Source organism: Hyalangium sp. (assembly GCF_045802625.1).
Classification (GTDB): domain Bacteria; phylum Myxococcota; class Myxococcia; order Myxococcales; family Myxococcaceae; genus Hyalangium.
Window position 1 is genome coordinate 1 of record NZ_JBJMQP010000025.1, and the last position, 57,671, is coordinate 57,671.

A 57,671-nucleotide genomic window follows, 5' to 3' on the forward strand; every position below is an offset into this window, starting at 1 on the left:
AAAGACGGGCAACATCGTCATCGGTACGGCGAGCTTGGGCTTCCAGGAAGGGACGGACCTCACGACGACCTTGAAGGACTCCAACACCATCGAGGGCTCGCTGTCGCGCCTGCCCAACGGAGTGGACACCAACGTGAACGCGCAGGACTTCAAGTTCACCAAGTCGTCCACGCCGGGCGCCCCGAACGTCTTCACCCCATAAGGGGCTGCTGACGGTCACCCCGGCGCTCCGCTTGTCTCTTGGAGCGCCGGGGCTTCGTTGTGCGCATCGACAAGGTGAAGGCTGGGAGCAGTCAGGCGGGCGGGGACTTCAGCAGCCCGGCTCGCTTGAGCAGTTCGTGCACCCGCTGGCCCAGAGCCAGGTGCTCGGAGTTGGAGGCCGTGAAGCGCTCGGGAGTAAGGATGACGAGCGTGCCCAGCGTACCCACCGGCTCGATGCGAACGGGAGCGGGAAGGAGTGGCACCGTGCCTCGGCGGCGAGCGAAGTACATCAACCAGCCCGCGTCTGCGTCCTGCTCATCCACGGACATCCGCGCCCGCGCCTTGGTGGACGTGGCGATTCCCCAATCCGGGTCCCAGGCCGTGGCCATGCACCGCAGGATCCGAGCCAAACCGGGTGCGGTCAGGATCCGTTCCACCGCCTCCCCTTCGCTGGGGAGATTCACGAGACACACATTGCTCACGGCTTCCGTGGAGGCACCGCAGCGGAGGCTGACCTTCGTTGAGCTGACGTCCGGTTGCTGATTCCAAACACGGAGGCCGAAGCCCAGGTCCTCCATGATTTGCTTGTCGAGGTCCGTCCGGCTTCTCCCTCGCAGGAGCAAGTCCTTGAGTTCTTCCCGGTTCTCGGTGTGCATAGGGTGGCCTGGCGCGCCACGCGCCACGCGGCCTGCCCGGTACCATTGGCCGAGTGTCGCATCACATTGTGCCAGCATTTGGAAGAACAGCTCCGCGCGCTGAGCACACGCGCCAACGTCTTCCCCTCGTGCTCCCCAATAGACGCCCGCATAATAGGTCTCCATGGTCTCGCGGCGCTCCTCAGGGAATCGGAGGTGTGTAGATGACCTTGATACCCTTGATACCGGCTTGCTGAAAGTGATCGAGGAGGATCTCGACCAACTCGCGCTCGGCCACGTGCCACTCAAGAGGGATGCCTCGTGCAGCTCGGACCTGCTTGCTGGCCTGCTCGATCAGCCCGTCAAACCCGCCCGATTTCTCGTACCAGACTTCGGGTTGTCCGCTTTCATCGAAGAACTCGAGGTAGCGCTCGGCCTTGGCCTCCTTCAGCACGCCAGAGGTGAAGCCGTCATACTCCACGCCGTCAATGAAGTAGACCTCGTCGGCGGAGCGGCCGGAGATCTGCTCTTGGTAGCGCCTGGCACGCTCGGAGCCCGAAAACTTCTTGTGTTTCCATTCTCCGGGGGCCTTCGCGGCCTGGGAGTTGCCTTCCTTCGGCGCCTTCTCGGCCGCCATGAGGACGTAGACAGCGCCGGTTCCCGTTCCCAGCGCTGTCGCCACGCTCTCTGCGGGCACGGCCACTCGTTCGATGACCATGGCTCCTTCGGCCGTCAAGGACAGCACCGGGAGGCTTGCTCCTACTGAGCTCATACGCATGGCTGCGCCCGCCGCACTGCCGTAGAGCGTCAGCAGATGCGTAGAGAGTCGAGCTGCCTCGCGAATCTGTTCCTGAAGCGGCAGTGCCGAGTATCGCGCGAAGTAATCAGGAGAGGAGGCAATGAGCGCGGCGACGGCGGAGGGGAGCTGAGCCAGCCCCTCCGCGCTGCGGATGGGATGGGTGACGAGGGCCGCCATGCCCACCACCAGCTCCTCCGCGGCATCCTGCGCCCCATCCAGCGCGGCGTTGAACCAGTCATGCTCCAGGCTCAACTCACCCAACGAGGCTGCGCGCAGAGGGTGGAGCCTCTCGTCTACGGCATAGAAGACTCCGCCTCGCTCCCAGCAGAATGCGCCGATCTCGAAGTTGCCCGCCATGAGGCGGCCCTCGCGCAACTCCAAGCGGCCCATGCGCTGCGAGGGCTGGCCATTGAGGGCTCCTGCCAGGTAGCCGTCTGGGCGCATGATACCCAAGCGGCGAAAGCGGCTGGTGCGCTGCAACAGGTCGGCATAGGAGACGTCCTCGCCTGCGGTCAGCACTTCGCGCAGCAGGAAGACCAGGGTACGGCGAGGGGCGAAAGTGCTCAGGGTGGCCGGACTCCGCGCCAGGGCCTCCCAGAGCTTCTTCGCATCGTCGATCTCTAACTCCGCTCCCGTGGGATGCCGAGCGTCCTGCTCCAGTCCTGCTGACTTCTGCAGGAGTTGGAAATCGTCCTTCTCTTCGCTGAGGTGGCTGAAGAAGCCGGAGTCGCCTCGGGGCTTTGGCGTGCCCGGCGAAGTGGTTCCAGCTGACCGGGTGTTGGGAGCATTCCCGGCCATGCCGGGCTGTGAAGGCAAATCGCTGAAGGCTTGATGGCCACTCAGGGTGTTCCCGGTAGCACATCCAGCAAGCCACACCACGACCACGAGGTGCCAGCACCCATGCCGCTTGTTCCAATGAGGCCCCATTGTGCATCCCATCGTAGCAACGCCCCTACATAGAGGGGTGCTCCCCAGACGCTCGGGCCTACTCCTTCGGAGTCTGGATGCCGGTGACCAGCAGCTTGTCCAGCACGGCCAGAACGGGATCGTACGTCACCGTGGCCCGGAACAGGTTCTGGTACACCAGCAGGCCAATGTACGCCCCCATCATCGCGTGCGCTGTCTGCAGCGCATCCACTTCCGCTCGGAACTCCTGCTTCTTCTGCCCGTAGCGGAGGATGCCCGCCAGCACCTCGACGTAGATGCCCAGCTTCTCGCGCAGGGCCTCGGCCACGCGCTCGTTGGCCTCGGCGGACTCGGCCGCCACCATGCCGAAGAAGATGCCGTACTCGCGGTGGTAGCGCAGGAACTGCCCCGTGCGGTTCATGAACGAGCGCAGCTGCTCGCGAGCCGTCAGCTTGCGGTGCTCGGACAGCAGATCCACGAACTCGTTGAGGTAGCGCTGGTGCAGCTCGTCGATGGCCGCCAGCAGCAAGTCTTCCTTGGTGGGGAAGTGCCAGTAGAGCGCGCCGGGCGTCATGCGGATGGCCTTGGCCAGCTCCGCCATCGTCGTCGCCAGGAAGCCGCGCCGCGCGAACAGCGTGATGGCCGCCTCGAGGATCTCTACCCGCGTCCGTGCCGCGCGCTCCTGTTTGATCTCCCGCTTCGCAGGTTCCTTGCGCATGGGAGGGCCATCCTACCTCATGAGAGGAGCGTCACGTGCACAATCTCCGGAGGCGCCGCGATGCGCACCGGCGGCCCCCAGAAGCCCGTGCCCCGGCTGACATAGAGATGGTGCCCGTTCTCCTCGAAGTGTCCCGCCGCGTGCTCCCAGATGGCGGACACCACCAGCGTGAAGGGGAAGAACTGGCCTCCGTGGGTGTGTCCGGAGAGCTGCAGGCCGATGCCCGCTCTTGACGCTTCGCGCCAGTTGGCGGGCTGGTGCGCCATGAGCACCGAGGCGCGCTCGGGATCCCTCCCCGCCATCGCCTGGGCCAAGTCGTACCGGTGAGGCGAGCCAGAGCGGCCGCCCGACCAGTCGTCCACGCCCACCAGGTCAAACGAGGCGCCCGGCTCGCCGATGCTCACGTGGCGGTTGCGCAGCACGGGGATGCCCATGCGCTCCAGGGCCTCGGTCCACTCCTCGTCTCCGGAGTAGTATTCGTGGTTGCCGGTGACGAAGTAGCTGCCATACCGGCTGCGCAGGTTCGTGAGGGCGGCCACCGCGTGGCTCAGCTCGGACACACTGCCGTCCACCAGATCCCCGGTGATGCACATCAGGTCCGGCTTGAGCGCGTTGCACTGCTCCACCATGGCGTCCATGAAGTGGCGCCGGATGAGCGGGCCCACGTGGATGTCGCTGATCTGGACCAGGGAGAAGCCATCCAGCGCCTTGGGCAGTCCCGGAAGCCGGACGGCCAGCCGGTTGATCACCGGAGGGTGGAAGGCGCGCCAGGTGCCGTAGCCCACCATTCCCCCGGTGGCGAGCATGGCGCCGCCGGCGGTGGCGCGAGCGAGGAACTGGCGCCGCTCCTCGGAGACGGCAGGAGCAGGGGCGGGCGAGGGCTCGGCAGAGGGCGCGGGCCGTGAGCGCCGGTGCCAGACAAGGCCGATCAGGGAGCGGACGCTGCCCACGAGGAAGAGGGCGAGGATCAGGTAGATGGCAGCGCCCATCCAGGTCCACCCGATGGTGGCCAAGGCGTGCATGAAGCTCTCGGGCAGCATGAGCGCCAGGGCGCGCGAGCCCATCATCAGCAGGCACAGCGCCGCCAGGGAGAACACGCCCGCCTTGCGCCAGCCCGGGTGTCCGGAGGTGTCCCGGAAGATGCGCCGGTACAGGTACAGATGGGTCAGCACGGTGAGGACGCCGAGGATGGCGAAGAAGCCGAGGTAGCGCACGCCCCATACTTACCCCGTCCCGCCACGCCGCGGCTCGCGTTGCGTATGAAGAAGCGTGAAGCGGTGCGGCACCCGGCGCTCAGGCGGCGGGGGCCGAGCGGGGCTGCCCTCGCTCCGTGAGCAGCGTGCGGAGGCGGGCGCGCAGCCTCTCCGGCTCGAAGGGCTTCTCCAGCCAGGGCAGGTGCGTGCTGTTCAGAAACGCGCGCGCTGCCTCGGTGAAGGCCCCGCCGGTGAGGAACACCATCCGCTCGGCCATCTCCGGCACCTCGGGGCGTAGCGTCTCGTACAGCTCCATGCCCGTCATCTCCGGCATCATCAAGTCACAGAGGATCAGCGCGTAGCGCTCCCCCGCCCGCAGCCGCTCCAGCGCCTTGCGCGCGCTGGTGAGGGACACCACCTCGTACTCGGGCGACAGCGTGCGCGACAGGGAGGCGATCAGCAGCGGCTCATCGTCGATCACCAGCAGCCGGCTGCGCGACTCGGAGGGCACCGTGGGGGGGAAGACGCCGGAGGTCTCCTTCGAGGGCTGGGCCGGGGCCGGCGGCAGCTCCACCTCGAAGGTGGTGCCGCGCCCCAGCTCGCTGCGCACGTGGATCTCCCCGCCCATGTTCTGCACGTACGAGTGGCAGATGGACAGCCCCAGCCCCGTGCCCACCCCCACCGGCTTGGTGGTGAAGAAGGGCTCGAAGATGCGAGGCAGCACCTCGGGAGCAATGCCCGAGCCGGTGTCGCTCACCGCCACCCGGATGTGGCCGCGCTCGTCCTGGCGCAGCGTGACGCGGATCTCGTGCCGATCCGCGTGGCCCTCGGGGATGGCCTGCGCGGCGTTGACCAGCAGGTTGAGGAACACCTGGCCCAGCCGCGTCTCGTCTCCGAGCACCTCGAGGAACTCGTCAAAGTCCTTCACCACCCGGGCGCGGTGGCGGATCTCCGCGTCCGCGATGGAGAGCGCCAGCTCCAGCACCTGGCGCAGCTCCACGCGCTGCAGGCGCTCGGGCTGCATGCGGGAGAACGTCCGGAGATCCTGGACGATGCGGCGCACCCGATCCGCCCCCTGCAGCGCGTCCTCGAGCGCCTGTCCGACCTCTCCCCAGCGCCCCTGGGCGTCTCGCTCGGCGGCCTGGTGCACCTCCAGGGTCGCGTAGTGGAGGTTGGAGATGATGTAGGCCAGGGGGTTGTTGATCTCGTGCCCCACGCCCGCGGCCAGCGTACCCACCGCCGCCATCTTCTCCGCGTGGATCAGCCGCTCGCGCGTGGCCTGCAGCTCCTGGAGCCGGGCGCTCAGGCTGGCGTTGACGGTGGCCAGCTCCGCGGTGCGCTCATCGACACGGGCCTGCAGCTCGCGCTCGCGCCGGCGCACGCGGTGCACGCGCAGCCACACCACGCCGGCCACCGCCAGCATGGCGAGCAGCCCGCACGCCACCCGGAAGCCCCACCTCTGGTAGAGGCGGGGCGCCAGGAAGAAGCTCAGCGTGGCCTCGGAGGGCTCCGCCGCGCCGAGCGGAGGCTCCACCTGGACGCGGAAGCGGTATTGCCCCGGTGGCAGGTGCGTGTAGTAGGCCACGCGCCGGGCGCCGGCCTCCACCCAGTCCGTGTCCACGCCCTCGAGCCGGAAGCGGAACCTCAACGCCTGGGGATCGCGCAGGCTCGGAGCGGTGTAGTGGAGCTCCACCTGGCCCTCGCCCACGGGGATGCGGCTCTCCCCGGAGAGGGGCACTCGCCGGGTGTCCACGAGCAGCTCCTCGAAGAGCACCTTCGGCGCGGGCAGGGCCTGGTGGTGCCAGGGCTTGTTCGGATCGTACACGACGGCGCCGCGGATCGTCGGGAACCACAGCCGGCCATCGCTGCTGACGAGGCCCGCGGGCGTGCCCACGCCGTTGCACTCCTCGGCGCGCATCCCGTCCTCGCTGCCGTAGGCGTGCGAGGTGACGCGCGGAAGCCGCCCCTCGGCCACCGCCTCCAGCTCCTCCAGGGCCACGCGGAAGATGCCCTTGTTGCAGCTCATCCACAGGTTGCCGTGCCCGTCCGGGAGGAGCTCGAAGATGCGATCATTGAACAGGCCCTCGGCGCGCGACAGGCGCACGAACGCCCCGTTCCTCCAGCGGTAGAGCCCCTCGTCGGTGCCGATCCAGAGCGTGCCGTTGGGCTGCTCGTAGACTGCTTGGATCTCGCTGAACATCGGGTGGCCCTCGTTGGACAGCGTGACGGGGCGCCCGTGGACGAAGTAGGCGAGGCCACCCTCGGCGGTGCCCACCCAGAAGCCCCCGGCCTGCCGCTTCTTCAGCAGCGTGATGGAGTTGCCCGGCAGTCCTTGCTGGCGGGTGAAGCGCTCGAAGCGCTCTCCGTTCCAGCGCACGAGCGCATCCTGCGTGCCGGCCCAGAGCGTGCCATCCGAGTCGAAGTGCACCACGCGCACCGGCCCCGAGGGCAGGCCCTGCGCAAAGCCCAGGCTGGTGGTGATCTTCCCGTCCTCCCAGCGGCTGAGGCCCGTCTGCGAGGCGAACCAGAGGCTGCCGTCCGGGGCCTGGGAGATGGAGCGGACGCGGTCATGGATCAGCCCCTCGTGGGTCGTCCACGTGCTCACCTGCCCGTCATGCAAACGGGAGACGCCGGTGCCCAGTCCAGCGAACCACAGGCTCCCATCCCGCGCCTCGTAGAGGGCGGACAGCACGTCGTGCGGCAGCCCCTCGGGAGGACCCAGGGTGGTGAAGGGCGCGTCCTTGAAGCGATGCAGCCCGCCCTCGGAGGCGCCGATCCAGAGGCTGTCCTCGCGGTCCTCCAGGAAGGCGATGACGGTGTTGCTCACCAGCCCCTCGCTGGCATCCAGGGTGAAGCGCCGCCCGTGGGACAGCCGCAGCATGCCTCGGCCCGTGCTGCCCACCCACAGGGTGTTCTGCCGGTCCACGAAGAGCGCTTCGATGGGGGCTCCGGGGAGGCTCGCCTCGGGCATGGGCACCATGCGCCCCTCGTGGAGCTGGTACACGGTGCCATCCTCGGCGCCCGCCCAGAGCATGCCGCCCGGGTCCACCGCGAGCGAGAGCACCGCGTGTTGAGTCCCCTCGAGCGGCGGACCGGCTTGCAGCGCCGTGCCGTCCCAGCGCTGCAGCCCGGCCGGAGTGCCAATCCACAGGTTGCCCTTCCCATCCTCGGCGATGGCGCCCACCCGGTTGGCGGCCAGCCCGGTGTCGGTGTCCCATACCTGGAAGCGGCCCTCGAAGTAGCGCAGCAGCCCGTGACTGTTGGTGGCGATCCACAGCCCTCCATCCTTCGCGGGCAGCAGGGCGTGGAGGTGACGCAGGGTAACGCCGGGCGGCGTGGAGACGGCGGAGAAGGTGCCCCCGCTCATGCGGGTGAGGCCCTCGTCGGTGCCGATCCACAGGGTGCCGCTGGCGTCCGTGGCGAGGCAGCGGATGGTGCGGCCCTGGAGCGCGGGCGTGTTGATGAAGTCGAAGACGGTGAAGCGCACCCCGTCGAAGCGCACGAGCCCTTCCCACGTGCCGGACCAGAGGTAGCCATCCGGTGTCTGCGCGAGCGCCTCGATGGCGTTCTCCGGCAGCCCGTCGGTGGTCTGCCAGACGCGGTGGGGGAACTGGACCAGGGACTTGTCCGGCGCCAGGGCCCAAGCCCGAGGCGCGCCCGCGAGAAGGCCCGCGAGCAGCACCATCGCGAAGACACGGAGCGAACACCGGCCAGCCGTGGGGGCGGTGGGTGGCGCTCGTCGGTCACTTCGTGAGGTGGGGGGCATGGGGGGCGGGGACCTTACGGGGGTTGGCACCGTAGCGAGGAGCAAGGTTCCAGGAAAGTCGGGCCCCTGTCGGAGAGAGCCGCCGCCTTGCCTACCTGCTGAAGACAGTCACGAGCTTGTGTCGTTGCTGCTCCAACTCACGCAGTCAGGCGAGCAGCTCCCTCAAGGCCTCTTCCAAGCGGGGAAAGCGGAAGGTGAAGCCTGCCTCGGTGAGCCTTCGCGGCAGCACGCGCTGGCCCTCGAGCGCCACCATCGCCATCTCCCCGAGCGCCGCCTTCAGCATGAAGCCCGGCACGTGCATCACCGAGGGCCGCCCCAGCGCCGTGCCCAGCGCGTGGGCGAACTCGGCGTTGGTGACGGGCTCGGGGGCGGTGACATTGAAGGGGCCCTCCAATTCGGGGCGCTCCAGCAGGAAGCGCAGCGCCGCCAATGCATCCGCCCGGTGGACCCAGCTCACGTATTGCTTGCCCGAGCCCGCGCGCCCTCCCGCCCCCATGCGGAACGGCGGCAGCATGGAGTGCAGCGCTCCGCCCTCCGGATGCAGCACCACGCCCAGCCGCGCCACCGCCGTGCGGACGCCGAACTCATGTGCGCTCGCGGCCTCCGCCTCCCAGCCCTGGCACACCCCGGCCAGGAAGTCCTTGCCGGAGGAGCTCTCCTCCGTGAGCGGCTCGGCCCCGTGCGCTCCGCCGTAGTAGCCGATCGCCGACACCGAGACGAAGCGTTGCACTGTCCCCGCGGCCTTCATGGCCTGCACCACCGCTCGAGTCCCCAGCACCCGGCTGTCCCGGATGCGCTGCTTCGCCTCGTGCGTCCAGCGCTGGTTCACCGGCTCGCCCGCCAGGTGGATGACCGCCTGCGCTCCTGCCAGGGCCTCGGGCGCCAGCGGCTCTCCAATTCTGAACGGAGCCCCCGTGACTCCTGCCGGCAGCCGGGATAGGGCATGTTCAGGGGTTCGCCCAAGGATGTGCACCTGGTGCCCAGATTCCAACAGAGCTTGGACAAGGCTGGGGCCCAGAAACCCCGTCGCTCCGGTCAGGGCCGCCTTCACGGCTGGGGCTCCCGGGCTGTCAGGTCCACGCCGATGAAGGCAGAGGCCTCACTCGTGGCCAGAGTCACTGTCAGCACGTCTGCCAACCAATCCTTCATGGGGTGGCTCCTTCGAAACAGCATGTTTTCTACTATGGTGATCACCCCGCTGGTGCGCACGCGGCGCTCCTGGCTGTGCCCGGCCAAGCCCTCTTTTCACTGGGCGCGCAGTATGCTGAGGCCGCCGATGAGCTCCTTGCCCCGTGGCAACAGGCTCGCGGATCCCCGAACCGGACTCGAGCGCCCGTGAATGGCTGAGCGCACCTACCGCATCCATGTCGCCGCGGAGCTCTCCGGAGTCCGCGAGGAGCTGCTCCGCGCCTGGGAGCGCCGCTACGGCGTACCGAGCCCCGAGCGCACGCCCTCGGGCTATCGCGTGTACACGGACCGGGACGTGGCGCTGCTCAAGCGGCTGAAGCAGCTCACCGAGGAGGGCGTCTCCATCAGCGACGCGGTGAAGCTGCTGTCCCAGCTCCCGTCGGCGCTGGCCGAGGGGACCGAGCCGCGGGTGGGCGAGGTGAGCGCCTCCAGCCTGGAGTGGTGGCGCGCGGCGATGCTCGATGCGACCGAGCGGCACGAGCAGGCGCGCGTGTCGTCCATCCTGGACGAGGTGCTGGCAGCGCTGCCCCCGCTCAAGGCCTTCGACGAGGTGCTGGCGCCGGTGCAGCGCGAGGTGGGGGAGCGCTGGCTCCAGGGCCGGCTGACGGTGGTGCAGGAGCACCTGGTGTCCCAGGTCGTGCGGGCGCGGATGGTGAGCCTGCTGCACGTGGCTCCGGAGAACGAGCGCGCCCGGCACGCGGTGCTGGCGTGCTTCCCGGAGGAGCACCATGAGATTGGCCTCATGGGAGCGGCGCTGCGGATGAGGCACGCGGGGTACCGGGTGACGCTGCTGGGGCAGCGCGTGCCGGGAGCGGCTCTCGGGATGCTGGTGGCCGAGCTGAAGCCGGGCCTCGTGGGCCTGTCGGCGGTGGTGGACTCGGGCGCGGCGGCCTTCGAGGAGACCCTGGCGCACGTGCTCCAGGCCCTGCCTCGCGGAGTGGCCGTCTGGATCGGCGGGGCCGCGGCCCAGGCGCACCGCCAGGTGTGTGAACGCCTGGGTGTCCGCGTCGCCGAGTCCGAGGACGACTGGCGGATGCTGCTGGAGTGATGCGCGGAGGAGCCTCCGCGGCGAGCGGGGCCCAGGGCGCGGACGAGCCGTCAGGGCTGCGCGGACTCGGGAGCGGCGAGCATCTCCCGCGCCTCGGTGACGATGTTCGGCGGCATGTTCGGGTCGTCGATGAGCGCCTGGAGCTGCTTGCGGGCCGCCTCCATCTCGTGGCGCCGCTTGAGCAGGGCCGCCTTGTGCAGCAGCAGCTGGCCCCGGGTGTCGAGGTCGGGCTCGAGGGCCAACGCCTTGGCGATCAGCCGCTCGCCCTCGTCCACCTTGTCCGCGGTCAGCGCGAGCGCCTCCCAGGCGGGTACGAAGTCCGGCGCCTTCTTCGTCAGCGCCTCCAGCCGGTGCTGCACCTCCACCGGATCCTTGAGCTGCTCCACCTCGAGGAACTCCCGCAGCGTCCCCGGAGGCACCCGGCCCGCCTTCTCCCGCCGGAGGCTGTCGAGCATCCGCATGCTGTCGGAGACGCCCTGCGGCACCAGCGTGTCCAGCTGCTCGAAGGCCTCGAGCGCCCGGGCGTCCTCCTTCATATGGAGGTAGGTGAGGCCAATGTCATAGAGGGGGATGGGCCAGGTGGGAGCCACCTCGCGCGCCTGCAGGAAGGACTTGAGCGCCTCGTCGAACTGGCCGGCCTCGCCCTGCTTGCGGCCCTGGGCGTGGAGCTCCAGCGCGTGCTCGGGGATGGCCGGCGCCTGCGGAGCCGTCTCTGGCAGGGCCGGCATCGGCGGGGGCGGGCTCACCGTGGGCGCCGCGTCGGTGGGCGTGGCGGGCGCCGTGGGCTTCTCCTGGCAGGAGCAGCCTCCGGCCCAAGCGATGAACACCGAGAGGACAAGGAAGCGACGCATCGTGTAAGGGACCTCGCGCTCAGGTGCTACATCCGTGTGCATGCCCGCCAGAGCCTGATCAGGCCTTGTTGCATGCAGTTGTGGAATTATGACGAAAATGTATTAAACCCGACGATCATGGGACGAGGAAGGGGACCGTGAGCGCCACGCCCTGGATGCTGCTGGTGATCGCCGGGGGCGTGGGGCTCATCGCCTCGTTTCTGCTTGGGCGGTGGAGCCGGCGGGAGGTGGACGCGCGGGGCCCGGCCGAGCAGCCAGGCTCTGGTCACCAGCAGCTCCGGGAGAGCGAGCAGCGCTTCCAGACGCTGGTGGAGCGCTCGCCGGACGCCTTGTTCATCCATCGCGAGGGGACCCTCGTGTTCCACAACCCCGCGGCCGCCGCGCTGCTGGGCCATGCGCGAGCGGACGTGCTGCGGGGCCGGAAGCTGGCGGAGCTGATCCAGGCCGGGGAGGAGGGCGTGCTCACCCAGGCGGGGGAAGAGCTGGGCGTCCAGGAGGTCCACTGGGTGCACCGCGAGGGGCGGCTGGTGCTGGGCGAGGTGGTGACGTTCCCGCTGGTGTTCGAGGGCCAGCCGGCCCGGGTGTCCATTGTACGAGACATCACCGAGCGCAAGCACCTGCGCGAGAAGCTGCAGACGGCGGACCGCATGGCGGCCATCGGCTCGCTGGCGGCGGGCGTGGCGCACGAGATCAACAACCCGCTGTCCTTCGTGCTGAGCAACGTGCGGTTCGTGCGCGACGAGCTGCGGGCGCTGTTGGAGGAAGCGGACGAGGGGACGCGGGAGCGGTTGAAGGAGGTCCAGGACGCGCTGGAGGAGACGCAGTCTGGAGGGGACCGGGTGAGCGAGATCGTCCGGGATCTGCGGACGTTCGCGCGAGGGGATGACGGCAAGCGCGTGCCGGTGAACGTGCACACGGTGCTGGACCTGTGCGGCAACATCGCCCGGAGCCAGCTCCGCCACCGCGCCCAGCTGGTGAAGGTGTACGGGGACCTGCCGTCCATCGTCGCCAACGAGACGCGGCTCGGGCAGCTCTTCCTGAACCTGATCATCAACGCGGCGCAGGCCATCCCCGAGGGGGCCGATCCGAAGAGCAACGAGGTGCGCCTCACCACGTGGCGCCAAGGCGAGGCCGAGGTGGTGGTGGAGGTGAGGGACACGGGGGTGGGCATTTCTCCGGAGCACCTGCACCGGCTGTTCGATCCGTTCTTCACCACGAAGCCCGCGGGAGTGGGGACGGGGCTGGGGCTGCCCATCTGCCAGGGCATCGTCACCAACCTGGGAGGCCGCATCATCGTGGAGAGCGAGCCGGGCAAGGGCAGCGCCTTCCGGGTGTTCCTCCCCGTGGGAGAGAGCCCGGAGCCCCCCGCCACCCAGGCCGGGAGCTGAGCGCGCATGGCCGGGCCTGACACGATCGATCGCATCGCCCCGACGCGGCGTCCGGACGCGCGGCCGGTGATGTACCAGCGCTGGCGGACGCTGCTGTTCCTGCACTGGGAGCTCCCCGCGGAGGTGCTCGCGCCGCTGTTGCCGCCCGGGCTGACGCTGGACACGTACGAGGGCCGGGCCTTCGTGGGGCTGGTGCCCTTCACGATGCGCGGAGTGCGGCCCGCGGGGCTGCCCGCGGTGGCGCCGCTGTCGAACTTCCACGAGACGAACGTGCGCACGTACGTGCACCGCGAGGGGAAGGATCCGGGGGTGTGGTTCTTCAGCCTGGACGCGGCCAACCGCCTCGCCGTGAAGCTGGCGCGGGCGTGGTTCAAGCTGCCGTACCACTTCGCGCGGATGGAGCTGGAGCACGACGGCCCATGGCACTCCTACCGCTCGGAGCGGCGCTGGCCCGCGCCCGTGCCCGCCCGCTGCGCGGTGCGGTGCGCGCCCCAGGGAGAGGCCGCGGCCTCCACGCCGGGGACGCTCCAGCACTTCCTGGTGGAGCGCTACTTCCTCTACACGGCGCCCGGCGGCGGGCTGTGGAGCGGGCAGGTGCACCACGCCCCGTATCAAGTCCAGAGCGCGCAGGTGGAGGGGCTGGACGAGTCGCTCCTGGCGGCGGCGGGGCTCACCCGGCCAGCGGTGCCGCCCCTGGTGCACTTCTCGGACGGCGTGGACGTGGACGTGTTCCGGCTCAAGCGCGTCTGAGGCTCCCGGCTCCCCGGCTCAGGGACACGCCCCACAGTCGGCCTTGCAGCTGTCGTACGAGTTCCCGTTCCCGCAGCTCTCGGTGAACTGGCACACCCCGTCACCGCAGGTGTAGACGTCCGTCGGGAGGATGCGCGTGGTGATGGGCAGGTACGTCACGCCGTTGTACGTGCACTGCGTGTAGAACGTCCTCGTCGAATCCAGCGTGCAGGAGTCCTTGCACTGGCCCACGTGGACCAACGGCGGGCAGTCGGTGCTCTGGTTCTTGGCGGACAGCCCGCACGCGCGCGTGGTGCTCTCCTTGGCCTGCAGGAAGGTCCGATCGTTGGCCGCGAAGAGGCCCTCGTCGTTGAAGGCGTTGCCGAAGAAGCACGCCTCGTTCTCGGAGTACGTCGCCAGCTCCGAGTCCGTGTACGGGATGGCCGCCCCCGTCGCGCTCCGCCCGAGCACGGAGAGGGCGACGTGGACGCCGAACTTGTTCGCATGCGCCGCCAGGCACGCGGTGATGATCTGCTGCTCGGCCAGGGTGGCGGGCTGTCCCAGGCTCCAGCCCGGCGCCAGTCCCAGCTTGCCCTGCCAGGTATAGGCGCGGCCCGTCCCCGGGCTCGTATAGGTGCGCGACTGCCCGGACGGCACCGCGCACAGCACCATGTAACGCACCACGGGCTCGCGCGTGGCCGGATCCGCGTCGAACCAGCTCTGGAAGACCGGCGCCTGCAAGCCGTTGACGGACAGGCCATTGACGGACAAGCCATTGAAGGTCAGCCCGTTGACGGACAGGCCATTGACAGACAAGCCGTTGACGGACAGGCCGTTGAAGGTCAGCCCGTTGGGCTCCAACTCGTTGCCTGTCTCCAGCGCCGCTTCCTGCGACCCCAGCTCCTCCGCGCCCGAGAGCTCCGCCGCTGTCCCGCATCCCACCGCGCCACTCAGCGAGATCATCAGCGCCAGAACGCATGTCACTGTAGGGTTGCCATGCTGTTGTACAGAATTGGCAGAGCGAAAGACCAAGGACAGCTTCTGCATGGCACTACCCCCGACGAGAGGACGGCCGTGGAGGACACGGTCGCGTTGAATCCGCCGCTTCAGCCAGCTCGAAGAATACCGCTAATACAGTGGTATTGGCGAGAGGGGGGCAGGTGCCACCCCAAACACTTTCAAGAACACCACGCGCCAGATTTCGTCTGGTTTTAGAGCATGCTGGCGTGCGCAATGCGTGGAATCGAGACACACGCGCTGCGCCGTGACTCAACTTGGGACAGGGATTCCCAACACCTGTACGGCAGTGGGGCTGAGGTAGAGCCCGTTCTGTACACGGAGCACCCAGGAGGCCAGCTCCGTGACAGGCCCTCCCAGCACCTCGAGCGAGGAGTCCTCGCCGCGCACCTCCACCGGCCCCACGTGCACACAGAGGTGAACGTGTGCGCCCACCTCCGAGGCCAGCGACTGGGTGTCCAGGCGCAGCTCGCGCAGCGACTCGTGCAGCGCGCGGGCCTGCTCGAAGGGCAGCGGCTCCAGGGAGTCCAGCAGCCGCACTCCCAAGAGCGCCGTGCCCGTCTGCAGCGCCAGCACGAAGCCCGTGGCGCGAAGCTCCTGCTCCAGGCAATCCAGCACCTCGGCCAGCGCGGCGTGCACCAGCTCATCGTCATGGCCCGCGTCGGCCACTTCGATCTCCGCGTGCACGGCGAGCGCCTGGCGCACGGTGCCCATGGGCGCGCTGGCCCCCGGCGCCGCTACGGCCTCGCGCAGCGCGGTGAGGAACTCCTGGGTGCTCTGGAAGCGCCGCTCGGCCTCCTTCTCCAGGCAGCGCAGGATCACCGCGTCCACCGCGAACGACACCGGCGCGGAGCTGCTGGCGCGCGGAGGAGGTTCCTCCAGGTGCAGCCGCTCCAGCTCCATCCGGTCCTTCGAGTGGAACGGGTAGTGCCCCGTCACCAGCTGGAACAGGAGCACCCCCAGCGCGTACATGTCCGTGGCCGGGGAGATGACGCCGTCGCGCAGCTGCTCGGGCGCCATGGCGAACGCGGTGCCCAGCCGCTGTCCGGCCGTCGTCAGCCCCGCCACCCCCGCCTGCGGCTGGATGATCTTCGCGATGCCGAAGTCCAGCAGCTTCACGCTCGGGCGCTCGCCATCCTCCACCACCATCACGTTGCTGGCCTTCAAGTCCCGGTGGACGATGCCGGCCTGGTGGGCCGCCTCCAGCGCTCCGCACACGGGCTCCAGGCAGGCGAGCGCTCGCTCGGCCGACATCCGGCCCCGCTCGTGGATGAGCTGGCTGAGGGTCCGGCCCTCCAGCAGCTCCATGACGTAATAGGGGCTGCCATCCGGCATCATGCCGAAGTCGTACACATCCACCACATGAGGGTGGTGGATCTGATTGACGATGCGGGCCTCGCGCACGAAGCGCTGCAGCATCTCACCCTGGTCCGCCAGGTGCGCATGCAGCACCTTCACCGCCGCGCGCCGCCCGAGGATGCGGTGCTCGCCCTCGTACACGCTGCCATGGCCACCCGAGGCGATGAGCCGCTTGAGCAGGTACTCGCCGGCCAGCGCGTAAGGGGGCCGCTCGCCGCTCTGCTTGGCGTCCGGTTCGGAGTTCCAGGGGAGCTGGGGCTTGCCCCCTTGGATGCGGTAGGTGTCGTCGGTGTCCCCCATGGGGCGCACGCTAACTACCCGCTCCATCGCATGCGAGAAATTGTCATGAGATGATTCTCACTCTCGGTATGAACGAGTGTCGGAGATCGTGCAGCGCTCAACCTTCCTGGCCGAGGCCGTGTCCGTTGGTGGATTCTCGCTGGCGCGACAGACGCGGTAGGTTGGACGCCGAGGCGGCAAGGCTGATGGGATTTCCCTGTGTAAGTGGGGGGGTAAGTGCCCATGACGATTCTGGATGACGTGACAACGTGTGCGGGGATGCCGCTGGCGCCACCGTCGACCTCGACGGGCGCGTGTTTGATTCTGATCAGCACAGCGATGCCAGGCTCCATTGGCAGGGCCTTTCCGCTGGAGGCGGGCGAGCACGTCATTGGACGCGGCTCGGAGGCGGGCATCCGTATTGACGACCATGGCGTGTCGCGCCGGCACGCCCGCATCGTCCGCAAGCAGGACGGGGCGTGCCAGGTGACGGACCTGGGCTCGACCAACGGCACGTACCTCAATGGCGTGTCCGTGTCCTCGGCGGAGCTGCGCGAGGGGGACCGGCTGCAGATTGGCACCGGCACCGTGTTCCGCTTCTCCGCTCGCGAGCAGCTCGAGCCGCGCGAGGAGCAGCTGCGGCAGGCGCTCTCGGCCGCGCGCGTGGGCATCTGGGACTGGAACGCGGCCAATGGCGTGGTGACGTGGTCCGAGCACGTGGACCGGCTGCTGGGCCTGCCCGTGGGCAAGCTGTCCGGCCGCGCCATGGACATGAAGGAAGTGGTCCACCCGGCGGACCTCTCGCGCGTCCGCGAGGCGCTGGCGGCGGCGCTGGAGAACCGCACCCAGGTGGAGCTGGAGTACCGGATTGAGCCCGCGGGCAGCGGCTACCGGTGGCTGTCCTGCAAGGGCGATGTGCTGAGCGATCTGGCGGGCACGCCCGTGCGCATCACCGGCACGGTGATGGACATCACCGCGCGCAAGCAGGCCGAGCAGGAGCTGCGCCGCCAGGCGCTCATCTTCGAGAGCTTCTACGACGGGGTGCTCATCACGGATCTGTCCGGCCGGATCGTCGACATGAACCCGAGCGCGGAGCGGATGTTCGGCCGCGCCAAGGCGGAGGCGCTGGGGCAGACGCTGTTCTCGGTGCTGCACCCGGGGGAGACGGACATCCTCACCGCGAACATCCTCTCCATGCTGGAGCAGGCGGGCCGGTGGACCGGAGAGGTGGGCTTCGAGCGCAAGGACGGGACGGTGTGCGCCTGCGAGTCCGTGGGGGTGCCGCTCAAGGACGCCGAGGGCCGCACCATCGCCTGCATCATGGTCCACCGCGATATCACGGAGCGGAAGAACCTGCAGGCGCGCCTGGTGATGGCGGACCGGCTGGCCTCGGTGGGCACGCTGGGCGCGGGCGTGGCGCACGAGATCAACAACCCGCTGGCGTACATGCTCGTCAACCTGCACCTCATCCGCGTGGGGCTGGAGCGGCTGGAGGCCATCGCGTCGCCCAGCGCCATCGAGCCGCTGCAGCAGCTGGTCCAGGAGACCACCGAGGGCGCCGAGCGCATCGCCGGCATCGTCCAGGACCTGAAGACGTTCGCGCGCGGCGAGCAGGAGGCGCGGCTGGGCCCGGTGGACGTGCGCCGGTCGGTGGAGCTGGCGTGCAAGATGGCGGACAACATGCTGCGCCACCGCGCGCGGCTGGTGCTGGACTTCGACTCGGTGCCGCTGGTGGAGGCCAACGAGTCCCGGCTGTGCCAGGTCTTCCTCAACCTGCTGCTCAACGCGGCGCAGGCCATCCCCGAGGGCGAGCCGGCCGAGCGGCATGAGGTCTCCGTGCGCCTGCGCTCGCCCTTTCCAGGGCAGGTGGTGGTCGAGGTGCGCGACACCGGCGTGGGGATGACGGCCGAGGTGCTCTCGCGCGTGTTTGATCCGTTCTTCACCACCAAGGCCATCGGCGCGGGCACCGGGCTGGGGCTCTCCATCTGTCACGGCATCATCGAGTCCATGAAGGGCACCATCTCGGCCGAGAGCGTGCCGGGCAAGGGCAGCACCTTCCGCGTCGTGCTGCGCGCCACCCCGCAGGAGCTGGAGGCCCCCGCGCGCCCGAGCCCGCAGGGGCTGGTGGCGGGAGCCAGCGTGCCGCGAGGGCGGATCCTCGTGGTGGACGATGAGCCGAACGTGACGGTGTCGCTGCGGCGCGCGCTGAGCACCGAGCACGAGGTCGCCATGGCCAACAGCGCGCGGGATGCGCTGGCGATGCTGGCCCGGGAGCGCGCCTTCGACGTGATTCTCTGCGATGTGATGATGCCGGGGATGACCGGCATGGACTTATATGCTGAGTTGGAGAAGACGGCGCCGGAGCTGGCCGGGCGCGTGGTCTTCATGACGGGAGGTGCCTTCACCCCAAGGGCGGTGTCCTTCCTTCAGAGCGTCGCCAACCCCAAGCTCGGCAAGCCGTTGAATCTGGAGGAGTTGAGGATGTTGGTCAGCCGGCGTGTGGTGGAGTCGCAGCGATGAACGTCCCCTCGGAGCCCCTGGGATCCTCGGCCCTGGAGGCCCCCCCCGTCGATCCGGCCGTGTTCGTGCCGTCGCGGGGCGTGATGGCCTCGGGCGGAGAGTTCACGCCGCGCGCGCTGGTGGGGGGCTGCATCATCGGATCACTGCTGGCCGTCTCCAACGTGTACATGGGGCTGAAGACGGGCTGGTGGGAGAGCGGCTCCATCAGCGCGGCGGTGCTGGGCTTCACGGGGCTGTCGGCGCTGGGGCGCCGCGGAGGCAACGCGCCCATCGCCCAGGAGAGCAACCTGGCGCAGACGGCGGCGAGCGCCGTGGGAGCCATGCCGGCGGCCGCGGGGCTCTTGGGCTCGTTGCCGGCGCTGGCGCTGATGAACGTCTCGGTGCCGGCCTGGGGCGTGGTGGCCTGGGGCGCCGCGCTGGGCGTGCTGGGCGTGCTGGCCGCGTACCTGCTGCGGCGGCGGTTGATCATCGACGAGAAGCTGCCCTTCCCCACGGGCGTGGCCACGGCCGAGGTCATCACCGCCATGCACAAGACGGGGCGGGTGGAGCGGCCGGGGCGCGCGCAGTTGCTGGCGGGCTCGGGGGTGGTCTCCATGGTGCTGACGTGGCTGAGGGATGTCACCCAGACGGTGCCGGCGGTGACGCCCTTTCCAGGGACGCTCGCGGGGCTGCCCACGTCCAACTTCTCCTGGGGCTTCGGCTGGAACCCCATGCTGGTGGCGATCGGGGTGATGGTGGGGCTGCCCATGGGGCTGAGCATGCTGCTGGGAGCGGTGCTCGCCTGGGGCATGATCGCCCCGGCGCTGGTGCAGGCCGGGGTGGTGGGCCCGAATGCAGGCTATGAGCAGTTCACCGAGTGGCTCACCTGGCCCGGCGTGGGGCTGATGGTGGGCGCGGCGGTGGTGGCGCTGGGGGCGCAGGCGCGCTCGTTGCTGGCGGCGGTGACGGACCTGCGCTCCATCGGAGGCGTGAGCGGGGGGATGGGCCGCTGGACGTTGGTGACGGGGCTGGTGGCGTGCGCGCTGGTGGTGTTGCTGGGGCAGGGCGTGTTCGGGCTGCCCATGCTCCACACGCTGCTGGCGTTGGCGCTGTTGCTGCCGCTGTGCGCGGTGTGTGGCCGCGGGGCGGGGCAGACGGATATCTCTCCGGTGAGCCAGATGGGGCAGATCACCCAGGTGGCCTCCGGCACGCTGTTCCCGGGGCCGAAGTCGCTCAACGTGGCGGCGGGTTCGGTGGTGGCGGGCGCCGTGGCGCAGACGGGCGTGAGCCTGTGGTCGCTCAAGACAGGGCACATGCTGGGAACAACGCCCTCGCGCCAGTTGCTGGCGCAGCTGCTGGGCGTGCTCGTGGGGGCGGTGGTGGGCGTGCCCGCCTACGTGTTGCTGGTGAAGGCGTATGGGGTGGGGGGCGAGGCGCTGCCGGTGCCCTCGGCACACCAGTTCGTGGCGCTGGCGGCGCTGTCCACCCACGGGTTCTCCGGGCTGCCCGCGCGTGCGTCCGATGCGGCGTGGATTGGCTTCGCGGTGGGCGCGGGGCTGACGCTGGTGGCTCGCGGGAAGCTGGAGCGCTTCATGCCCTCGGCGGTGGCGATGGGGATGGGGTTCCTGATGCCCGCGCACTACGCGGTGACGATCGCCTCGGGCGCGCTGCTGTTCACCATTGCCCGCCGCGTGCGGCCCAACGGCGCGGTGCAGAACGCTCCGGCGCTCGGGGCGGGGGCCATCGCGGGTGAGTCCCTCATGGGGCTGACGATCGGAGCGCTCGTCGCGTTCGGCGTCATCCAGCGCTAGGAGCAGGCGCTGGCTCGCCGCGGACACAGGTCATTGGACAGCGAGAACCCGGCCGTGGCCATCAATGGCATATGTTACCTCACCATCCAGGATGATGAAGTTTTCCATATTGATGTTGCATCTCGCCCATTCCGGCGAGAAGTTGACGAAGTACAAGTTGTCATCGGCCTTCAGTATTGAAACATCATAAATGTCCCGGCGCCGAAGACACTGAGCCATCTGCTCAGTGTGTGCCTCGACCTTGGCACCTGGGGGCATGAACTCATTCCTTGCCACCTCCAGGGCAACCATCATGGGGCCATCTAGGTGGACACCCTTTTCATAAGAGTTCGGAAAGACCACCTTTTCGGCCTCGGTTGGCGGCGCGCGCTCCGCCCCCTTGTATTTATAGTATCCGAACAGGGAGCACCCGGTCAGCATACTGGAGCCGCAAGCAACGAGAGCGAGGACGAGAGGCCTTGTCATACGGCTCATGGGAGCCAATCCTTCCCTTGGAACATCTGAATGTCGCCAGTGCTCTCTTGGGCTTGCCCAATCGAGTCCCATTTCCCATCACGAAGGGAGAAAACAGTACGCGTGGCGAGATCAAGGCTATAGATTCTGCAATCGCCACTCTTCTCCCGGAAGAATAACCACAACTCGCGATGAAACACCTTCCCGTCCGTCTTGTCGACCACACGAGCAGGGATCCAGTGAACCTTCAGGTCCTTGGCGGAAAACTGTCGATGGTGAGGATGGGTATGATCGATCCCGATGATGATTGCGTCCAGATGATGGGGATCATTGAGTGCAAGAGGTATGACGCAAGTCTTGACGTCCTTGGAGCTTGGCCTGTCTTTGATGTCCGAGAGATAGCTCAGATAGTAGGCATTCTCATTGGGTGAAAAATAGTGCAGCGCGCAGTATTCAGACCCCTCACTACCCCCTGCTGCGCCTCCCTGGCTCGTCATGAGCTGGCACGCATTCATGGCCAATGCTTCCTTGGTCTTGTAAGGACCGGCCATTGGGCCTTCGACTTCGATGCGTCCGTCAGGCAGGCGCCGCGCTCGGAGATTGGGGTTGGTGCTACACCCCGGGGTTCCTCCCAGCAGTGCCAACAGTATGCCGCAGAGAAGTCTCGTGGACATCTGATCTCCTAGTGCGCCTTGCGTCAGCCAATGCTCGCGGCGCGGGCCCGCTCCAGGGTCCGGCGCAGCCGTCCTTCCATGACGTTGGGGAGCTTCGCGGCGCGCTCGAGCGCATCCTCGAGGATGCGGAGGGCCTCGGCTTGCTCTCCTCGCCGCAGCGCCGCCAGCCCCATCATCTCCAGCACCTCCAGCGGCTCCTGCTCCACGGAGACCTCCGCCGAGCGCTCCTGGAGCTGGCGCCACGCCTCCGTCCCCGCCTCTCGCGTGGTCAGCTCCACCATGGCGAAGAGCACCTCCTCGGATGGGCTCAGCCCCACCGCGTGGCGCCGCTGGGCCAGCGCCTCTCGCACCTGCCCGAGCCGCTCGCGGGCTCGCGCGAAATGGCCCTCCCAGGCCAGCACCCGGGCGTCCAGCAGCAGCGCCCAGGGCCGCGCGGCCACCTCCAGGTGCTGGCGCTCCAGCTCGATGGCGCGGGAGATGTGTGGCCCCGCCGAGCGGGTGTCTCCCGCCTGGTAGTAGAGCTCTCCCAGGTTGTGCTCGGCGAAGTACTCCCAGCCCACCACCCCCAGCTCGCGGCCCAGGTGCATGAAGCGCTCCTGGTCCTTGAGCGCGTTGGCCAGATCCTTCTTCGCCACCCAGAGGTTGCGGCGGTTGTTGATGGCTCCGCCCAGGTGGAACTGATCCCCGCGCTTCGTGCACGAGGCGATGACGTCCTCCAGCACGGCCTCCGCCTCGGAGATGCGGCCCAGGTTGGGGAGGATGACCGCCAGCAGCAGCTGGGCCACCACTCGCGTCTCGTACCCCGCGTCTCCCAGCGTCAGCGCGCGATCGGCGGCGGCCTCCAGCGGCGGGCACGCCTCCTCCCACCGGCCCTGGCGGAACCACGTGCGCCCCACGCCCAGCAGCAGCCGCGTCTGGACGTAGGAGGAGGGCACCTTCACCGCCAGCGCTCGCGCCTCCTGCACGCACGCCTCCGAGCGGATGTAGTCATTCACCCAGTCCAGCGCCATCGCCTCGTCCAGCAGCACCTCCACCTCGACGCGCGTGTCTCCCACCCGCCGGGCCAGCTCGCGCGCGCGCGTGAAGTCCGCCAGCGAGTCGTCGTACCGGCCGATGCGGTAGCGCATGAGGCCTCGCCCCCGGAAGAGCGTCAGCCCGCGCAGCTCGTCGGCCGGATCCAGCACCTCCAGCGCGCGTGAGTAGAGCGACTCCGCGTCCAGGTACGCGTGGCGGCCTCGGGCGGCCTCGGCCAGATCCAGGTAGAGCGCGAGGGCCTCCTCTCGCATGCCGGCCGAGGCCGCGTGGAAGGACAGGCGCGGCAGCAACTGCCGTTCGTTCACCGCGCCGCGGCTCTCGAAGAAGCGGAAGGCGGCGCGGTGGATGCGAGTGCGCTCGGCCTCCGGCAGCGCGCGCACCACGGCCTCGCGCACCAGCTCGTTGCGGAAGCTCAGCCCCTCGCTCCGGTGCTCCACCAGCAGCCCCAGATCCAACAGCCGGCGCGTGGCGTGGTGCGGATCCAGCGGGAAGTCCGCGGCGCCGCCCTCACGCTCCAGCTCGCGCACCACGCCCTCGGCCGCGGTCGCCGTGAAGTCCGTGCCCAGCAACGCGCACAGGCGCGCGTGCGCCGCCAGCGCCGGAGACAGGGCGCCCAGCTCGCGATCCGCCAGCCACTCCACCAGCCGCAGCTCGGGGAGATGATCCAGCTCGTCCGTGACGAGGTACCAGCTGCCGCCCTGCTCGCGCTGGCGCACCAAGCCCTGGCGCTTGAGGGCGCGCACCAGCTCCACCAGGAACAGGGGCACCCGCCGGGCGCGCTCGATGATGCGCTCCACCGCCTGGGTGGGGACATTCTCCACCGGGCGCAGCAGCAGACGGCACAGCGTCTGCGCATGCACCGGCGGCAGCGGGCCCAGCAAGAGGGTGACGCGGTGAGCGGCGCGCAAGCCCCACGAGGGCCGGCTGCGCTCGAACTCCGGGCGGGCCAGCACGCAGACCCAGAGCGGCACCTGGGCCTCGGCCAGACACGCGTACTCCAGCGCGTCCAGCGCCGTCTCGTCCGCGAAGTGCGCGTCATCCAGCAGCAGGCACAGCGGGCGCTCCCGGGCGATGGAGGCCAGCAGCTCTCCCGTGGCGCGCAGGGCCAGCGAGCGCAGGGCCCCTGGCGCGGCGGCTCGGCTCTGCAGCTCCGGGCTGTCGAGCGCGGACCAGCCCATCGTGGCGGAGACGCCAGGCCACAGCTCGGCGGTCAGCTCTGGCCCCAGCCGCTGGAAGAAGGCGATGCGCCCCTCCTCCGCGGTGACCGTGTCGTCCCGCTCGAAAGAGTGGAGCGCCAGCCGTAGCAGCATGCGCAGGGTGCCGGAGGGATCTCCTTGCACCGGCTCGCGGGCCCGGAGCGAGTGGACCCGGGCCTGAGGCAGCTCCTCCTTGAGCCGGGCGGTGAGCGCGGCGCCGAAGTGGCTCTTTCCGTGTCCCCGCTCGCCCAGCACGGTGGCCAGCGTGGGCGCCCGCGTCGCCACCGCGAGCCGTGTGCTCTCCCACAGCCCTTGTACCTCCTCGCCCCGCCCGACGAGCACGCCGCTGCCCAGCTTGAGCACGGTGACGTCCGTGCTCGTCTTCTCCAGCTCGGGCGAGGCCGGACGCAGCAGCCCCTCGCGCTCGGGCACGGGGACGCAGCGCAGGTCAGGCACGGCCTCCGCCGCCGCGGGTGTGAGCAGCAGGGGGATGGTGTCGAGCGCGGCCGGGTAGCGCTCCTTGCGCGTGAAGATGCCGCCCAGGTAGCGCGGCGGCGCTCCCGGACGCTGCTGGACGGTGACGGTGGCCACGTCCACCAGCGCGGTGGAGACCAGCCCTCGCTCCTCCAGCTCCTCGGCGGCTCGGAGGGCGCGCTGCACCGGGTTCTCTCCGGCGTTGGGATCGAATACGCCGGCGAAGCGCGCGCCGTCGCGGTGGGCCACCTGGCCTCCGAGGCTCGTCAGCACCTTCTGGATGGCGATGGGGTTGGCGCTGGAGGAGAAGAGCAGCACCGCCACCGAGCGGCGCGTCTGCGGAGTGCGCGGCGGCGTCTCGGGGGAGGATGCACGCGCGGCGGAGTGCTCACGGACGGGCCTCGCCCGGGCGAGCGCTTCCCTCAGCGCGCCGCGCAAGGCGGCCACGCTGTCGAAGCGACGGAACCGCTCCTTGGCCAGACATTGAAGGATCACCGCCTCGACCGCCGGGGAGACGGACGCCAGCTCGGAGGGAGAGGGTGGCCGCCGCGAGAGGTGGGCCTGGAGCACCTCCGAGTGCACGCCGAAGAAGGGAGGCCGCCCGGTGAGCATCTCGTACAGGAGCACCCCGAGGGCATAGACATCCGTGCGCGCATCCAGCGTGGCGGAGCCCGCGCACTGCTCGGGAGCCATGTACTCGGCCGTGCCCGCGTAGGTGCTTCCGTCAGTCGTGGAGGGCTCTTCGGAGGCTTCGAGCCCATGCTCCACCGGGCGCGCCAGTCCGAAGTCGACCAGTCGCACGCGCGAGGCCGCGTCGTCGAGGAAGAGGTTCTCCGGCTTGAGATCGCAGTGGATGAAGCCTCGGCCGTGGAGCAGATCGAGCGCCTCGGTGAGCGCGAGCGCGCGCGAGGAGAACTCTTCCATCGGCATGGGCCCGGAGAGCTGTTCCAGGCGCGAGGCGAGCGTGGACAGGGGCAGGTACTCCATCACCAGGTAGCGGCGGCCGCCTTCCAGGACACCTTCCTCGTACAGCGCGGGCACGGTGGGCGCGCCGATGGCCCGGAGGATCTGGGCCTCGCGCTCGAGCTGAACCTGGGCCAGCGGCATGCCCGCATGCGCCACCTTGATGGCCACGGGCGCGAGGTCCGACAGCCGCTGTCCGGCCAGCAGGGTGCCGAAGCCACCGCGCGCGATGAGGCGCTCGGCGCGGTAGCCGGGAAGGGAGAGCTCCGGGGCCGCGGAGCTCTCGTGCGGAGAAGCTGCGCCTTCCAAGGGGAGCGCCCCCAGGGGACACAGGGCGTGGGAACCTTCCCAGCGCCTCCCGCATGTCAGACAGCGAGGCACAGCCCGGACTCTACGTTTCCCGTCGGTTACCTGCCATCGTGGGTACCCAGTAGGTCATGGCCCATGTGACTCCCGAGGTATGTCCCCGGGTTTACAGGGGCCCACTGCCCGTGGAACGTGCGCTCTGGGCTGAGAGCGTGATGAAAAGGCTCTTATCCGCTCTGCGCTGGGGTGACGCGGAGAACGGCGTGATAGAGGCTTGATCCAGCCACCATCGAAGAGAGGCCGATGCACCTTGCCACTGTGGCATTGCTCGTCATCCTGAATGGCGGCGTGCCCGCTCCGGACCGAGACGCATTGACGTTGGAGGCGACGCTGGCCGAGGCCACCGCCCAGGCCCCTGGAATCGCCGAGACCCAGGCTCGTGAGGCCCTGGCGCGAGGAGAGGTGGAGGTGGCCCGCACGCTGCCGCCGCTGACGCTTGGGCTGGGAGGGGGAGGGAATGATCCCCGCTGGTCGGCCGGTGTCTCGCAGAAGCTGCCCGTGCCGGGCTCTCGTGCGGCCCGGATCCAAGCCGCCGAGCAAGGGGTGCTCAGCGCCGAGGCCGAGCGGCGCGCCCGTGCCACCCAGGCCCGCGCGGATGCGCGAAAGGCGTACTTCTCCCTGGTGAGAGCCCGGCAGCTTGTTGACACGGCCACTCGCGCCGTGACGCTGGCCCGGCAGTCCGAGGAGGCGGCCCGGCTGCGGTTCGAGACGGGCGCGGCTCCGGAGCTGGATCTCGTGCAGGCGCGGTTGGCTCGGGCCTCCGCCGAGGCACAGTTGTTGACGCAGCAGGGAGAGGTGGCGGCGCTCTCCGCCGAGCTGGCGCTCTTCCTGGGGCGTGATCCTCGCCGCGCTCTGGAGCCCGTCAACACCGCTCCGCCCCGGCTCCTCTCGCTGGAGGACGTCCTGGCCCGAGCCGCTCAAGCTCCGCTCGCGCAGGCCCGGGCGGCGGATGTCACGGCCGCGGAGGCGACGCTCCGAGCGGCGCGGCGGGAGCGCTGGCCTTCGCCCACCGTCGGAGTCTCGGTGGAAGGCGAGGGGCCTCGTGGCGCGAATGCCTTCCTGCGAGGGGCGCTCGACTTCGATGTGCCGCTGTGGGGTAGGGGAGAAGTCGATCGCGCGGAGGCCTCGATCCGTGTGGCCCATGCCCTGGCGGAGGAGGATCGCCGGCGCAGGGTCGCGGAGATCGTCGCGGCCCATGAGCGGCTCGCCGCGGCCCTGGCGGCGCTCGAGCGGTTCTCGGCGGACATCCTCCCCGCTGCGGAGACGGCGGAGCGGATGGCCCTGGAGTCCTACCGCGCAGGACGCACCGCGCTGGTCTCCCTCAATGACGCGCGGCGGGCGGCCACGGAGACCCGGGTGCAAGCCATCGAGGCGGCGTTCAACGCGCAGACCGCCTTCGCCGCGCTGGAACTCGCTGCTGGGATTGCGCTCGATGAGAAATAGTTTCCTGCTCTCGCTCCTGTGTGCGGGTGCCGTGGTCGCCTGCAAGCAAGCTCCTCCGGCAGAGGAGGCCCAGCCCCACCCTCGGGTGCGGGTGGCGCAAGCGCAGCCGGGCCCCGCCGCGCTGAGCGTGACGGTCGCTGGCGTGCTCGCTGCTCCTCCGGGCCGTGACGTCAAGCTGGCGCCGCTCGTGCCGGGCCGGCTCGCGCGGCTGCTGGTCACCGAGGGGGACTCGGTGCGAGCCGACCAGGTGCTCGGGGAGGTGGAGACGGGGCCAGTGACGGACGAGCTCCAGCAGGCGGAGGCGACGGCTCGGGAGTCCGAAGCCGCCGTTCAAGCGGCGGAGTCCAAGCGCACGAGGACCGAGGTGCTCGTGGAGCATGGGGTCGCGGCGCGCGAGGAGGCGGAACAGGCTCGAAGCGCCGAGGCTGCCGCGAGGGCCGCGTTGCAGCGGGCCCAGGCGGCGCTCGATCAAGCCCACCGCAAGGTCCGCCACAGTGAGCTCAAGGCTCCCTTCAACGGCGTCGTGACGGCGGTGTTCATCCGGCAGGGCGAGACGGTGGATGGCGCGGGCCAGCCCGTTCTCCAGGTCGCGGCGATCGATCCGCTGGAGCTTCGTGCCTTCGTGGCGCCAGCGCAGGCCGCCCAGCTTCGCCCCGGCATGCGCGCGACGTTGATCGTCCAGGGCTTGTCGGACGCGCCCGCGGGTGAGGTCATCAAGGTCTCGCCCGCCATCGATGCCCAGAGCGGCAACATCCTGGTGCGTGTGGGCTTTGCCAATCCCGCGGCGCAGCTGCGGATCGGCAGCCTCGGCCGGGCGCGCATCATCACCGGCGAGGAGAAGGGAGCGGTGACGGTGCCAGCCTCCGCGCTCCTTCCGCAGGAGGACGGTGGGTTGGGCGTGGCGCTCGTGCAGGAGGGCAAGGTGCACAGCCTGCCGGTGACGGTGCGCTCCGAGGAGGCGGGGCAGGCGGTGGTTCAGGGCGAGCTCAAGGGTGGGGAGGCCCTCATCGTGGAGGGAGGCTACTCGCTGCCCGACGGAGCCGAAGTGGAGGTGGTGCGGTGAACCTGGTGGGCACCCTGCGGCGGCACGCGCCCGGGTTGATCGCGCTGGTGGTGGCCCTCTGCGTGTTCGGCGGCATCTCGCTGCTTCGGCTGCCGGGGGGCCTCTATCCGGAGGTGGCCTTCCCGCGCATCGTCATCGCGGCGACGCTGCCCGGCGCCAGCGCGCAGACGATGCAGTTGTCGGTGACGCGCCCGATCGAGGAGGGCCTGTCCACGGTCATCGGCGTGCGCCGGGTCCGCTCGAGGACCATCCGGGCCGCGGCGGAGGTGTCGCTCTGGTTCGAGCCCGACGCCGACATGAACCAGGCGCTGGGGCTCATCAACGCGCGGCTCGCCGAGATCCGGGGAGAGCTGCCGCAGGAGGTGAGCCTCACGGCGGAGCGGTTGACCCCGTCGTCCTTCCCCATCCAGACGGTCGCGGTGACGGGCACGGCGGATCCGGTCCAATTGCGCGACTTTGCCCTCTACACGTTGCGCCCGCGGCTGGCGGGCTTGCCGGGAGTGGGCCGCGTGGAGGTCATTGGCGGCGACGTGCGCGAGGTGGAGATCACCGTCGATCCCGAGCGCCTGGAGCAGGCCCAGCTCAACATGTCCCAGCTGGCCACCTCGGTGGGGGAGGCGCTGAAGCTCGAGCCCGCGGGCCGTGTGGACGTCCATTACCGGCAGGAGCTGGTGGTGGTCCAAGGCCCGCTGGAAGACACGGCCCAGTTCTCCAGGATCGTGGTCGGCGGTACCCCGGAGGCGCCCGTCCTGTTGGGGGACGTGGCTCGCGTGGAAGAGGGCCACGCCGACCGCTTGTCGCGCATCTCCGCCAATGGGAGGCCCGCGGCGCTGGTCAACATCGGGCGGCGGCCGGGCGCGGACGCGATCGCGCTGGCCAAGGCGGTCAACACGGAGCTGGAGAGTGTGAAGTCCGCGCTGCCCCCCGGCGTCCAGGTGTTCATCACCTATGATCAAGCGGGGCTCATCGCCCGGTCCGTGGCGCACGTGCGGGATGCGGTGGCGCTTGGAGGTGTCCTCACGCTGATCGTGGTGGGGCTCTTCCTGCGCTCCTGGCGGGCGATGGTGGCCGCCGCGGCGGCGCTGCCCGCCACCCTGCTGATGACGTGCGCGGCCCTCGAGCTGGCGGGAGGGACGATGAACCTCATGTCCCTGGGCGGGCTCGCGGTGGCCATCGGGCTCGTCGTGGACGATGCGGTGGTGGTGGTCGAGGCCGTGTACCGCCGCGTCGCGAGCGGCATGGAGCGCTGGAGTGCCACGGCTGATGCCCTGCGGGAGATTGCGTGGCCCGTCACCAACTCCACGCTCACCACGGTGGTGGTCTTCGCGCCGCTGTCCCTGTTGTCGGGCGTCTCGGGCCAGTTCTTCGCCGCGCTCGCGTTCACGCTCTGCGCCGCGGTGCTGATCTCCCTCGTGGTGGCTGTCACCCTGACTCCGTTGCTGTGTGGCTGGATGCTCCTGCCCCAGGGCGCGCACGCGCAGCCAGCGGCCGGCTTCTATCAGCGCATGCTCTCGCGGCTGATCGCCCGGCCCTGGCGGACGGTGGGAGCGGTGGCGGTGGTGACGGTGCTGTTCGCCGGGATCGCCAGCGGGGTGGGCACGGGCTTCCTCCCCGAGCTCGACGAGGGCGCGTTCGTGGTGGACTACTTCACCCCGACCGGCACCTCCGTCGACGAGGCGGATCGGCTGGGGCGGCAAGTGGAAGCGGCCATCGCGGTACTTCCAGAAGTGGAGAACACGGCCCGGCGCCTGGGCGCGGAGTTGGGCCCCCCGGCGGCCACCGAGTCCTATCGAGGCGACATGACGGTGGCCTTGAAGCCCACCCGCGAGCGCTCGGGGCCGGACGTGATTGAGGCGGCGCGCGCTCGCGTGGAGTCAGCGGTTCCGGGCGTCCGGGTGGAGTTTGTCGAGCTGCTCCAGGATGTGCTCTCGGATCTGGAGGGCAACCCTGATCCCATCGAGATCAAGCTCCAGGGCGCGGATGTCAACGCGCTCCGGGCGTTCGCGCCGCAAGTGGCCGAGCGCCTGCAAGACATCCCCGGGTTGGTGGACCTGTACAACGGAGTCTCCGGCTGCACTCCAGAGCTCCACCTGGACCTCGCGCTCCCGGTCGCGGGCCGGCTGGGGCTCAGCGCACAGGAGGTGGCGGCCCAGGTTCGCACGGCCCTGCTGGGGCAGGTGGTGAGCGCGGTGCCTCGCACGGGCCGGCTGGTGGATGTGCGGGTGCGCTTGCGCGACGCGGACCGGCTCGATCCCCAGGTGATCGAACGGCTGCGGCTGAGAACCTCCTCAGGCCTCACCATCCCGCTGATGCAGGTGGCGCAGGTGCGGCGGGAGTGTCTACCCTCCGAGCTGCTCTCCGAGAACCTGCGTCCGCTCGTGGCGGTGACGGGGCGGCTGGAGTCTCGGGATCTGGGCAGCGTCACGGCGGATGTGCAGGCCCGGCTGGCGGACCTGAAGCCACCGGAGGGCGTGGAGATGCGGCTGGGCGGACAGCGCGACAGCCAGCAGCAGTCCTTCCGGGAGCTGGTGCTCGTGCTCGGCATCGCCACCTTCGCGGTCTTCCTCGTCCTCACGTTCCACTTCCGCAGCCTCGTCCTGCCGCTGCTCATCCTGGGCGCGGCTCCGGTGGCGCTGGTCTCGGGGCTGGCGGTCCTGCGGCTCACGGGTGTCCCGCTCAACGTCTCCTCGTTGATGGGCGCCATCCTGCTCGTGGGCCTCGTCGTGAAGAACGGGATCCTCCTGCTCGATCGGGCCGAGTTGGAGCGCTCGGAGGGAGTTGGGGCCCAGGAGGCTGTTGCTCGGGCGGCCTCCGTGCGCCTGCGTCCCATCTTGATGACGACGTTGGCGACGCTCCTGGGGCTCGTGCCGTTGGCGCTTGGGCTCGGCGAGGGCTCGGAGCTGCAGCGCCCGCTCGCCATCACCGTCCTGGGCGGGCTGTCCATCTCCACGCTGATGGTGCTGCTGGGCTTGCCCTCGGCCTATGTGCTCGTGAGCCGGCGCGCGGGCGGGGGAAGCGATGGGCCCTCTCAGCGGGCTTCGACGGGCGCTGTCGAGCCATCCCCCTGAAGCGCCGGGAGGCTGAAGGAGAACACACTCTCGCCCGCTGGAGAGCGGGCGTAGGAGAGCGTTCCTCCGTGGGCTTCGATGATGGTGCGTGAGATGACGAGCCCCAGCCCTGTGCCATCTCCTCTTCGCGCGGGGTCGGCGCGAGCGAAGCGCTGAAAGAGCCTCGGCTCGAACGAGGGCTCGACGCCGGGGCCGTTGTCCACCACGCGCGCCTGCGCCCCCGCGGGTGTCGAGTGAACCTCGACACGAACCTGCCCCTGGGCGTACCGGAGCGCGTTGGACAGGAGGTTGTCCAGCACCCGCGACAGGAGCGTGGAGTCCCCGCGCACCAGGGCGGAGGTTCCGGAGAGCTCGATTCGCAAGGAGCGCGCCTGCACCTCCAGCAGCCGCTCGGCCCGCTGGGTGGCCTTCTGGGCGAGCAGGAACAGATCCACCGGCTCGGTGCCTGGCACGAGCAGGCCCGCATCCGCGCGCGCGAGGGTCAGCAGCGCATCCACCAGCCCGGCCAGCCCCCGGCTCTCCTCCTGGATGATCTGCAGCGCGCGGCGGTACTCCTCCGCCGAGCGCTCGCGGCGCAGGATGACCTCCGTCTCTCCGACGATGATCGTCAGCGGCGTGCGCAGCTCGTGCGCGGCATCCGCGGTGAAGTGACGGATGCGCTCGAACGCACTGCGCGTATCCGAGAGCAGGGCATTGAGCGTGGACGCGAGCTCATCCCACTCATCGCCCGTGCCGCGCACCGGCAGGCTCAGGTTCAGATCCGAGGCGCGAGCGGCGCGGGCTCGCATACTGGCCTCGCGCATGGGCGCCAGGGAGCTCCGGGCGAGCGCACGGCCCAGCGCCGCGGCGCCGAGCACCACCAGCGGGGCCGTCAACGCCATCGCGCCGAGCACGGGCAGGGCCTCATCGAAGATGCCCTCCTCCTCGGAATCCGGCGCGGGCGTGAGCCGCCTTCGCAGCTCGTCCGTGATGAGCACCCCTGTCACCAGCGCCGCATGGAGCAGGATGGTGGCGAGCACGGCTCCGCCGAAGAAGAGCGTCAGCCGGGCCCGCAGGGTTTTCGGCAACTTCATGTGCCGCTCCGCAGCACATAGCCCACGCCGCGCACGGTGTGGATGAGCCTGGAGCCAAAGGGCTCGTCCACCTTGGCGCGCAGGTAGCGGATGTAGACCTCGACGACGTTGGAGAAGGTCTCGAAGTCATGGTCCCAGACGGCCTGGACAATGCGTGTCCGGGAGACCACCTCGCCCGCGTGCTCCAGGAGGAACTGGAGCAGGGCATACTCCCGGGCCGTGAGGGAGAGCTCCACGCCGGCGCGGACCACCTTGCGAGTGACGGGATCCAGGGTCAGGTCCGCGTAGCTCAAGGTGGGGCTGGCCCGCTGGGAGACGCGGCGGAGGATGGCGCGGATGCGCGCGAGCAGCTCCTCGAAGGCGAAGGGCTTGATCAGGTAGTCATCCGCTCCGGCATTGAGGGCCGCGATGCGGTCGGCCACCGCGTCCTTGGCCGTGAGCATGAGGACCGGGGTGATGTCCTGCTGGGCGCGTATCGCCTTGAGCAGATCAATCCCCGACAGCCCGGGGAGCATCCAGTCGAGCAGGATCAGCTCGAAGTGCTCCTGGCGGAGCAGCTCCTGCGCCTGCTCTCCGTTCTCGCTCTCGCGGATGCGGAAGCCTTCTTCCGTGAGACCTCGGGCGACGAAGGCCCGGACACGCAGCTCATCTTCGACAATGAGGATGGACACGCGGGAGTTCTAACACGCGCCCGCCGGTGTCTCCTGTGAAGAGGCTCAGAGCCCGCCCGAATCGTAACTGGATGGCACATCCACGTGGTACACGAGGTCCACCGTGCGCTTCTCCGCCGGAGCCAGCTTGAGCTTCCAGGTGGTGATGCCGTCCTGCTCGGCGAGCGCGTAGCCGGCCGTCGTCTTCTTCGAGTCCAGCTCCACCTTCACGTCGTCCAGCTCGGACACGGGGATGTGCTCGGCCACCTCCACCTCCTCGGGGGCCTTGCGGTAGTTGGCCACCTCGAAGCGGTAGGCATAGCGGAAGCGCCGCTTGCCGCCGAAGAGGCCCTCGTCCCGGGCCACCTCCTCCACCACCTGGCGCTCCACGCGCAGCCCCTCCTCGATGCCGAACGTCAGCTCGAAGGGCGCGCCTTGCGCCACGCGCTCCAGGGGCTGGCGGCCGAGGAAACCCGTCTGACGGAACACATCCACCGCGCCCGGCAGCAGCGGGAAGGGCGCGCTGTTGGTGAGCCGGGCCACGCGGAACACCACGGGGTACAGCTTGGGGACCGAGCGCCAGGCAAAGGAGGCCTGGAGCCGCGTGCGTGCCACCCGGAGCCGCACCGCCGTGCCCTCCCCGGACACGTCCGCTCGCTCGGGGACGGCGAGCTGCACGGACAGGCCCTGGGCGGTGGCCTGCAGCGACTCTCCTCCCGAGGGAGTGGTCGCGCCCGTCTGCGCGTGCTCCTGATACTCCTCGCGCCGCGTCAGCACCTTGCGCTCTTCCTTGCGCTCCTCGGAGGAGACCTCCAGGGGCCGCAGCTCCGGCGGCGTCGCGTTCTCATCCGGCAGCGCGGTGGAGAGCAGCAGCCGAGCGCTCTTCCAATCCTCTCCCGTGCTCTGTTGCACGGTGGCGAAGGTGGACAGCTCCACGGCGTGGCCCTGCTCGTCGGCGCGAGCCTCGTAGGCGGGCTGCCAGGAGGCGCCCCCCACCATGTAGTGGAGCTCCACCTGGGCCTGCGTGCCCGGGGGGCAGTCCAGCCGCACCTCCACGCTCCGGTCGCTCCGGGCGGAGGCCGCCATCGTCCTCGCCTCCTGCGTCCGCAGCTCGGCCAGGGCGCGCTGGGTGGCGCGCAGCTTCGCGGCCTGGGCCTCCCGCTCGGCGGCGGCTCGGAGCCGGGAGCTGAGCGCGGTGTCGAGCGCGGTGCTCCACGCGCGGGTGTCTGGCTTGGCCTCGGTGAACTCCCGGCGCATGCGCGTGAGGGTCACCTGATCGAGGCTCGAGCCCAGGGCGTCCAGGGCGGCGGCGCGCGCTCGGGCATCTTCCAGCGTGGCCAGCTCTCGCTCCTGCTCCTGGCGCTGCTTCTCCAGCCGCTCGCGCTCGGCGCCATAGCGGGCTTGCCGCGTGTGCTCGGAGGCCAGCAGGCCCTCCACGGTGCCTCGATCCACCTGGGCGCGGAAGCTGACCGGGTCCGCCGCGGGCGGCAGCTCCTCGAAGCGCGCCAGGGTGTTGCGGCCCTCGCACGTCACCGTCTGCACGCGCGTCACCTGCGCGCGGTCCGGGTAGACGACAACGGAGGAGACCGAGGGTGTGGCCGCGAGCATCCACAGCGTCAGGGACAAGGTGTGCATGCGCGCCTCCTCACTGGTTCTGGTGCATGAGCCAGCCCTTCGGATGGCGCAGGGTGTACTCGAAGGACACCACCGCCTTGCCCGAGGCGGGCACGGTGAGCTCCCACTCCAGCGTGCCCTTCACCTTGTCCTGCCGGGCGAAGGGCTCGGTGCGGGTGAGCTTGAGCTCCACGTGCTCGTCCCGGGTGAGCGGCCATTGATCATGGATGCGCACCGGGAGCGGGAAGCCGTAGGGGTTGGCCACCTCGATGGTGACGCGATACGCCGTCTCCTCGTCCTTGCCGATGAAGCCCTTCTCCGCCTGGACGAGCGTCACGTTGCGCACCGGGTGCACCGCCCGGTCCACGCCGAGCGGCAGCGTGAAGCGCTCCCCGGGAGCGACGAGCTTCAGCGTGGCCGTGCCCGCCGGATCCGAGCCCACGAAGAGGCTCGCCTCGCCGCCGGGGAGCACCTGCTGGGAGGGGCTCTGGAGCTCGGCCACGAGGAAGGCATCCCGAGCGAGCGCGGGGAACAGCTTGCGCTCGGTCTTCACGGGCCAGGACTCGGTGAAGAGGGGGACACTGCGCCCGCCACCGCCGCTGGGAATCGTCTCCCGGCGCGCCGAGGCGAAGGCCAGATCATACCCTCCAGCGAGCGAGGCGGGCAGGCGCGGATCCACGGCGGGCCGCCGCCAGGCCGCGGGCGGCGCGAGCCCCACGCCGACAGTCTCCGTGGGAGCCGAGGAGCCGAAGAGGCCCCGCGACTGTTCGCTGGTCACCTCGATTTCTTCGACGGACTCCTCGCGGGCCTGGGCGGGTGGAGGTGCCATGGCCACGGCGGGAGGCGGACCGCGCGCAGGGCTGGGCTTCTTGGAGGGGGCGGTCTTCGCGTCCTTGTCGAATTCGTTCAGCTTGCCACCCAGGGTGATGGTGGACGGAGAGGGCTCCACCATGATGCTTGCATCCGGGGCACTGTCCTGCGGGCGATTCGAGTACTCGGCCTGTCCAGGGTGAGCAGCCTGGACGCGCGCCAGGAGCCGCTGGCGGAGCTGCTCGCTCTCGCTGGCCTCCGCGGGGAGGGGCGGAGGGACCGCGGGAGGTGGGCGGTACGGCACGGCGAGCGGAGCCGGCATGGGGATGAAGCGGTCGCGCTGGCCGATCTTCCAGGTGGCGAGCTTGGGAAGGGTCGTGGCGGTGGCGGGGATGGCCGTGCTGAGCGTCAGCGCCGCGTCCTGCCAGTCCTCGCCGGTCTCCTGGCTCACGAGCCCGAAGAAGGACACCTGCACCCGGTTGGCATCGGGGATGAGCTGCAGCTCATAGCGTGGGAACCAGCGCGCGTTGCGGGTGACATAGGTGAGCTTCAGCTTCACCGGGCCATTGCCCGAGAGCGTGGGAGCCACCTCCAGCCCGGGGCTTCGAGGCATGCCGCCCAGCCGGCTGGCTTCCTGGAGCTGGCGCTCTCGCTCTCGCTCCAGCTCCCGTGCGTGGGTCTCGAGCTCCCGCAGCCGCGCCTGGAGCTTGCCGGTGGCGTCGAGCAGGAAGGTGGTGGCGGCGTTCCACCCGGAGGGATCAAGCCGGGGCGGAGGGCCCTTGTCCCGCTCGCTCTCGGGAGCGGGCGTGGGGCGCAGGGCCTGAAGGGCGGTGAGCTGGGCGCTGCACGCCTCTCGCTCGCCGCGATTGCGAGCGAGCTGATCCTCCAGCCGATCCAGCGCGTCGAGCACCTTGCGCGCCTCGGAGGTAGTGAGGGCCTCGGGGCTCACGGGCCGCAGGTCCACGCGAGCGACCTCGGCCCCCTCGGCCTCCACGCGGATGGAGGAGGAGTCCACGGCCCCCAGGAGCGTGGGCAGCTCCACGCGCTGGGTGCCCGAGACGGTGAGCTGCGCGGTGCGCACCACGCGGGCCTGATCGCTGTAGACGGTGACGGAGGTGATGGGCGCGTCAAGGGCCGCGGCCATCACCCCGAAGCTCAGAAGGCCAAGCATGGTCAGCGCTTACTCTCTTCCGAGGACGCGGAGGGCTCCGAGGCAGTCGAGGACTGCTGGGCCTTCTCGTTCAGGATCATCCCCATGATCTGGTTGATGTTCATGGTGCTGACGTTGGACTGAGGCACCAGGATGATGTGCTTGCCGGAGAACTGCCGCGCCAGCTGCATCTTCACGTACGAGTCGCCGCCCAGCTTGTTGAGCGCCTCGGCCTCCTTGCGAGTGGCGTCCGACTCGGCCTTGGCCTGGGCCAGCAGCGCCTTGGCCGCGTTGGAGCGCTTGCTGGCGTAGGCGTCCGCCTCGTTGCGGATGCGGCCGGCCTGGCCGCGCGAGTCCTCGAGCTTCTGGTTCCACTCGGCGCGCTTGGCCTGCAGCTCCGACTGCTTCTGCACCACGATGTTCTTCTGCTGCTCCAGCAGCGTCTGCACGTCCGCCTCGGCCTGCTTCTGCGCGTCGATGGCCGCCTGGTACTCCGGGTCGAAGCGGTGCTGCTGCACCTGCATGCTGTCCACGAGGATGCCGAAGGGCTGCAGCTCCTTCTCGAGCATCTCCCGCGCCTCGGCCGCGACCCGGTTCTTGATGTCGACGTGGTAGTACTCTTCGCTGGTGATCTTGTTGAAGACGTCCCGGATGGTGGCGCGGGACACGGGCCGGATGACGCGCTCTTTAATCTCGTCGACGGAGTGGCCCACCCGGCTGATGACATCAGCGGCGCGCTCCGGGTTGATGCGCCACATGATGTTGACGTCGATGTGGACGTTGTTGCCGTCCTTCGTCTTGAAGGTGATGTCGTCCGGGACGGGGCGATCGCCCTCGTCGGTGTTGGCGTTCATCAGCAGGTTCTGCTGATAGATGGGCAGGGTGGCCCAGCTGTTGACGAACGGCATGACCATGTAGACGCCGCCGGGCGGGTATACCTGCTGCTCGCCGCGCTTCTCCAGGATGCCGAAGAGGCAGGTGCGGACGCCGACCTCGGTGGAGGAGGTGGACTCGCAGCCGGCGCACGCCAGCGCGAGCACGAGGAACACGAGCGAGCGGTTCATGGCAGCACCCCCGCCTGCGAGCCCGAGGGAGCAGGCCCCCCGGGAGACAGGCCTATCAAGGACCAGCTCTGGCGGATGAAGGAGATGTACTGCTCGGGCGTCATCACCCCGCGATCCACCGCGTCGAACATGCGAGCGATCTCCAGCGCCACCACGTAGCGGCCTCCGGCGATGTTGAGCGCGTCCGCCTTGAGGCGCTTGGCCTCGGCCTGGGCCAGGCCGTAGTCCCGGTCCGCCGCGGCGCGCGTCTGGCTGGCGTACAGCTCGGCCTCGGAGGTGAGGGTGGAGATCTGCGCGGCCACCTCAGACTCGGCGATGATGATGTTGGCGTTACCCTGGGACTCGAACTGCTGCAGCTTGGCGCGCTCCTCGTTCACCAGGGACTGCTTGCGGTTCTTCTCGGTGAGCTGCACCGCCACCTTCTTGTCGTGCAGGGACTTCTCGTAGTTGGGGGCGTAGCTGTAGCCGCTCACCAGGAGCTTCTCGACCTCGAAGCCGCGCGCGGCGAAGCGCTCGCGCAGGGTGTCCTCGGCGGCCTTCACGGCCTGCACGCGCAGCGCCTCGTGGAAGAAGGCCTCGGCGTTCATCGCCCCGAGCGTGGAGACCACTCCGTTGCGGAAGGTGTTGATGACGAACCGGTCCACGTAGGCCGTGCCGAAGCCGAACTCCTTGGCGACCTTCACGGGGTCCTTCACGGTGTAGAGCAGGACGACCTCGGCGATGACGGCGTATCCGTCCGAGGTCTGCACCGACAGCGCGTCGATGGTGCGGTGGGTGTCCAGGCCGAGCAGCCGCATGCGATCGTCGAAGTAGGCGTCCACCTTCCGGACGACAGCCGGGTTGGGGGCCTTGTGCTCCGCCTCCTGGCGATCGTTGCTGGCCTCGAGGATGTGGAGGGTGCGCGGGAAGGTGTAGAGCGTGGTGCCCGGCCCGACGAAGTAGAGGCCCGGCCCGTAGGCCTGGTCCACGATGCCGGAGTTGGTGCCGAGCCGGCGCTGCATCACGCCGTACTCGCTGGGCAGCACGCGGGCGGTGCAGCTCATGTAGAGGATGCACAGCAGCAGCAGGGGACTGGCGAGCACCAGCAACAACCGGCGCAGGCGGAAGGTCAGCTTTCCGACCGCCTGGCGGGCGGAGTTGATCTGGACCATGGGTTAGCGGCTCCGGGTAGGCGAAGGATCCTTGGAGGGAGAATCCGAGAGGGGTTCAGGGGAGACCGAGCCGGTCATCAAGTGGCCCAGGGTGAGGCGCGAGGCCTCGCGGTCGGCGGCGAGCACCAGCGCGTTGACTTCCTTCTCGTAGCGGCGGGCGGCCCACCAGCGGCGCAGGTCCGGGAAGACGAGCCCGGCCAGGGCGAAGGGGATGACCCACTCCCGGGCCCACAGCGGGATGAAGGGCGCCCACACCACGAAGGCGCCCAGCAGCATGCCGGCCACGCTCCACAGGAGGCGCTCCACGCCATGGAGCCACTCGGGGACGAGATAGAAGTCGTTGCGCTCGCGCTGGGTGAAGTGGGTGGTCAGCCGCACGTAGGCGGGCAGCAGCACTCCGCGCGCCAGGTTCTCCATCTCCCGGACGAGCGCCTCGCGCGCCTCGGGAGCCAGGCCCTCGGTCTGCAGGGCCAGGCTGTCTCGCATCAGGGGCAGTTGCTCCTCCAGGTACGCGCTGAAGAAGCGCGTCGCGACCGTCTCGGTGAGGGGCTCGGGGAGGCCTGCGCGGCGGTCCTCGAAGCCCTGCAGCAGACGGTCTGCCCACAGGCCCAGCACCGAGCTGGGGGCTTTGGAAGAGGAGGGCGGGGCGGGAAGAAGGCTCACGGCACCGAGTGCTTAGCGCGAAGTCGGGGGATCAGGAAGCCTCGCCCAGGAAGCGGCGCCGCAGCGTGCGAGTCACCTCCGCGTCCCAGCGAGGCGAGAAGAGCTCCACGACGGTGCGGCGCCAACGCAGCGCACACGCCAGACAGGCGAGCGTGGCCATCAGCCCGACGAGGGTGTTCTGCCACGAGGCCAGGTTCCACTGGCCCCTCCAGAACCACTCCTGCGTGGACGTGGGCCAGAAGTACTGGATGGGCCAGCCAGGGCCGCTGCCGGCGAGATCACACAGCAGGTGCACGTGGAAGGCCGCGAGGGCGAGCAGGGCCACCGGGCCACGTCTCCGCGCGAACGCCGTGCAGAGCGCGACGGTGACGAGGGCCCCCACGTATCCATGGAAGAGGACGTGGTGGTACTTCGCATACAGGTCCTCTCCCGCCAGAAGGACGAGCCCATCCACGTCCGGCGCCAGCCCCGCGAGGGTGACCAGGGTGCGATCCCTCCGCTCGCGCAGGCCCTGCGCCATCAACCAGGACAGCTCCGCATGGACGATAGGGTTCATGGCTGGGGAGCGTACCGCGCGGGGGCAGCCGCTACCTACTCTGCCCGCACCTCGGCCACCACGAGCTGCCGGAGGACGCCGGTCCGGGTGTTGTGATTCAGGAAGCTCCAGGTCAGGCGGGTCACCGGGAAGTGCTCGAACGCTCGCAGGGTCTGAACGGACAGGCCCTGGCTCTGCAGGCCCGCGATGGCCTCTTCCGGCAGGAAGACATAGACGGGCTGGGTGCTCGCCACCCGTTGCAGCGCCGGCAGATCCCAGCGCTGCACGGGGGCCCGGGTGTAGAGCTCCAGGGCGTAGGAGTTGAAGTCAAACAGGCCCACGGGGCGCGGGGGCAGGCCATTGATGAAGGCAGCCGCCTCGCTGCCCGACTGGTAGCGCGCCACCGCCGGGTAGAACACCCCGTTGAGCATGAGGTTGAACGCGACGGAGGCCGCGAAGCTCCGCCCGATCGCGTCGGAGAGGTGGCTGGACCTGAAGAGGAACAGGCTCGCCACCCCGAGCGCCACCATGCCAATGGCCGTGGGCACGGCGAGGGGAGGCCGGAAGAGCCACAGCAGGCCCAGCCCCAGCAGCAGCAGGGCTCCCGCCACGAACGTCTGAACCCCGGAGGCCACACGCATCGGTCCCGGACGCTCCAGCCGGCACGCCCACTGCGCGGTGATGATGCTGAAGAACGGGAAGACGATGTTCAGGTAGTGCGGGAGCTGGAAGCGAGACAGCGAGAACACCAGGAAGGTGAGCCCCGCGGAGCCCCAGGTGATGAACTCCCGGCGCTCGGGGGGCTCCTGCCGCCGGCGGAACACGCGACTCAGCACCGCCGCGTACAGCCAGAGTGACCAGGGCAGAAAACCCCAGAGCACCGTGTGGAAGAAGAAGAGCGGATGCCCCTTGCCCTGGATGGGGCCGGTGTTCATGAAGCGGCCGAACTGGCTGCCCCAGAAGAAGAACCCCAGCCCCGACACGCCCGTGCGCCCGAAGACGGCCTTCTCCGGGTGCAGATCGAACTGCTGGTAGAGGCAGTACAGCTCCGGGAGGATGAACACGCCCACCAGCACCAGGGCCGCCCACCAGCGAGGCCGCCAGAGCTCGCGCCACTGCCGGCGCACCAGCCAGTGCACCACCAGGCCCCCGCATACCGGGAGCAGCACGAACAGGCCCTTGGTCATCACCGCGCACGCGGCCAGCAGCGAGCCCACCACCAGGTGGAGGCTGAAGCGGGACTCCTGGGCGCGGACGTAGTGGTAGACGCTGCCGGTGATCAGCCCGAGCAGGAACGGCTCGGCCCGCACGTCGTTGTTCGAGAGGAGCAGGTGCTGGGCCACCAGCAGCAGCAGCACGGCCACTCGCGCGACGGTGCCGTCATGGAGGCGCCGGGCGAGCAGGTACGTGTAGACCACGCCCAGCCCCCAGAACAGCAGCGCGGGCAGCCGGTAGGCCACGGCGCTGACGCCCAGCAGCCGGAAGCTGAGCGCCGTCACCCAGAAGGGGAAGTGCGGCTTGTCCAGCCAGTCCCCGCCGTTGGCGATGAGATCGACGAAGTCGCCGCTCTCGGCCATGTGCCGGGCCAGCGTGGCGTACAGGGCGGAGTCCGGCTCGGCGACGGTGCCCGCCAGCCCGCTCAGGTTCACCAGCACGCCGATGGGAAGCAGCCACCGGAACCAGCGCTTCAGCCAGGAGTCGAACGTGAGAGGCGGGGACGGGGACGGCATGGCGGCAGCCCGGCGCTTATCAGCCGAGGCCCCGCGTCACAACCGCACAGCACTACCGCCCCACCCTCTCTGAGCTTCTCGAGAGGGTGGGGCGGTCATCCATGTACCGCGGAGACCTAGCGCCGCTGCGAGCGGGCCTTGGCGAGCGCCTGCCGCCGCCGCGTGAGCACGGTCACCGCGAGCAGGCCCGCCGCGGCGAGGAACGGCACTCCACCACTGCTGGAAGCACCGCAGCCCTGCGGCTGGCCGTACTGCGTATCGCCCGGCGTGCCACCCCTGGGGTCGGGCAGGGTGGAGTTGGCCAGCGGCGGATTCACGACGGGGGTCGCGTTCACCGCCGGAGTGGTAGGCGCGGGCGTCCCGGCGGAGGGAGCAGGAGCCTGCTCCGCGGGCGGGCTCGCGCTGTCCGGCCCCGGAGCCGGCGTCTCGGCCACCGCGGAGGCGGAGGGCATCACGTCCGCCAGGCTCGTCCCCATGACGAAGCCGTCGTGGTAGACGCTGGCCGTCTGGGAGATGGACGCATCCCGGTACAGGCCCAGCTTCAGGTAGTTCTTCTCACTGCCGAACTGGGTGGCCACCATCGTCTTGGGCACCACGAGCTTGCCGTCCTTGTACAGCTCCACGAAGCCCGCCTTGGAGTCCGCCGACCACTTCACGTGCAGCACGAAGTCATTCCAGTGCGCGCGCTGCAGCGGGGAATGCCAGAGCACTCGCCCGCTGCTGCCGCCCACGCGCATGCGCATCTCCTCGCCCTGCAGGTAGAACTCCAGCGGCGGAGAGCCGCAGCAGCCGTCCTGGTGCCACTGGGCGAAGAGCTGCCACGTGTTCGCGGAGGGGTAGTCGCTCGGGAACATCGTGCTCCACTTGTAGAAATACTCTTGGCCGGGAGTCTCACGGCTGAGGTACAGCACCTCGTTGCGGTTGCCGCTCGCGCTGATGGGGTTGTCGCCCTTGTGCACGGTGGCCTTGAGGGCATAGCGGCCCTCGCGCACCACATCCGAGACGACCAGGAGTCGGTCCGAGGCAACGCTCTGCTGGCGTGACCACTGAGAAAGATTGCCGGTCTCGAAGTCTCCCTTCCACAGCGTGGAGGCGGAGGCGATGGCGGGCACCAGCAGCAGAGGCATGAGTCGAAGGAAACGCGTCAAATCAGCTCCTTTTCGTTTGATCAGCGGGTGGTCGGACAAATGGGGCGGAAGAACCCTTCCCGGGCACTTCGGGTGCCAACCCCCTGGCGAGCGAGCTCCGTCAGGCTCGCTGGCACTCCACGCGAGGCGGCACGGGCTCTCCTTCCTCGTGCCTCACCGAGAGAGCTCAAAAGCTCTTTGATTTCCCCGCAGTGCAAGGCCTTGCGGCTTGTGTAGGCAGGGACCCACAGCCTTAAATCCGCCTCGTGCGGCTGGGCTGCTCGCTCTGCGGACTGGCACCTGGAAGGAGGGTTGAAGCAGGCAGGGATCGGCCTGTTGGCCCGCCCGGTCTCCGCCCTCCGAGCTGGGGGCTGGCCGCACGCATGGGCCCCTTCTGAAAAGGGCCACCGGGGCCCAAGGCCCGTGCCATGCTGGGCGCGGACCTGTGCTGGAGGGGTGGGTGATGAGCTCCGTGTCCCCGCGCAACATGCGTGATTACGAGGCCGTGCGCCGCTCGTTCCAGTGGGAGCGGCCCGAGCACTTCAACTTCGCTGCCGACGTCATTGATCGCCACGCGCGGGAGCGCCCCGAGTCGCTCGCCCTCCTGTGGTCCGATGAGGCCGGCAACGAGCGGCGCTTCACCTTAGCGGAGCTGAGGCAGCACTCGCTGCACGCGGCGCAGTTCCTCGCGAGCCTGGGCATGCAGCGAGGCGACCGAGCCTTCATCCTCATGCCCCGTGTGCCGGAGTGGTGGTTCCTGGTGCTGGGCTGCATCCGGTCCGGCATCGTCTTCATGCCCGGCACGCCCATGCTCACGCCGAAGGACATCCGCTACCGGCTCTCCGCCTCGGACGCGCAGGCCGTCATTACAGATGTCAGCTGCCTGGACCGCTTCGAGGGGCTGGTGGGCACCGGGCGGGTGGAGAATTGGATCTCCCTGGGCGAGGCGCCCTCACCGTGGGTCCGCTACGAGCCTGGCGCGGGGACAGGCGTGCATGGGCTCACCTTCGAGCCCACCCGCGCCGATGATCCGATGCTCATCTACTTCACCTCCGGCACCACGGGCATGCCGAAGATGGTGCTCCACACCCAGGCGAGCTACGGCCTGGGGCACATGGTGACGGGGCGCTACTGGCTGGATCTGACGCCGGAGGACCGGCACCTGACGCTGTCGGACACGGGGTGGGCCAAGTGCGCCTGGGGCAAGCTCTTCGGGCCGTGGAGCGAGGGAGCGTGCAACGTTGTCTATGACTTCCGAGGGCGCTTCGACGCGGCGCGCATCCTGAAGATGCTGGCCCGGCAGAAGGTGACGACGTTCTGCGCGCCGCCCACGGCGTGGCGGGCCATCGTGCTGCAAGACTTGTCGAAGTTCGACCTGTCCTCCATCCGCCACGCGGTGAGCGCGGGAGAGCCGCTCAACCCCGAGGTCATCGCCACGTGGAAGCAGGCCACGGGGCTGCACATCCGCGAGGGCTACGGGCAGACGGAGACGGTGATGGTGGTGGGGATGTTCCCGCCGCTGGAGCCGAGGCCGGGCTCCATGGGCAAGCCCTCGCCGGGCTTCACGGTGTCGGTCATCAACGAGAAAGGCGAGGAGGTGCCCGTGGGGCAGGAGGGAGACATCGCGGTGCGGGTAGCGCCCGAGCGCCCGGTGGGCCTGTTCCACGGTTATCTCAATGACGAGGCGGCCAACCGGGCCTGCCGCCGAGGGGATTGGTACGTGACGGGGGACCGGGCGGTGAAGGATGCGGACGGCTACTTCTGGTTCGTGGGGCGCTCGGACGACGTCATCAAGACGTCGGGCTATCGGGTGGGGCCGTTCGAGGTGGAGTCGGCGCTGCTGGAGCACGTGGCGGTGGCGGAGTCCGCAGTCATCGGCGTGCCGGACGAGCGCATCGGCCAGCGCATCAAGGCGTACGTGGTGCTGGCGCCAGGGCACATCGGCTCGCCGGAGCTGGCGGTGGAGCTACAGGAGCACGTGAAGCAGACGACGGCGCCGTACAAGTATCCGCGAGAGATCGAGTTCGTCACCGAGCTGCCGAAGACGGTGAGCGGGAAGATCCGCCGCGCGGAGCTGCGAGGTTCACTGAAGCCGTCCTGACAGAGGCGGCGCGCGGGAGAGGAGGGACCGATGAGCGAGGAAGGACCGCGGAACGAGAGCACGGAGAACTCAGGTGGGCCGCGAGAGTTCTGGTTCGAGAGCGATGGAACCCGGCTCTTCGCGGTCGAGAACGGCCGTGGTCGGCCCATCATCCTGTTGCACGGAGGGCTCGCCAACCATCTCGCCTGTCTTCCCCTGGTGGGTTCGTTGCCGTCGCGGTTCCGGGTCATCACTCCCGATCTTCGGAGCAGCGGGAAGTCGGTGGATGGCCGTCCCCTCACCTGGGATCGGCTTGCCGACGACGTCGCGGCGTTGATGCGCCATCTCGGCGCCGAGCGAGCCGTGGTGGGCGGTGTCTCGTCAGGCTCTGGCGCCGCTCTTCGCTTCGCGCTTCGCTACCCGGAGAAGACAGCCGCCCTCGTCGTGGTCACCCCTATCTACGCGGGCGAGGAGCGCGGGTTGACCGCCCAGCAGGCAGCGACCTTCAAGATGATGGACGCGGCGGGGAGCCGGGCCATTGGCGAGGGCGTCCAGGTCCTGCGTCCGCTCTACGAGCACCTACCGTCGCCGATCCGCGAGAAGGCCCTGGCGATGATTGACGGCTTCGATGCCGCGAGCGTCGCCGCCACGACGCAGTTCATCGCCTCGGGCGCGCAGCCCTTCGCCTCCGCCTCCGAAATGCACGGTCTCGCGGTTCCCACGCTGCTCATCCCGGGCAACGATCCGTTGCATCCGGCGGAGGTCTCGAACCTCTATGCCGCCCACATCCCGAACTGCGTGGTGAGCGAGCCGCAGGTCGCGGATCGCCCTACCGTCATCGGAGACTTCTGCGAGCGAAGGGCCGCCTGGTGAGAGAGGTTCAGCTCCAGTCCGAGTGGACGAAGGGACCCTGGGCATTGTCGCGGCGCTGGTAGGTGTGCGCGCCGAAGGCGTCGCGCTGGGCCTGGGTGAGGTTCTGCGGCAGCTCGGGGCTGCGGTAGCTGTCCAGGTACGCCAGGCTCGCGGAGAACACCGGCACGGGGATCCCCACCCGCGCCGCCGTGCCCACCAGCCGCCGCCACGCCGGAGCCATCCTCGTCAGCACCGGAGCGAAGGCGTCCGACACCACCAGGTTCGGCAGGTCCGGCTGCTGCGTGAAGGCCTCGCGCAGCGGGCTGAGCAGCTTCGCGCGGATGATGCAGCCGCCGCGCCAGATGCGCGCCATCTCCGCCAGCGACACGTTCCAGTGGTACTCCTTCGAGGCCGCCTGGATCAGCCGCAGGCCCTGCGCGTATGTGACGACGCGCGCCGCGTAGAGCGCGTCATGCGCCCAGCTGGCCAGGTTCGACTTCTCCTCGTCCGTGAGCGTGAAGGGCGGCGCGGGGAGCTTCTGGCTGGCCGCCACGCGCTCCTCCTTGATGGCCGACAGGTTGCGCGCATCCAGCGCCGAGGCGATGGACGGCACGGGGATGCCCAGGTCCAGCGACACCTGCACCGTCCACTTGCCCGTGCCCTTCTGGCCCGCCTTGTCCAGCACCATGTCCACCAGTGGCTTGCCCGTCTGCGGATCCTTCTTGCGCAGCACCTTGAGGGTGGTCTCCAGCAGGAAGGACTCGGCGATGCCCTGGTTCCACTTCTCGAACGTCTCCGCCAGCGCGTCCGCCGACAGCCCCAGCCCGCGGCGCAGCACGTCGTACGTCTCCGCCAAAAGCTGCATGTCCGCGTACTCGATGCCGTTGTGCACCATCTTCACGAAGTGGCCCGCGCCATCCGGCCCCACGTGGGTGACGCAGATGCCCGACTCGGCCTTCGCGGCGATGGCCTCCACCACCGGACGGACGATGGCGTACGCCTCGGCGGGGCCTCCCGGCATCAGCGAGGGGCCGTTCCGCGCGCCCTCCTCGCCGCCGGACACGCCCATGCCGATGAAGTGCAGGCCCTTCTCCCGGAACGCCTTCTCGCGGCGCTGCGTGTCCTGGAACCACGAGTTGCCGCCGTCGATGAGCACATCCCCCGGCGCCAGCAGCGGCGCCAGCTGATCCATCATCGAGTCCACCGCCGCGCCCGCCGTCACCATCAGCAGGATGCGGCGCGGGCGCTCGATCATCTGTACGAACTCCGCGAGCGAGCCCGTGCCCTTCATCTCCGGGTGCCCGTGCTTCTTGTGGATCTCGTCGATCTTCTCCGGGTGGCGATCCCACGCCGCCACCTTGAAGCCACGGTCCGCGATGTTGAGCGCGATGTTCGCGCCCATCACTCCCATGCCGGCCACGCCGAACTGGAACAGGCCCTGGGGATTGCTTGCTGAGCTCATTGGGTCCTCCTGGAGTTCACTGCCCTGCCGCCGCCCGATCCATCATCCACACCGCGTTCGTCACTCGCGCCGAGGGCAGATCCTCCCCCGCGAGCACCCGCCGCACCGCGTCCCGCTTGCCCGCCCCCGACACCACGCCCAGCACCTTGCGAGCCCCCTGCAGCACCGGCAGCGTGAGCGTCAGCCGCCAGGGTGGAGGCTTGGGGCCCACCACCGCCAGCACCCGCCGCTCTCGCTCCTCCAGCGCCGAGTGGCCCGGGAACAGGGAGGCGGTGTGCCCGTCCTCGCCCATGCCCAGCACCACCACGTCCAGCACCGGCGGCAAGCGGGCCTCGTAGTCCCGCGCGGCCGCGTCGCGGTTCTCCCGCTCGCCCTCCATGCGGTGGATCTGCTCGGCCTTCGCCTTCACCGGCCGCAGCAACGTCTCCTCCGCGAGCAGGTAGTTGCTCTCCGGATGGTCCGGCGGAACGCACCGCTCGTCGGCGAAGTAGAAGTCCACCCGTCCCCACGGCAGGGGCATGGCCGCCAGGGTCCGGTAGAGGGGCCCCGTCGTCTTCCCTCCGGAGAGCGCGAGGCTGGCCCGGCCGCCGCCCGCGAGCGCCTGTCTGAGCGCCTCCGCGAGCCACTCCGCGGCCCGCTGGGCCAGCACCTCCGGCTCCACCACGAGCGGGGGAGGCCGGCTCACTTGAGCACCGTCCAGCGCCGCCCATCCCGGGCCAGCAGCGCCGCCGCCGCGTCCGGTCCCGCGCTCCCAGGCTCGTACTCGTGGATGTGCCCACCCACGCCGGACTCCAGCGCCTGGAGGATGGGCGTGACGTAGGCCCACGCCTGCTCCACGCTGTCCTTGCGCGCGAACAGCGTGGCGTTGCCGCGCATGCAGTCCAGCAGCAGCCGCTCGTAGGCCTCGGGCACCGGCTTGGCGAAGGCCTCCTTGTAGGCGAAGTCCATGGTGACGCCCGCGATGCTCACGTCCTCGCCGGGCACCTTGGACTCGAACGAGAGGGCAATCCCCTCCTGGGGCTGGATGCGCAGCCGCAGCACGTTGGGCTGCAGCCGCTGGCACGCCTCGCTGGTGCTGAACAGGCTGATGGGCACCGGCTTGAAGTGGATGGACACCTCCGTCAGCCGCTTGGCCAGCTTCTTCCCGGCGCGCAGGTAGAAGGGCACGCCCTGCCAGCGCCAGTTGTCCACGTTCATCTTCATGGCCACGTAGGTGGGCGTGCGCGAGTCCTTCGCCACGCCCTGCTCCTCGCGGTAGCCCTTGAACTGCCCGGCCACCACGTGCGTGGCCACCTCGCTGCCATCCACCGAGCGCAGCGAGCGGAACACCTTGTTCTTCTCGTCGCGGATGTCCTCCGCGCCGAACGAGCTGGGCGGCTCCATCGCGCACAGCGCCAGCACCTGCATCAGGTGGTTCTGCACCATGTCGCGGATGACGCCCGTCTCGTCATAGAAGCGCCCGCGGCCGCCCTCCATGCCCAGCGTCTCCGTGGCGGTGATCTCCACGTGGTCGATGTAGTTGCGGTTCCACAGCGGCTCGAAGATGAGGTTGGCGAAGCGGAAGACCAGGATGTTCTGGACCGTCTCCTTGCCCAGGTAGTGGTCGATGCGGAAGATCTGCCGCTCGTCCAGCACGGAGGACAGGTTGCGGTTGAGCTCGCGCGCCGACTCCAGGTCCCTGCCGAAGGGCTTCTCGATGACGAGCCGCCGCCAGGGCCGCTGGCCGGGCTGCTCCTCGCGCGGCAAGAGCCCCGCCTCCGAGAGGCGGTGCAGCAGCGTGGGGAAGGTGGAGGCGGGGGTGGCCAGGTAGTAGAGCTGGTTGCCCTGGGTGCCGAAGCGCTTCTCGGCCGATTCCAGCTGCTGGCGCAGGCGGGTGAAGGCCGCCGGATCATCATAGTCCCCGGAGATGCACTCCAGCCGCGAGGCGAAGCGCTCCCAGGTGGCCTCGTCCAGGGGCTGGGTGCGGGCGAACTTCTTCAGCCCCTCCTTCACCTGGGCGCGGAAGGCGGTGTCGTCGTGCGCCGAGCGGCTGAAGGCCACCAGCGCGAAGTGGTCGGGCAGCAGCCCCGCGCGGGCCAGCTCGAAGAGCGCGGGGAAGAGCTTGCGTTGGGCCAAGTCCCCGGTGGCTCCGAAGAGCACGACGGTGCACGGGTCCGGCCGGTCCGCGCGGACGATGGGCTCGCCCTCGCGGGGGGTGGTTGAGACGTGGAGGCCCTGAGCATCCATGGCTGGCTTCCTCCGGCAGTGAAGCGGTGGAGATGGGGGCCTACCTTATTGGCTTTGCGCCCGGTGCGCTCAGGAAACGCGCGCAGTGTCTCTACCCGAGCACCTGCTTCCAGTCCTGTGCGCGCGCCCACTCTTCGAACGAACGCCAGGGCACCTCGGGGAGCTCACGCCGCAGCGCGGCGAGGTCGGCGCTGTAGCCCACCTTGTCGAACCACTCGAACATGCGGGCCATGTCCTCGCTGGTGGCGCGCAGCTGGGCGATGGGCACCTGCTGGAACCGGATGGGCTTGCCAGTCACGCGCGAGAACACCTCGGCGACCTGCTCGCCGCTCAGCTCGCTGGAGGCCAGATCGAAGCGCTTGCCGAGGAACTGCTCGCGCCGATCGATGACCGCCGCGCCCACGGCGCCAATCTCCTCCACGGCGACCTGCTGCAGCTTGCGCTGGGCAGGCAGCGCCAGGGCGACGACGCCCTGCTTGAGGCCCTGGCCAAACATGCCCAGGAAGTTCTCGTTGAACCAGACGGGGGCGATGATGGTGTAGGGCACGCCGGACTTCTGCAGGTACTCCTCGACGCGGAACTTGCTGTCGAAGTGGGGGATGCCGGTCTTCTGATTGGCGCCGCCCACCGAGGTGTAGACGACGTGCTGGAGGCCGGCGGCCTTGGCGGCGTCCACGGCGCTGAGGCCCTGCTGCGTCTCGGCCTCCGTGCCGCCAGCCTCGAAGGGGGTGCTCATGATGAAGGCGGCGTCCACGCCCTTCATGGCGCGCGCCAGCGAGTCCTTGTCCGCGAAGCTGCCGACGGCCAGCTCGGCGCCGAGCTTCTTGAGCTCGAGCGAGCCTGTGGAGTCGGGCTTGCGGGTGAAGGCCCGGACCTTGTGCCCCTTCTTGAGGAGCGCGCGAGCGACCGCGCCTCCCTGCTTACCCGTGGCACCAGTGACGAGGACGGAAAGAGACTTCGGCATGAGCGTTCTCCTTGAGAAGGTGACGGCTTACCGGGAGAGCAACGGGTGTGCCATGACCCAATTGCTTGAGATTCCTGGAGGTGTCGCCGGGAAGACTCTCGTTTTGAGAGGAGATGTCCTCAAGCTGAAAGGGTCTGGCCCCAGGGTTGGTGCCGCCCGTCACTTCCCGACCGCGATGGCGGAGCCGACGAAGGCGAAGGACTGCTCGAAGCCCTGGGGCGCGGGGAGCGGCGTGGGGCTGGCGTCTCCCCACTGGGTGATGCCGTGCGGCAGCAGGTGCTTGAGATCGTAGCGCACGCCTCGGAACTCGAACTCGCGGCTTCGGATGAGGGCGGCGGTGAAGACGTTGAGCGTGAGCAACCCGCCCGAGGTGCTGGGAGCGCTGAGCGTAGTGCCCATGACGACGCTGACGCGGCGGAACGTGGCGATGGGCTCGCCATCGGAGAACGAGTCCGGCGTGTCGAAGGACGCGCCGGGGTGGCGCTTGAGGTACAGGGTGAACTCGCCGGTGGAGTCGAGCCCCAGCGACAGCGGTCCATTGGTGACAGGCCGTGCCCGGAAGGGGGCCGATCTGAAGGTGAAGCAGGCCGTCTGTTCGCTGGGCGCTCCGTGGAAGAGCTCCCCCGCGATGCCCTGCAGGTGGAGGAAGTAGCCCAGGTCCTGCGTCGTCTTGTCGGGGGCGGTGTAGAAGCGGCCCGTCACGTACCAGGCAACGCTTGCGGCTCGGAGGGGCTCCATGAAGGCCTCGGGTGCGGTCGGCTCAAGGTGAGCCAGTGGGCGGCGGGTTCAGCGTGAGGCGCTGGTGCTCGGCACCGAACTCGATGGCCTGAACGTGCGCGCGTTGCGGGCCGAGCGTCGGGAGGATGAACCAGGGGACTCCCGCCAGACGGCCCCGGTTCATCAGCGACGCCTCCGGCTCGAGCCGGAGCGGGGAGGCGTGCGAGTCGTCGGTCACGAAGGTGAGGGGGAGGCGCTGTGGCACACCGTCGGAGTGGATGAAGAAGACCCACTTGTCGGTCTTCCCATCGGCCGGCCCCGCCGCGAAGCCCAGCACCTGCATCCCCGCCACCTGGATGTCCACCGGCGTCGCGCCCTCGGGGATGGGAGGAGGACTGGCGGGCACCTCGGCGTCATAGGCTCGCATCCACGCGTAGGCGGGAACGCCCGGCACCGGCGCATAGGGCTCGGCCACCGGAGAGACGATATAGGGGTGGTAGCCCTTGGCGTGCGCCGCGGCGTAGTCCACCGCCCCGCGGTAGGTCATCCGGCCGTTCCAGAAGAGCGACTCGTGGATCTCGAAGACGCGCTCGGGATCCAGGTCGAAGGCCTGCCACAGCACGGACTTCTTCGGCAGCTCGCGATCCAGCACCTGGCCCAGCTCGCGCTCGTAGCTCGTGAGCAGCTCCTGCTTGTGAACCTCGGGTTGTGCCTTGACGATCGAGGGCAGGTAGTGGCCGAAGGTCTCCAGCAGCAGGCCCGAGCAGAAGACGCCCATGCACACGGCGAAGGGGCGAGCGCGCCGGACGGCGACGAACGCGGCCCAGGTGAGGAGCGCCGCTCCCAGGGCGAGCACCACGCCCTCCGCCAGCCCCGGCGTGCCGCGCACCTGGGGGAGCTGTGGAGGGATGAACGAGCGCACCCGGCTCAGCGCGGGAAAGCGATCAATGAGCCCCGGGGTGAGCAGGGCCGCGACAGTAGCGGTGCCCATGGCCGGGAAGCGCCAGACATCCGCCCCGATGAGGGCCACGGCCACCAGCACCGCCGGGGCCGCGTTCCACACGTGCCCGGGAGCCTTCACCGCGACGAACGTGTGGGTGAGCCAGGTCGACCACAACCAGAGCGCGGTGGCGATGACGGCCGTCTCGCGCCGCTTCACGCCGCGGATGATGAGCCACACGCCCACCACGACCGGGAAGATGGAGTTCAGAGGAGAGAACTCGTGGTTGAGCATCTCGACGAAGATGCCGTCCACGGGCCTGCGCCACCCTCCCACGTCGATCTGGGGCGGGGCCTGGATGTGCCCGAAGGTCAGCTCCACGCCCGCCCGGTACACCTCGGGCCATTTGAGCGCGGCGTAGAGGTTCCAGGGGCCGGTGACCAGGAGCGCCACGGCGCCCATGATGAGGAAGTGGGTGGGCCGCGGGCCCTTGGAGAAGCGCAGCAACCGGGCGCCCACCATCACCCCGGCCACTCCCAGCGGGGCGAGCGCGAGCACCGTCTTCGTCAGGTGCCCCAGCCCGAGCGCAACGCCGGTGGCCACCGCCCAGCGCCAGGAGTCCTTCTCGATGGTGCGGACCAGCAGCACCATGGTGAGGCTGACGAAGCCCACCAGCATGCAGTCGTAGACGTCTCCGAAGAGCCGCCCCTGGGTGAGGATCCAGCCGAACGGCAGCGCGAGGAATCCGCACGCTCCCACGGTGGCCCAGAAGCGGCCCGCGGCGTTGCGTGCCAGCAGGTAGGTGGCCACCGCGGCCCCCAACTCTCCCAGCAACGCCCCGATGCGCATCGCCAGCGGCGTGACGCCGATGAGGTGCATCACCGCGGCGCCGAACCACAGGGGCGCGATGGGCTTGTGCAGCCAGACTCCGGCGCCGAACCAGTCCGCTGGCGGTACCGGGTAGATGGGATCGCTATAGAAGTGGGGGAAGAAGAAGGAGTCGTACGTCCCCCGAGCGGCGGCCTGGTGGAGCGCTTCGTCCCAGTAGTGGATGCCCGGGTGCCCGAGGCCGGGCGCGAGCAGCCACAGGCCCCAGACACAGATGAAGACAATGAGGAGGGCATCCGTGCGGTGGAGCCTCAGCGGATCCAACGGGCGAGCCACCCATTGCCGGAGGCGCTGTAACAGCTCGGAAGGGGACACGGGGGCGCACGGTAGTGGCCTCGTCCCCACGGCGGCAAGGCAATCGAGGCGCCAGCTCCTGTCCGCTCGCTCTTCAGCCGGGAGGGCCGGGAAGTGGTATGCCCAGGGGTCATGACTTCTCCCGTTGCTCTCATCACTGGTGGCTCGCGCGGCGTGGGCCGGAGTGTCTCCCTGCGGCTCGCCAAGGCGGGCTATGACATCGTCTCCACCTACCGGCGGGATGCGGACGCCGCCGCCGCGCTGACCAAGGAGATTGAAGCGCTCGGGCGGCGCTGCCGTGGCGTGGTGGCGGACCAGCTCGAGCCGGCCAGCCTCAATGGCGTGTTCGACACCATCCAGCAGGAGTTCGGCGGGCTGGATGTCTTCGTCGCCAACGCGGCCTCCACCGCCTTCGTGCCGCTGATGCAGATGAAGCTCCACCAGATGGACAAGACGTTCAACGTCACGGTGAAGAGCTTCGTGCTCGGCGTGCAGCGCGCCGTGCCGCTCATGGAGGGCCGCAAGGGCCGCATCGTCGCCGTGTCCGGCATGGACTCGCGCATGCCGCTGCCCTTCCACGGCTTCCTGGGCGCCATGAAGGGCTCCATGGAGATCCTGGTGAAGTACTTCGCCGCGGAGCTCGCTGGCACGGGCATCCGCGTCAACGCCGTGAACCCGGGCTACATCGACACCGACTCCAGCCGCTTCTACATGGGCGAGGCCTGGGATGCGCTGGAGGCCCGCGTGAAGGACACCGTTCCCGTGGGCCGCATCTCCAGCCCGGACGAGATCGCCGCCCCCATCGAGTGGCTGTGTTCCGAGGCCTCCAGCTACATCAACGGGCAGACGATCGTCATCGATGGGGGGCTCGAGGCGAACTATGGGATGAACCTCGCGGCCCAGTTCGGCCAAGGGTCACGGTGACAGGGGGGCGCTTCCGCGTCACATCCGGGCGCGGGCGGCTCTTTCGATCATGGTGAAGTACCGCGTCACAATCGCGTACGGGCTCTTCTTCCTGCTCACGGCACCGGTGTGCACGGTGCTGGGAGTGCTGTTGTGGCTCGTGACGCTGCCATTCGATCGGCACCGGGCCCTGCTGCACACCTTCGTGTGCGCCTGGTGCCACTTCTTCTACCTGCGCGCGTGGCCCGGCTGGCGCGTGCGCGTGGAGGGGCGCGAGCGGCTGCCTCCCGGCCCGGCCGTCATCGTCGCCAACCACCAGTCCGCGATGGACATCGTGGCGGCCATGGGCCTGTCCCACCCGTTCAAGTTCGTCGCCAAGTCCTCCCTCTTCACGCTGCCCATGGTGGGCTGGCTGATGACGCTGATGCGCTACGTGCCCGTGGTGCGCGGGCATGTGCACGCCATGGATCGGATGCTGGAGGACTGCCGCAAGTGGCTTCACCGCGGGGTGGCGGTGTTCATCTTCCCCGAGGGGACCTACGCCCCCACGCGCCAGCCGCTGCCCTTCAAGCGAGGCGCGTTCCGGCTCGCGATCGACGAGAAGGTGCCCGTGGTCCCGGTGGTGCTGGAGGGCACCACGGGCATCCTGGAGGGCGATGGGCCGCAGATGCATGCGCGGGCCTCGGTGCGCGTGCGCGTGCTGCCGCCGCTGCCTCCCGAGTCACTCGGAAGTGACGCGGTGGAGCTTGCCGCCCGCGTTCGCGCGCTCTATTTCGAGGCGCTCGGCCTGCCGCCCCTGCCCGCGGACCCAGGACAGGAGAGAGCTTCCGAGTGCGCTTGAGGGAAGTGCTGGCGGCGTGTGCTCGCCAACCGAACGTCCAGGCGGTCACGTCGGACGGTTGGCTCGCGGTGCGCTGGGGCTCGTGGTGCCCACAGAGCTCGTAGGGTCCTGGAGCGAGCACCACCCGGCATATCCTCCTCTGCCGGGTGGCGGCCCCCTAACCTGCTCCCCTGTTCACACAAAGGGGGGGCATCATGCTCTGGCGAATTCTCTGGAAGGCCGAAGCGCTGTTCCTTGCCCTGTTGGTTGGGTGCTCTACCGCCCGGCCAATGATTCAGGTGGACTCGGGAGCAGAGGGAGAAACGCTGATCTACATCCCCCGCGCTGCGACAGCGGGGCCGGTGGAGGTGACACCGGAGCAAGTCACCGAGGCGATCCGAAGAATGGCGCGCGAGGTGCGCCTGACGGGTTCACCCCGGCAGACCGTGGAACGACTGTTTCAACTGGACGCGCTCTATGGGGATTACCTCTACCTGCTGCGAGAGCGAAAGCTCGTCCCGCTGGAGTCGGGCGTGCCCCTGGAAGGAGCGTTGACGGAGGGGGAACAGAAACTCGTCAGCCGTTACAAGGCATGGTGTCACAGTACCCAGGGTGTGGAGGGCGATTGCCTGGGCGCGCTCGTGGGGGGCAAGTACCTGGACATGCAAGGCCGGTACATGCTGGCCATGGCCTTGAGTAAGAGCCCCGTTCTGGAGGAGTTCCAGAAGGCGCTCGGTGACATGGTGAGCATGCGGGCCGTCCTGCAAGCAGCCATTGGGACTGTCGTCACGCTGCTCGTCTTGCTCGCGATGCCCGAGCCCGTGACCAAGTTTGTGGCCGCGTGGGCGACTGCGGCGCTCGTGCTCTGGGTTGGCGCCTTCACGCTCTACAACCTCGTGAAAGGGTGGTTCGAGTTGATGGAGGAAATGAAGACCGCCACCACCTTCGAGGAGATCCGCGAAGCGGGCGAGAAGTTCGGTCGGCTGTTCTCGCGTGAAGCGGCGCAAGCCTTCGCCATGATCGTGATGGCGCTGCTCACGCACACGGCGAAAGGGTTCGCGCAACAGGTGGCGACGCTGCCCGGATCGGCGCAAGTGTCGCTCCATGCGGCGGAGCAGGAAGGAGCCCTGCTGTCCGAGGTGGGCGCGGTGGAGTCGGTGGCTGTGACGGAGGACGGCTTCCGCGTGGCGCTGGCCCCCGGCGCGGTGGCGATGGCAGTGCGCACCGGGAGCGGCACCCGCGCGCAGAAGCACCACATCGGAACGATCGCTAACAGGAAGTCCGCGTTGCGCGGCGGCCCCTGGACTCCCTTGCTCGAGGAGCTTTTCGCCAAGGCTGGGATGCGGTTGAAGGACCCTGAAAACATCGTGTCCGTCGAGGGGCACCAGGGGCCTCACCCGCAGCGGTACCATGAGATCATCTACGAGCGCATAGACGAGGCGCTCGCAGAGTGCCGCACCATCGCGGAATGCCGAGCGAATCTGACGGACGCTCTCAGAAAATTGGCTCGCGAGATCACGACACCGGGCACGGAACTAAACCGCCTCGTCACCGAGGGGAAATGACGCTAGATGGCCCCCATGGTTCAGCGCTTCTTCAGGCTTGCCGACGACGTTTACATCCCCCGTCGCTGGTACTTGGCCACACCCTGCGATAGCCAGGGCGTCAAGGTGCATGACTGGGACTTCAAGAGAGGAGCACCGGTGCACGTGGACGGGCGATTGAGAATCCCCGTCAAGATCGCGGGAAGATCACTGGACTTCTGCGAGGCGGGAGTGCGGATTCCCGTTGTTCACATCAAGATCGCTACCATGCTGGTGGAACGGGCTCGCAGCGATGTGCAGCTTATTCCCGCTGACATTGAGGGCCATCCAGATCAGTACCTCGTCCTTGTGGCAACGCGCCTGATCCGCTGCATCGACGAGAAAGCCTCCAAGGTGCAGTTCTGGACCCCAGAAGATGGAGCGCCCGACAAGGTGGGGAAGTATTGGGCTGTAGATGATCTCCACATCGACAAGGCGCTGGTAGGAGACGCCAAGGTGTTCCGTCCCGAGGGGTGGTCAGGCACGCTGATCGTTGCCGAGGAAATCAAGGACGCTCTCGAGGGCATGGGCGCTATCGGCCCGAGATTCACGGAGGTCTAGCCACTTCCTGCCGCAGTGGCCCGAACCTCGACGCGCGGCGCATGCGGCGCATGGTGAGCGTCCAGGCTGGACACGTCGGTGTTTCGTGCTCCACGGCGGGGCGGCGAGAAATGGCGCGCGAAATGGCCGGCACCATGGCACGCGGAATGGCAGCCGCCATCGCGCCGCGCGAAACGCTCGATCCAGTTTCAGCGCGCCGCCCAGCGCTGGGTGCGGCGCGAGGTCTCCTCCAGCGTGTGGGCCAGCATGAGCGCGGGGCCGACGAACTCCTCCAGCTCTTCCGCCGTCGAGGGCACGTGGCGGCGCTCGGCGTGGATCCAGCCATCGCGGATGTGGAAGGTCTGGTACTGGTTCACCATCTCGTAGAGGTGCTCCTGGACGGCCATGTGGCGCAGCACGGCGCTCAGGGCGGGAGAGAGGTTCTCCATCTCGAAGAACTTGTCGAAGTCGGCGTCGCCAATCCTCTCGTCTTTCTTGCCGAGGAAGTGGAGTACCTTGTCGCCGAGGCTCTCGAGCGCCAGGGAGAACTCGGGCGGCAGCGCGTCGGGCACCGAGAGGGAGAGCACCGTGACGGTGTACCGGTGCTTGCTGTGGCCGCGCCGCGCGGTCTCGATCACGAGCGGGTAGTCCTCGTAGGAGCCTTCGATCCGGAAACCGGTGGCCAGCATGCCGTGGTTGTGGGCGAACTCGGC

Annotated in this window: 44 protein-coding genes (1 of these 44 running past the window's edge); 15 read left to right on the forward strand and 29 right to left on the reverse strand. The window is 69.3% G+C overall.

The features are described from left to right. Window positions 1-202, forward strand: a 202-nt coding sequence (locus tag ACJ8AT_RS04485) for a hypothetical protein (protein WP_407736299.1), incomplete at its 5' end; no start/stop codon positions are given. Window positions 203-293: 91 nt separating this feature from the next. On the opposite strand, the gene ACJ8AT_RS04490 is transcribed toward ACJ8AT_RS04485, so the two are convergent. The 6 genes from ACJ8AT_RS04490 to ACJ8AT_RS04515 all read right to left on the reverse strand — a co-directional run bounded on the left by ACJ8AT_RS04490 (window position 294) and on the right by ACJ8AT_RS04515 (window position 9,269). Further along, on the reverse strand, window positions 294-1,022 hold the full coding sequence (locus ACJ8AT_RS04490) for an immunity 52 family protein (RefSeq protein WP_407736300.1): 729 nt from the start codon (window positions 1,020-1,022) through the stop codon (window positions 294-296). Between the two features lie 16 nt (window positions 1,023-1,038). After that, on the reverse strand, window positions 1,039-2,433 hold the full coding sequence (locus ACJ8AT_RS04495; protein WP_407736301.1) for a Tox-REase-5 domain-containing protein: 1,395 nt from the start codon (window positions 2,431-2,433) through the stop codon (window positions 1,039-1,041). A gap of 187 nt (window positions 2,434-2,620) precedes the next feature. Next, window positions 2,621-3,259 (reverse strand): TetR/AcrR family transcriptional regulator, encoded by a 639-nt coding sequence (locus ACJ8AT_RS04500; protein WP_407736302.1) that lies wholly within the window; start codon window positions 3,257-3,259, stop codon window positions 2,621-2,623. A gap of 17 nt (window positions 3,260-3,276) precedes the next feature. Continuing rightward, a complete protein-coding gene (locus tag ACJ8AT_RS04505) occupies window positions 3,277-4,473 on the reverse strand; it encodes a metallophosphoesterase (RefSeq protein ID WP_407736303.1) in 1,197 nt (398 codons plus the stop codon). Window positions 4,474-4,552: 79 nt separating this feature from the next. Next, window positions 4,553-8,137, reverse strand: a complete 3,585-nt coding sequence (locus ACJ8AT_RS04510) for a two-component regulator propeller domain-containing protein (protein ID WP_407736304.1) — start codon at window positions 8,135-8,137, stop codon at window positions 4,553-4,555. Between the two features lie 226 nt (window positions 8,138-8,363). Next, a complete protein-coding gene (locus tag ACJ8AT_RS04515) occupies window positions 8,364-9,269 on the reverse strand; it encodes a TIGR01777 family oxidoreductase (protein ID WP_407736305.1) in 906 nt (301 codons plus the stop codon). A 288-nt stretch (window positions 9,270-9,557) separates the two neighbouring features. Here ACJ8AT_RS04515 and ACJ8AT_RS04520 point away from each other — a divergent pair, with 288 nt between their 5' ends. Beyond that, window positions 9,558-10,454 carry a MerR family transcriptional regulator gene (locus tag ACJ8AT_RS04520; protein WP_407736306.1) on the forward strand — a complete coding sequence of 299 codons (897 nt, stop codon included), beginning with the start codon at window positions 9,558-9,560 and terminating at the stop codon, window positions 10,452-10,454. Between the two features lie 50 nt (window positions 10,455-10,504). On the opposite strand, the gene ACJ8AT_RS04525 is transcribed toward ACJ8AT_RS04520, so the two are convergent. Further along, window positions 10,505-11,305, reverse strand: a complete 801-nt coding sequence (locus ACJ8AT_RS04525; RefSeq protein ID WP_407736307.1) for a hypothetical protein — start codon at window positions 11,303-11,305, stop codon at window positions 10,505-10,507. Window positions 11,306-11,442: 137 nt separating this feature from the next. Here ACJ8AT_RS04525 and ACJ8AT_RS04530 point away from each other — a divergent pair, with 137 nt between their 5' ends. Continuing rightward, entirely contained in the window at window positions 11,443-12,693 is a 1,251-nt protein-coding gene (locus ACJ8AT_RS04530; RefSeq protein ID WP_407736308.1) for a two-component system sensor histidine kinase NtrB, read from the forward strand. Between the two features lie 6 nt (window positions 12,694-12,699). Next, window positions 12,700-13,443, forward strand: coding sequence for a YqjF family protein (locus ACJ8AT_RS04535; protein WP_407736309.1), 744 nt, complete (start codon window positions 12,700-12,702; stop codon window positions 13,441-13,443). 18 nt (window positions 13,444-13,461) lie between these two features. Here ACJ8AT_RS04535 and ACJ8AT_RS04540 read toward each other — a convergent pair whose 3' ends face one another. Both ACJ8AT_RS04540 and ACJ8AT_RS04545 read right to left on the reverse strand, forming a co-directional pair. Then, entirely contained in the window at window positions 13,462-14,385 is a 924-nt protein-coding gene (locus tag ACJ8AT_RS04540; protein ID WP_407736310.1) for a hypothetical protein, read from the reverse strand. 306 nt (window positions 14,386-14,691) lie between these two features. After that, window positions 14,692-16,098, reverse strand: a complete 1,407-nt coding sequence (locus tag ACJ8AT_RS04545; protein ID WP_407736311.1) for a serine/threonine-protein kinase — start codon at window positions 16,096-16,098, stop codon at window positions 14,692-14,694. A 222-nt stretch (window positions 16,099-16,320) separates the two neighbouring features. On the opposite strand from ACJ8AT_RS04545, the gene ACJ8AT_RS04550 reads away from it, so the two are divergent. Together ACJ8AT_RS04550 and ACJ8AT_RS04555 are read left to right on the forward strand one after the other, a co-directional pair. Then, window positions 16,321-18,597 (forward strand): PAS domain S-box protein, encoded by a 2,277-nt coding sequence (locus tag ACJ8AT_RS04550; protein WP_407736312.1) that lies wholly within the window; start codon window positions 16,321-16,323, stop codon window positions 18,595-18,597. Further along, window positions 18,594-20,387 (forward strand): OPT/YSL family transporter, encoded by a 1,794-nt coding sequence (locus tag ACJ8AT_RS04555; protein WP_407736313.1) that lies wholly within the window; start codon window positions 18,594-18,596, stop codon window positions 20,385-20,387. The genes ACJ8AT_RS04550 and ACJ8AT_RS04555 overlap by 4 nt, the downstream gene beginning before the upstream one ends. Before the next feature lie 30 nt (window positions 20,388-20,417). On the opposite strand, the gene ACJ8AT_RS04560 is transcribed toward ACJ8AT_RS04555, so the two are convergent. The 3 genes from ACJ8AT_RS04560 to ACJ8AT_RS04570 are packed head-to-tail and all read right to left on the reverse strand — an operon-like array spanning window position 20,418 to window position 25,491. Continuing rightward, window positions 20,418-20,861, reverse strand: coding sequence for a hypothetical protein (locus ACJ8AT_RS04560; RefSeq protein WP_407736314.1), 444 nt, complete (start codon window positions 20,859-20,861; stop codon window positions 20,418-20,420). Continuing rightward, window positions 20,858-21,514, reverse strand: a complete 657-nt coding sequence (locus ACJ8AT_RS04565; RefSeq protein ID WP_407736315.1) for a hypothetical protein — start codon at window positions 21,512-21,514, stop codon at window positions 20,858-20,860. Before ACJ8AT_RS04565 ends, ACJ8AT_RS04560 begins: the two co-directional genes overlap by 4 nt. Window positions 21,515-21,537: 23 nt before the next feature. Next, window positions 21,538-25,491, reverse strand: coding sequence for a serine/threonine-protein kinase PknK (locus ACJ8AT_RS04570; RefSeq protein WP_407736316.1), 3,954 nt, complete (start codon window positions 25,489-25,491; stop codon window positions 21,538-21,540). A gap of 300 nt (window positions 25,492-25,791) precedes the next feature. Between ACJ8AT_RS04570 and ACJ8AT_RS04575 the strand changes: the two genes are divergently transcribed. The 3 genes from ACJ8AT_RS04575 to ACJ8AT_RS04585 are packed head-to-tail and all read left to right on the forward strand — an operon-like array spanning window position 25,792 to window position 31,122. Continuing rightward, the gene (locus ACJ8AT_RS04575; RefSeq protein ID WP_407736317.1) at window positions 25,792-26,991 is read left to right on the forward strand and encodes a TolC family protein; all 1,200 of its coding nucleotides are present in this window, start codon (window positions 25,792-25,794) and stop codon (window positions 26,989-26,991) included. After that, window positions 26,981-28,054: an efflux RND transporter periplasmic adaptor subunit gene (locus ACJ8AT_RS04580; protein WP_407736318.1), complete on the forward strand. Its 1,074-nt coding sequence runs from the start codon at window positions 26,981-26,983 to the stop codon at window positions 28,052-28,054. The genes ACJ8AT_RS04575 and ACJ8AT_RS04580 overlap by 11 nt, the downstream gene beginning before the upstream one ends. Next, entirely contained in the window at window positions 28,051-31,122 is a 3,072-nt protein-coding gene (locus tag ACJ8AT_RS04585) for an efflux RND transporter permease subunit (protein ID WP_407736319.1), read from the forward strand. The genes ACJ8AT_RS04580 and ACJ8AT_RS04585 overlap by 4 nt, the downstream gene beginning before the upstream one ends. Here ACJ8AT_RS04585 and ACJ8AT_RS04590 read toward each other — a convergent pair. From ACJ8AT_RS04590 to ACJ8AT_RS04635, 10 genes are all read right to left on the reverse strand, one after another. Continuing rightward, window positions 31,083-32,195: a sensor histidine kinase gene (locus tag ACJ8AT_RS04590; RefSeq protein WP_407736320.1), complete on the reverse strand. Its 1,113-nt coding sequence runs from the start codon at window positions 32,193-32,195 to the stop codon at window positions 31,083-31,085. The genes ACJ8AT_RS04585 and ACJ8AT_RS04590 overlap by 40 nt on opposite strands. Further along, entirely contained in the window at window positions 32,192-32,866 is a 675-nt protein-coding gene (locus tag ACJ8AT_RS04595) for a response regulator (RefSeq protein ID WP_407736321.1), read from the reverse strand. Before ACJ8AT_RS04595 ends, ACJ8AT_RS04590 begins: the two co-directional genes overlap by 4 nt. 45 nt (window positions 32,867-32,911) lie before the next feature. Beyond that, window positions 32,912-34,480, reverse strand: coding sequence for a mucoidy inhibitor MuiA family protein (locus tag ACJ8AT_RS04600; protein WP_407736322.1), 1,569 nt, complete (start codon window positions 34,478-34,480; stop codon window positions 32,912-32,914). A gap of 10 nt (window positions 34,481-34,490) precedes the next feature. Beyond that, window positions 34,491-36,440 carry a DUF4139 domain-containing protein gene (locus ACJ8AT_RS04605; RefSeq protein WP_407736323.1) on the reverse strand — a complete coding sequence of 650 codons (1,950 nt, stop codon included), beginning with the start codon at window positions 36,438-36,440 and terminating at the stop codon, window positions 34,491-34,493. A gap of 2 nt (window positions 36,441-36,442) precedes the next feature. Then, window positions 36,443-37,483 (reverse strand): SPFH domain-containing protein, encoded by a 1,041-nt coding sequence (locus ACJ8AT_RS04610; RefSeq protein WP_407736324.1) that lies wholly within the window; start codon window positions 37,481-37,483, stop codon window positions 36,443-36,445. Beyond that, entirely contained in the window at window positions 37,480-38,634 is a 1,155-nt protein-coding gene (locus ACJ8AT_RS04615; protein WP_407736325.1) for an SPFH domain-containing protein, read from the reverse strand. The genes ACJ8AT_RS04610 and ACJ8AT_RS04615 overlap by 4 nt, the downstream gene beginning before the upstream one ends. Window positions 38,635-38,637: 3 nt before the next feature. Beyond that, on the reverse strand, window positions 38,638-39,297 hold the full coding sequence (locus ACJ8AT_RS04620; protein ID WP_407736326.1) for a hypothetical protein: 660 nt from the start codon (window positions 39,295-39,297) through the stop codon (window positions 38,638-38,640). 31 nt (window positions 39,298-39,328) lie between these two features. Beyond that, a complete protein-coding gene (locus ACJ8AT_RS04625) occupies window positions 39,329-39,853 on the reverse strand; it encodes a metal-dependent hydrolase (RefSeq protein WP_407736327.1) in 525 nt (174 codons plus the stop codon). A gap of 35 nt (window positions 39,854-39,888) precedes the next feature. Further along, entirely contained in the window at window positions 39,889-41,562 is a 1,674-nt protein-coding gene (locus ACJ8AT_RS04630; protein ID WP_407736328.1) for an ArnT family glycosyltransferase, read from the reverse strand. Between the two features lie 116 nt (window positions 41,563-41,678). After that, the gene (locus ACJ8AT_RS04635; RefSeq protein ID WP_407736329.1) at window positions 41,679-42,689 is read right to left on the reverse strand and encodes a heparin lyase I family protein; all 1,011 of its coding nucleotides are present in this window, start codon (window positions 42,687-42,689) and stop codon (window positions 41,679-41,681) included. Window positions 42,690-43,152: 463 nt separating this feature from the next. Here ACJ8AT_RS04635 and ACJ8AT_RS04640 point away from each other — a divergent pair, with 463 nt between their 5' ends. Then, a complete protein-coding gene (locus ACJ8AT_RS04640) occupies window positions 43,153-44,790 on the forward strand; it encodes an acyl-CoA synthetase (RefSeq protein ID WP_407736330.1) in 1,638 nt (545 codons plus the stop codon). Between the two features lie 30 nt (window positions 44,791-44,820). Further along, complete coding sequence (locus ACJ8AT_RS04645) at window positions 44,821-45,642, forward strand: alpha/beta fold hydrolase (RefSeq protein ID WP_407736331.1); 822 nt, start codon at window positions 44,821-44,823, stop codon at window positions 45,640-45,642. A 7-nt stretch (window positions 45,643-45,649) separates the two neighbouring features. Here ACJ8AT_RS04645 and gndA read toward each other — a convergent pair whose 3' ends face one another. From gndA to ACJ8AT_RS04675, 6 genes are all read right to left on the reverse strand, one after another. Beyond that, window positions 45,650-47,083 (reverse strand): NADP-dependent phosphogluconate dehydrogenase, encoded by a 1,434-nt coding sequence (gene gndA, locus ACJ8AT_RS04650; RefSeq protein ID WP_407736332.1) that lies wholly within the window; start codon window positions 47,081-47,083, stop codon window positions 45,650-45,652. 16 nt (window positions 47,084-47,099) lie between these two features. Further along, window positions 47,100-47,768, reverse strand: a complete 669-nt coding sequence (pgl, locus tag ACJ8AT_RS04655; RefSeq protein WP_407736333.1) for a 6-phosphogluconolactonase — start codon at window positions 47,766-47,768, stop codon at window positions 47,100-47,102. Next, window positions 47,765-49,309, reverse strand: coding sequence for a glucose-6-phosphate dehydrogenase (gene zwf / locus ACJ8AT_RS04660; RefSeq protein ID WP_407736334.1), 1,545 nt, complete (start codon window positions 49,307-49,309; stop codon window positions 47,765-47,767). The genes pgl and zwf overlap by 4 nt, the downstream gene beginning before the upstream one ends. 91 nt (window positions 49,310-49,400) lie before the next feature. Continuing rightward, window positions 49,401-50,273 carry an NmrA/HSCARG family protein gene (locus ACJ8AT_RS04665; RefSeq protein ID WP_407736335.1) on the reverse strand — a complete coding sequence of 291 codons (873 nt, stop codon included), beginning with the start codon at window positions 50,271-50,273 and terminating at the stop codon, window positions 49,401-49,403. A 159-nt stretch (window positions 50,274-50,432) separates the two neighbouring features. Then, complete coding sequence (locus ACJ8AT_RS04670; RefSeq protein ID WP_407736336.1) at window positions 50,433-51,011, reverse strand: hypothetical protein; 579 nt, start codon at window positions 51,009-51,011, stop codon at window positions 50,433-50,435. A 22-nt stretch (window positions 51,012-51,033) separates the two neighbouring features. Then, entirely contained in the window at window positions 51,034-53,133 is a 2,100-nt protein-coding gene (locus tag ACJ8AT_RS04675) for an ArnT family glycosyltransferase (RefSeq protein ID WP_407736337.1), read from the reverse strand. Window positions 53,134-53,244: 111 nt separating this feature from the next. Here ACJ8AT_RS04675 and ACJ8AT_RS04680 point away from each other — a divergent pair, with 111 nt between their 5' ends. The 4 genes from ACJ8AT_RS04680 (at window position 53,245) to ACJ8AT_RS04695 (ending at window position 56,979) form a co-directional block, all read left to right on the forward strand. Beyond that, window positions 53,245-54,036 carry an SDR family oxidoreductase gene (locus ACJ8AT_RS04680; protein WP_407736338.1) on the forward strand — a complete coding sequence of 264 codons (792 nt, stop codon included), beginning with the start codon at window positions 53,245-53,247 and terminating at the stop codon, window positions 54,034-54,036. A gap of 52 nt (window positions 54,037-54,088) precedes the next feature. After that, window positions 54,089-54,856, forward strand: a complete 768-nt coding sequence (locus tag ACJ8AT_RS04685) for a lysophospholipid acyltransferase family protein (protein WP_407736353.1) — start codon at window positions 54,089-54,091, stop codon at window positions 54,854-54,856. A gap of 194 nt (window positions 54,857-55,050) precedes the next feature. Then, window positions 55,051-56,400 carry an AHH domain-containing protein gene (locus ACJ8AT_RS04690; RefSeq protein ID WP_407736339.1) on the forward strand — a complete coding sequence of 450 codons (1,350 nt, stop codon included), beginning with the start codon at window positions 55,051-55,053 and terminating at the stop codon, window positions 56,398-56,400. 15 nt (window positions 56,401-56,415) lie between these two features. Beyond that, window positions 56,416-56,979: an imm11 family protein gene (locus tag ACJ8AT_RS04695; protein WP_407736340.1), complete on the forward strand. Its 564-nt coding sequence runs from the start codon at window positions 56,416-56,418 to the stop codon at window positions 56,977-56,979. Between the two features lie 188 nt (window positions 56,980-57,167). Here the strand turns inward: ACJ8AT_RS04695 and ACJ8AT_RS04700 are convergent, their stop codons facing one another. Beyond that, window positions 57,168-57,671: the 3' portion of a hypothetical protein gene (locus ACJ8AT_RS04700; RefSeq protein ID WP_407736341.1), read on the reverse strand. The gene runs 108 nt beyond the window's last position; the window shows 504 of its 612 coding nt (coding positions 109-612); its start codon lies beyond the right edge, outside the window; its stop codon occupies window positions 57,168-57,170.

Coding starts and splice junctions, on each gene's coding strand:
- ACJ8AT_RS04695 (WP_407736340.1), top strand. CDS start 56,416: ATGGTTCAGCGCTTCTTCAGGCTTGCCGACGACGTTTACATCCCCCGT.
- gndA (WP_407736332.1), bottom strand. CDS start 47,083: ATGAGCTCAGCAAGCAATCCCCAGGGCCTGTTCCAGTTCGGCGTGGCC.
- ACJ8AT_RS04500 (WP_407736302.1), bottom strand. CDS start 3,259: ATGCGCAAGGAACCTGCGAAGCGGGAGATCAAACAGGAGCGCGCGGCA.
- ACJ8AT_RS04680 (WP_407736338.1), top strand. CDS start 53,245: ATGACTTCTCCCGTTGCTCTCATCACTGGTGGCTCGCGCGGCGTGGGC.
- ACJ8AT_RS04560 (WP_407736314.1), bottom strand. CDS start 20,861: ATGAGCCGTATGACAAGGCCTCTCGTCCTCGCTCTCGTTGCTTGCGGC.
- ACJ8AT_RS04535 (WP_407736309.1), top strand. CDS start 12,700: ATGGCCGGGCCTGACACGATCGATCGCATCGCCCCGACGCGGCGTCCG.
- ACJ8AT_RS04520 (WP_407736306.1), top strand. CDS start 9,558: ATGGCTGAGCGCACCTACCGCATCCATGTCGCCGCGGAGCTCTCCGGA.
- ACJ8AT_RS04555 (WP_407736313.1), top strand. CDS start 18,594: ATGAACGTCCCCTCGGAGCCCCTGGGATCCTCGGCCCTGGAGGCCCCC.
- ACJ8AT_RS04690 (WP_407736339.1), top strand. CDS start 55,051: ATGCTCTGGCGAATTCTCTGGAAGGCCGAAGCGCTGTTCCTTGCCCTG.
- ACJ8AT_RS04610 (WP_407736324.1), bottom strand. CDS start 37,483: ATGAACCGCTCGCTCGTGTTCCTCGTGCTCGCGCTGGCGTGCGCCGGC.
- ACJ8AT_RS04670 (WP_407736336.1), bottom strand. CDS start 51,011: ATGGAGCCCCTCCGAGCCGCAAGCGTTGCCTGGTACGTGACGGGCCGC.
- ACJ8AT_RS04615 (WP_407736325.1), bottom strand. CDS start 38,634: ATGGTCCAGATCAACTCCGCCCGCCAGGCGGTCGGAAAGCTGACCTTC.
- ACJ8AT_RS04645 (WP_407736331.1), top strand. CDS start 44,821: ATGAGCGAGGAAGGACCGCGGAACGAGAGCACGGAGAACTCAGGTGGG.
- zwf (WP_407736334.1), bottom strand. CDS start 49,309: ATGGATGCTCAGGGCCTCCACGTCTCAACCACCCCCCGCGAGGGCGAG.
- ACJ8AT_RS04575 (WP_407736317.1), top strand. CDS start 25,792: ATGCACCTTGCCACTGTGGCATTGCTCGTCATCCTGAATGGCGGCGTG.
- ACJ8AT_RS04600 (WP_407736322.1), bottom strand. CDS start 34,480: ATGCACACCTTGTCCCTGACGCTGTGGATGCTCGCGGCCACACCCTCG.
- ACJ8AT_RS04590 (WP_407736320.1), bottom strand. CDS start 32,195: ATGAAGTTGCCGAAAACCCTGCGGGCCCGGCTGACGCTCTTCTTCGGC.
- ACJ8AT_RS04490 (WP_407736300.1), bottom strand. CDS start 1,022: ATGGAGACCTATTATGCGGGCGTCTATTGGGGAGCACGAGGGGAAGAC.
- ACJ8AT_RS04635 (WP_407736329.1), bottom strand. CDS start 42,689: ATGCCTCTGCTGCTGGTGCCCGCCATCGCCTCCGCCTCCACGCTGTGG.
- ACJ8AT_RS04510 (WP_407736304.1), bottom strand. CDS start 8,137: ATGGTGCTGCTCGCGGGCCTTCTCGCGGGCGCGCCTCGGGCTTGGGCC.
- ACJ8AT_RS04525 (WP_407736307.1), bottom strand. CDS start 11,305: ATGCGTCGCTTCCTTGTCCTCTCGGTGTTCATCGCTTGGGCCGGAGGC.
- ACJ8AT_RS04565 (WP_407736315.1), bottom strand. CDS start 21,514: ATGTCCACGAGACTTCTCTGCGGCATACTGTTGGCACTGCTGGGAGGA.
- ACJ8AT_RS04625 (WP_407736327.1), bottom strand. CDS start 39,853: ATGAACCCTATCGTCCATGCGGAGCTGTCCTGGTTGATGGCGCAGGGC.
- ACJ8AT_RS04605 (WP_407736323.1), bottom strand. CDS start 36,440: ATGCTTGGCCTTCTGAGCTTCGGGGTGATGGCCGCGGCCCTTGACGCG.
- ACJ8AT_RS04545 (WP_407736311.1), bottom strand. CDS start 16,098: ATGGGGGACACCGACGACACCTACCGCATCCAAGGGGGCAAGCCCCAG.
- ACJ8AT_RS04630 (WP_407736328.1), bottom strand. CDS start 41,562: ATGCCGTCCCCGTCCCCGCCTCTCACGTTCGACTCCTGGCTGAAGCGC.
- ACJ8AT_RS04665 (WP_407736335.1), bottom strand. CDS start 50,273: ATGCCGAAGTCTCTTTCCGTCCTCGTCACTGGTGCCACGGGTAAGCAG.
- ACJ8AT_RS04580 (WP_407736318.1), top strand. CDS start 26,981: ATGAGAAATAGTTTCCTGCTCTCGCTCCTGTGTGCGGGTGCCGTGGTC.
- ACJ8AT_RS04495 (WP_407736301.1), bottom strand. CDS start 2,433: ATGGCCGGGAATGCTCCCAACACCCGGTCAGCTGGAACCACTTCGCCG.
- ACJ8AT_RS04640 (WP_407736330.1), top strand. CDS start 43,153: ATGAGCTCCGTGTCCCCGCGCAACATGCGTGATTACGAGGCCGTGCGC.
- ACJ8AT_RS04540 (WP_407736310.1), bottom strand. CDS start 14,385: ATGATCTCGCTGAGTGGCGCGGTGGGATGCGGGACAGCGGCGGAGCTC.
- ACJ8AT_RS04550 (WP_407736312.1), top strand. CDS start 16,321: ATGACGATTCTGGATGACGTGACAACGTGTGCGGGGATGCCGCTGGCG.